This window comes from Halocynthiibacter sp. SDUM655004 (assembly GCF_026015885.1).
GTDB classification, from domain to species: Bacteria; Pseudomonadota; Alphaproteobacteria; order Rhodobacterales; family Rhodobacteraceae; genus Falsihalocynthiibacter; species Falsihalocynthiibacter halioticoli.
This window is the reverse complement of the sequence record NZ_JAPDUG010000003.1, coordinates 1-56131: the sequence shown is the minus strand read 5'-3', so window position 1 is coordinate 56131 and position 56131 is coordinate 1. Positions and strand designations below refer to the sequence as shown.

The 56131-nt window shown below is 52.9% G+C and carries 56 protein-coding genes (1 of these 56 cut by a window edge); 33 read left to right on the top strand and 23 right to left on the bottom strand.

The genetic code is table 11. The features are described 5' to 3' along the window. From N9C89_RS13620 to N9C89_RS13610, 3 genes are all read right to left on the bottom strand, one after another. Positions 1-632, bottom strand: partial view of an argininosuccinate synthase gene (locus tag N9C89_RS13620; RefSeq protein ID WP_263954523.1) — the 5' portion only. The gene continues 607 nt to the left of window position 1, outside the view; the window shows 632 of its 1239 coding nt (coding positions 1-632); it begins with the start codon at positions 630-632; the stop codon falls past the left edge of the window. 93 nt (positions 633-725) lie between these two features. Next, entirely contained in the window at positions 726-1427 is a 702-nt protein-coding gene (locus tag N9C89_RS13615; protein ID WP_263954522.1) for an endonuclease/exonuclease/phosphatase family protein, read from the bottom strand. Between the two features lie 57 nt (positions 1428-1484). Then, the gene (locus N9C89_RS13610) at positions 1485-2588 is read right to left on the bottom strand and encodes a hypothetical protein (RefSeq protein WP_263954521.1); all 1104 of its coding nucleotides are present in this window, start codon (positions 2586-2588) and stop codon (positions 1485-1487) included. A gap of 184 nt (positions 2589-2772) precedes the next feature. On the opposite strand from N9C89_RS13610, the gene N9C89_RS13605 reads away from it, so the two are divergent. Both N9C89_RS13605 and ilvA read left to right on the top strand, forming a co-directional pair. Continuing rightward, complete coding sequence (locus N9C89_RS13605) at positions 2773-3552, top strand: DUF2189 domain-containing protein (RefSeq protein WP_263954520.1); 780 nt, start codon at positions 2773-2775, stop codon at positions 3550-3552. Between the two features lie 49 nt (positions 3553-3601). Then, entirely contained in the window at positions 3602-4849 is a 1248-nt protein-coding gene (ilvA, locus tag N9C89_RS13600; RefSeq protein WP_263954519.1) for a threonine ammonia-lyase IlvA, read from the top strand. Here ilvA and N9C89_RS13595 read toward each other — a convergent pair. Continuing rightward, on the bottom strand, positions 4846-5175 hold the full coding sequence (locus N9C89_RS13595; protein ID WP_263954518.1) for an Hpt domain-containing protein: 330 nt from the start codon (positions 5173-5175) through the stop codon (positions 4846-4848). The genes ilvA and N9C89_RS13595 overlap by 4 nt on opposite strands. Before the next feature lie 195 nt (positions 5176-5370). Between N9C89_RS13595 and N9C89_RS13590 the strand changes: the two genes are divergently transcribed. Beyond that, positions 5371-6612 carry a PP2C family protein-serine/threonine phosphatase gene (locus tag N9C89_RS13590; protein WP_263954517.1) on the top strand — a complete coding sequence of 414 codons (1242 nt, stop codon included), beginning with the start codon at positions 5371-5373 and terminating at the stop codon, positions 6610-6612. On the opposite strand, the gene N9C89_RS13585 is transcribed toward N9C89_RS13590, so the two are convergent. Continuing rightward, positions 6609-7046: an NUDIX hydrolase gene (locus N9C89_RS13585; RefSeq protein ID WP_263954516.1), complete on the bottom strand. Its 438-nt coding sequence runs from the start codon at positions 7044-7046 to the stop codon at positions 6609-6611. The genes N9C89_RS13590 and N9C89_RS13585 overlap by 4 nt on opposite strands. A gap of 77 nt (positions 7047-7123) precedes the next feature. Between N9C89_RS13585 and N9C89_RS13580 the strand changes: the two genes are divergently transcribed. From N9C89_RS13580 to N9C89_RS13555, 6 genes are all read left to right on the top strand, one after another. After that, a complete protein-coding gene (locus tag N9C89_RS13580) occupies positions 7124-8125 on the top strand; it encodes an Hsp33 family molecular chaperone HslO (protein WP_263954514.1) in 1002 nt (333 codons plus the stop codon). After that, complete coding sequence (locus tag N9C89_RS13575) at positions 8115-8711, top strand: CoA pyrophosphatase (protein WP_263954513.1); 597 nt, start codon at positions 8115-8117, stop codon at positions 8709-8711. Before N9C89_RS13580 ends, N9C89_RS13575 begins: the two co-directional genes overlap by 11 nt. After that, positions 8708-9865, top strand: a complete 1158-nt coding sequence (locus N9C89_RS13570) for a CCA tRNA nucleotidyltransferase (RefSeq protein ID WP_263954512.1) — start codon at positions 8708-8710, stop codon at positions 9863-9865. Before N9C89_RS13575 ends, N9C89_RS13570 begins: the two co-directional genes overlap by 4 nt. 143 nt (positions 9866-10008) lie before the next feature. Further along, a complete protein-coding gene (locus tag N9C89_RS13565; protein ID WP_263954711.1) occupies positions 10009-11841 on the top strand; it encodes an ABC transporter ATP-binding protein in 1833 nt (610 codons plus the stop codon). Further along, a complete protein-coding gene (locus N9C89_RS13560; RefSeq protein ID WP_263954511.1) occupies positions 11838-13052 on the top strand; it encodes a class I SAM-dependent RNA methyltransferase in 1215 nt (404 codons plus the stop codon). The genes N9C89_RS13565 and N9C89_RS13560 overlap by 4 nt, the downstream gene beginning before the upstream one ends. 84 nt (positions 13053-13136) lie before the next feature. Continuing rightward, positions 13137-13631 carry a L,D-transpeptidase family protein gene (locus N9C89_RS13555; RefSeq protein WP_394358517.1) on the top strand — a complete coding sequence of 165 codons (495 nt, stop codon included), beginning with the start codon at positions 13137-13139 and terminating at the stop codon, positions 13629-13631. 21 nt (positions 13632-13652) lie between these two features. Here the strand turns inward: N9C89_RS13555 and N9C89_RS13550 are convergent, their stop codons facing one another. Then, positions 13653-14192 carry a CAP domain-containing protein gene (locus N9C89_RS13550; protein WP_263954508.1) on the bottom strand — a complete coding sequence of 180 codons (540 nt, stop codon included), beginning with the start codon at positions 14190-14192 and terminating at the stop codon, positions 13653-13655. Between the two features lie 168 nt (positions 14193-14360). Between N9C89_RS13550 and N9C89_RS13545 the strand changes: the two genes are divergently transcribed. Beyond that, entirely contained in the window at positions 14361-14969 is a 609-nt protein-coding gene (locus N9C89_RS13545; RefSeq protein WP_263954507.1) for a L,D-transpeptidase, read from the top strand. A gap of 54 nt (positions 14970-15023) precedes the next feature. Here the strand turns inward: N9C89_RS13545 and hemH are convergent, their stop codons facing one another. Continuing rightward, the gene (hemH, locus tag N9C89_RS13540; protein ID WP_263954506.1) at positions 15024-16046 is read right to left on the bottom strand and encodes a ferrochelatase; all 1023 of its coding nucleotides are present in this window, start codon (positions 16044-16046) and stop codon (positions 15024-15026) included. A gap of 25 nt (positions 16047-16071) precedes the next feature. Then, the gene (locus tag N9C89_RS13535; RefSeq protein WP_263954505.1) at positions 16072-16914 is read right to left on the bottom strand and encodes a methyltransferase domain-containing protein; all 843 of its coding nucleotides are present in this window, start codon (positions 16912-16914) and stop codon (positions 16072-16074) included. A 43-nt stretch (positions 16915-16957) separates the two neighbouring features. Here N9C89_RS13535 and N9C89_RS13530 point away from each other — a divergent pair, with 43 nt between their 5' ends. From N9C89_RS13530 to N9C89_RS13515, 4 genes are read left to right on the top strand one after another with little or no spacing between them, the layout of a single operon-like run. Continuing rightward, entirely contained in the window at positions 16958-17677 is a 720-nt protein-coding gene (locus N9C89_RS13530) for a ComF family protein (RefSeq protein WP_263954504.1), read from the top strand. Between the two features lie 38 nt (positions 17678-17715). Then, positions 17716-17973, top strand: a complete 258-nt coding sequence (grxC, locus tag N9C89_RS13525) for a glutaredoxin 3 (RefSeq protein ID WP_263954503.1) — start codon at positions 17716-17718, stop codon at positions 17971-17973. A 2-nt stretch (positions 17974-17975) separates the two neighbouring features. Next, entirely contained in the window at positions 17976-18806 is an 831-nt protein-coding gene (locus N9C89_RS13520; protein ID WP_263954502.1) for a carbon-nitrogen hydrolase family protein, read from the top strand. Then, positions 18803-19243, top strand: coding sequence for a MarR family winged helix-turn-helix transcriptional regulator (locus tag N9C89_RS13515; RefSeq protein ID WP_263954501.1), 441 nt, complete (start codon positions 18803-18805; stop codon positions 19241-19243). The genes N9C89_RS13520 and N9C89_RS13515 overlap by 4 nt, the downstream gene beginning before the upstream one ends. Here N9C89_RS13515 and ubiG read toward each other — a convergent pair. Beyond that, complete coding sequence (ubiG, locus tag N9C89_RS13510; RefSeq protein ID WP_263954500.1) at positions 19240-19986, bottom strand: bifunctional 2-polyprenyl-6-hydroxyphenol methylase/3-demethylubiquinol 3-O-methyltransferase UbiG; 747 nt, start codon at positions 19984-19986, stop codon at positions 19240-19242. The two genes, N9C89_RS13515 and ubiG, sit on opposite strands and share 4 nt — an antisense overlap. 67 nt (positions 19987-20053) lie before the next feature. Between ubiG and pip the strand changes: the two genes are divergently transcribed. The 7 genes from pip (at position 20054) to infB (ending at position 28000) form a co-directional block, all read left to right on the top strand. Then, positions 20054-21043, top strand: coding sequence for a prolyl aminopeptidase (gene pip / locus N9C89_RS13505; RefSeq protein WP_263954499.1), 990 nt, complete (start codon positions 20054-20056; stop codon positions 21041-21043). A 62-nt stretch (positions 21044-21105) separates the two neighbouring features. Beyond that, positions 21106-21744: a CDGSH iron-sulfur domain-containing protein gene (locus N9C89_RS13500; protein ID WP_263954498.1), complete on the top strand. Its 639-nt coding sequence runs from the start codon at positions 21106-21108 to the stop codon at positions 21742-21744. A 96-nt stretch (positions 21745-21840) separates the two neighbouring features. After that, a complete protein-coding gene (locus N9C89_RS13495; protein ID WP_263954497.1) occupies positions 21841-22479 on the top strand; it encodes a class I SAM-dependent methyltransferase in 639 nt (212 codons plus the stop codon). A 139-nt stretch (positions 22480-22618) separates the two neighbouring features. After that, positions 22619-23194, top strand: a complete 576-nt coding sequence (gene rimP, locus N9C89_RS13490; RefSeq protein ID WP_263954496.1) for a ribosome maturation factor RimP — start codon at positions 22619-22621, stop codon at positions 23192-23194. Positions 23195-23196: 2 nt separating this feature from the next. Then, positions 23197-24828 (top strand): transcription termination factor NusA, encoded by a 1632-nt coding sequence (gene nusA / locus N9C89_RS13485; RefSeq protein ID WP_263954495.1) that lies wholly within the window; start codon positions 23197-23199, stop codon positions 24826-24828. 17 nt (positions 24829-24845) lie between these two features. Next, on the top strand, positions 24846-25478 hold the full coding sequence (locus N9C89_RS13480; RefSeq protein ID WP_263954494.1) for an RNA-binding protein: 633 nt from the start codon (positions 24846-24848) through the stop codon (positions 25476-25478). Continuing rightward, positions 25475-28000 (top strand): translation initiation factor IF-2, encoded by a 2526-nt coding sequence (gene infB / locus N9C89_RS13475; RefSeq protein ID WP_263954493.1) that lies wholly within the window; start codon positions 25475-25477, stop codon positions 27998-28000. Before N9C89_RS13480 ends, infB begins: the two co-directional genes overlap by 4 nt. 85 nt (positions 28001-28085) lie before the next feature. Here infB and N9C89_RS13470 read toward each other — a convergent pair whose 3' ends face one another. Next, positions 28086-28652: a carboxymuconolactone decarboxylase family protein gene (locus tag N9C89_RS13470; protein ID WP_263954492.1), complete on the bottom strand. Its 567-nt coding sequence runs from the start codon at positions 28650-28652 to the stop codon at positions 28086-28088. Positions 28653-28750: 98 nt separating this feature from the next. Between N9C89_RS13470 and N9C89_RS13465 the strand changes: the two genes are divergently transcribed. Then, the gene (locus N9C89_RS13465; RefSeq protein WP_263954491.1) at positions 28751-29323 is read left to right on the top strand and encodes a TetR/AcrR family transcriptional regulator; all 573 of its coding nucleotides are present in this window, start codon (positions 28751-28753) and stop codon (positions 29321-29323) included. A gap of 22 nt (positions 29324-29345) precedes the next feature. On the opposite strand, the gene mutT is transcribed toward N9C89_RS13465, so the two are convergent. From mutT to N9C89_RS13450, 3 genes are read right to left on the bottom strand one after another with little or no spacing between them, the layout of a single operon-like run. Continuing rightward, a complete protein-coding gene (gene mutT / locus N9C89_RS13460; protein WP_263954490.1) occupies positions 29346-29744 on the bottom strand; it encodes an 8-oxo-dGTP diphosphatase MutT in 399 nt (132 codons plus the stop codon). Next, positions 29741-30943: a bifunctional glutamate N-acetyltransferase/amino-acid acetyltransferase ArgJ gene (gene argJ / locus N9C89_RS13455; protein WP_263954489.1), complete on the bottom strand. Its 1203-nt coding sequence runs from the start codon at positions 30941-30943 to the stop codon at positions 29741-29743. Before argJ ends, mutT begins: the two co-directional genes overlap by 4 nt. A gap of 3 nt (positions 30944-30946) precedes the next feature. Continuing rightward, entirely contained in the window at positions 30947-31789 is an 843-nt protein-coding gene (locus N9C89_RS13450; protein ID WP_263954488.1) for a peptidylprolyl isomerase, read from the bottom strand. Positions 31790-31977: 188 nt separating this feature from the next. Here N9C89_RS13450 and secA point away from each other — a divergent pair, with 188 nt between their 5' ends. From secA to N9C89_RS13435, 3 genes are all read left to right on the top strand, one after another. Continuing rightward, positions 31978-34680, top strand: coding sequence for a preprotein translocase subunit SecA (gene secA / locus N9C89_RS13445; RefSeq protein ID WP_263954487.1), 2703 nt, complete (start codon positions 31978-31980; stop codon positions 34678-34680). 290 nt (positions 34681-34970) lie between these two features. Then, on the top strand, positions 34971-35978 hold the full coding sequence (locus N9C89_RS13440) for a hypothetical protein (RefSeq protein WP_263954486.1): 1008 nt from the start codon (positions 34971-34973) through the stop codon (positions 35976-35978). A gap of 20 nt (positions 35979-35998) precedes the next feature. Beyond that, the gene (locus tag N9C89_RS13435) at positions 35999-37582 is read left to right on the top strand and encodes a phosphate ABC transporter substrate-binding/OmpA family protein (protein ID WP_263954484.1); all 1584 of its coding nucleotides are present in this window, start codon (positions 35999-36001) and stop codon (positions 37580-37582) included. Here N9C89_RS13435 and radC read toward each other — a convergent pair. From radC to N9C89_RS13415, 4 genes are all read right to left on the bottom strand, one after another. Continuing rightward, positions 37554-38306 carry a RadC family protein gene (radC, locus tag N9C89_RS13430; RefSeq protein WP_394358516.1) on the bottom strand — a complete coding sequence of 251 codons (753 nt, stop codon included), beginning with the start codon at positions 38304-38306 and terminating at the stop codon, positions 37554-37556. The genes N9C89_RS13435 and radC overlap by 29 nt on opposite strands. Before the next feature lie 92 nt (positions 38307-38398). Further along, complete coding sequence (dnaJ, locus tag N9C89_RS13425) at positions 38399-39550, bottom strand: molecular chaperone DnaJ (protein ID WP_263954482.1); 1152 nt, start codon at positions 39548-39550, stop codon at positions 38399-38401. 74 nt (positions 39551-39624) lie between these two features. Further along, positions 39625-41544 carry a molecular chaperone DnaK gene (gene dnaK / locus N9C89_RS13420; protein ID WP_263954481.1) on the bottom strand — a complete coding sequence of 640 codons (1920 nt, stop codon included), beginning with the start codon at positions 41542-41544 and terminating at the stop codon, positions 39625-39627. A gap of 290 nt (positions 41545-41834) precedes the next feature. Then, positions 41835-42659 carry an ABC transporter permease gene (locus N9C89_RS13415; RefSeq protein WP_263954480.1) on the bottom strand — a complete coding sequence of 275 codons (825 nt, stop codon included), beginning with the start codon at positions 42657-42659 and terminating at the stop codon, positions 41835-41837. A gap of 128 nt (positions 42660-42787) precedes the next feature. Between N9C89_RS13415 and cysQ the strand changes: the two genes are divergently transcribed. The 7 genes from cysQ to N9C89_RS13380 all read left to right on the top strand — a co-directional run bounded on the left by cysQ (position 42788) and on the right by N9C89_RS13380 (position 50939). Continuing rightward, on the top strand, positions 42788-43585 hold the full coding sequence (cysQ, locus tag N9C89_RS13410; RefSeq protein WP_263954479.1) for a 3'(2'),5'-bisphosphate nucleotidase CysQ: 798 nt from the start codon (positions 42788-42790) through the stop codon (positions 43583-43585). Between the two features lie 134 nt (positions 43586-43719). Next, positions 43720-44613, top strand: coding sequence for a UTP--glucose-1-phosphate uridylyltransferase (locus tag N9C89_RS13405; protein WP_263954478.1), 894 nt, complete (start codon positions 43720-43722; stop codon positions 44611-44613). Positions 44614-44624: 11 nt separating this feature from the next. Then, positions 44625-45608, top strand: a complete 984-nt coding sequence (gene galE / locus N9C89_RS13400; RefSeq protein ID WP_263954476.1) for a UDP-glucose 4-epimerase GalE — start codon at positions 44625-44627, stop codon at positions 45606-45608. Positions 45609-45618: 10 nt separating this feature from the next. After that, positions 45619-46647 (top strand): glycosyltransferase family 2 protein, encoded by a 1029-nt coding sequence (locus tag N9C89_RS13395; protein ID WP_263954475.1) that lies wholly within the window; start codon positions 45619-45621, stop codon positions 46645-46647. Between the two features lie 180 nt (positions 46648-46827). Next, positions 46828-47814, top strand: a complete 987-nt coding sequence (locus N9C89_RS13390; RefSeq protein WP_263954710.1) for a glycosyltransferase family 2 protein — start codon at positions 46828-46830, stop codon at positions 47812-47814. Further along, positions 47811-49511, top strand: a complete 1701-nt coding sequence (locus tag N9C89_RS13385; RefSeq protein WP_263954473.1) for a beta-1,6-N-acetylglucosaminyltransferase — start codon at positions 47811-47813, stop codon at positions 49509-49511. The genes N9C89_RS13390 and N9C89_RS13385 overlap by 4 nt, the downstream gene beginning before the upstream one ends. A 6-nt stretch (positions 49512-49517) precedes the next feature. After that, the gene (locus N9C89_RS13380) at positions 49518-50939 is read left to right on the top strand and encodes a sulfotransferase domain-containing protein (protein ID WP_263954471.1); all 1422 of its coding nucleotides are present in this window, start codon (positions 49518-49520) and stop codon (positions 50937-50939) included. Here the strand turns inward: N9C89_RS13380 and N9C89_RS13375 are convergent. The 6 genes from N9C89_RS13375 to N9C89_RS13350 form a co-directional block, all read right to left on the bottom strand. Beyond that, a complete protein-coding gene (locus tag N9C89_RS13375) occupies positions 50936-51400 on the bottom strand; it encodes a PTS sugar transporter subunit IIA (protein ID WP_263954470.1) in 465 nt (154 codons plus the stop codon). The two genes, N9C89_RS13380 and N9C89_RS13375, sit on opposite strands and share 4 nt — an antisense overlap. Positions 51401-51437: 37 nt before the next feature. Then, positions 51438-52013, bottom strand: a complete 576-nt coding sequence (hpf, locus tag N9C89_RS13370; RefSeq protein WP_263954469.1) for a ribosome hibernation-promoting factor, HPF/YfiA family — start codon at positions 52011-52013, stop codon at positions 51438-51440. A gap of 251 nt (positions 52014-52264) precedes the next feature. Next, on the bottom strand, positions 52265-53038 hold the full coding sequence (gene lptB / locus N9C89_RS13365) for an LPS export ABC transporter ATP-binding protein (protein WP_263954468.1): 774 nt from the start codon (positions 53036-53038) through the stop codon (positions 52265-52267). A gap of 3 nt (positions 53039-53041) precedes the next feature. Beyond that, positions 53042-53545: a lipopolysaccharide transport periplasmic protein LptA gene (lptA, locus tag N9C89_RS13360; RefSeq protein WP_263954466.1), complete on the bottom strand. Its 504-nt coding sequence runs from the start codon at positions 53543-53545 to the stop codon at positions 53042-53044. 16 nt (positions 53546-53561) lie between these two features. Beyond that, positions 53562-54164 carry an LPS export ABC transporter periplasmic protein LptC gene (gene lptC / locus N9C89_RS13355; RefSeq protein WP_263954465.1) on the bottom strand — a complete coding sequence of 201 codons (603 nt, stop codon included), beginning with the start codon at positions 54162-54164 and terminating at the stop codon, positions 53562-53564. Positions 54165-54241: 77 nt separating this feature from the next. Continuing rightward, positions 54242-54853 carry a ribonuclease D gene (locus N9C89_RS13350; RefSeq protein ID WP_263954464.1) on the bottom strand — a complete coding sequence of 204 codons (612 nt, stop codon included), beginning with the start codon at positions 54851-54853 and terminating at the stop codon, positions 54242-54244. Between the two features lie 227 nt (positions 54854-55080). Between N9C89_RS13350 and N9C89_RS13345 the strand changes: the two genes are divergently transcribed. Further along, positions 55081-55581 carry a flavin reductase family protein gene (locus tag N9C89_RS13345; protein WP_263954463.1) on the top strand — a complete coding sequence of 167 codons (501 nt, stop codon included), beginning with the start codon at positions 55081-55083 and terminating at the stop codon, positions 55579-55581. Positions 55582-56131 lie beyond the last annotated feature (550 nt).

The window sequence follows — 56131 nt, the reverse complement described above, 5'->3', positions numbered from 1 at the left end:
ACATAATCGGGCGCGTCAATTGCCGGATCTTCAAGAACCTTACCTTCGGAAGACGTGTGCAGCAGGTTCGCGTCAACAGAGAAGGGCGCTTCGCCGCGTTTGTCCTTGGCAATCGGGATCTGGTGTGCTTCAGCAAATTCGATCAGCTTTGTGCGGCTTTGCAGGTCCCACTCGCGCCAAGGCGCAATCACCACGATTTCTGGGTTCAGCGCATAAGCGGCAAGCTCGAACCGGACTTGGTCGTTGCCTTTGCCTGTTGCGCCATGGGAAACGGCATCCGCACCGGTTTGCTTGGCGATTTCAACAAGCCGCTTGGAGATGAGCGGGCGAGCGATGGAGGTTCCGAGGAGGTACAGACCTTCGTACTGCGCGTTGGCGCGGAACATCGGGAAAACAAAATCGCGGACGAATTCTTCGCGCAGGTCTTCGATAAAGATATTCTCTGGCTTTACACCAAGAAGCTCGGCTTTCTTACGTGCTGGCTCAAGCTCTTCGCCCTGACCAAGATCGGCAGTGAAGGTCACCACCTCGCAACCATATTCGATCTCAAGCCATTTCAGGATGATCGACGTATCAAGGCCACCGGAATAGGCCAGAACAACTTTCTTGGGTGCAGTCTTTGGTGCGGACATTGAACTCTCCAAAATATGTATCGCGCTGGCGTTATCGGGTTTTTGACCAAAGGGCAAGTTTAGTGGCCGAAACAGTGCAAAAAACTATGTGGTTTACTCTGCTTTCGGCAAATCAAAATCCATGAAGATCGGTAGGTGATCAGACGCGCGGTTGGAAAGCTCGCTTCGGTGAACGCCGGTATTGGTGACCTGAACATCGGAGGTCACGACAAAGCGATCAAGCGGTGCAGTTGGAAGCGACGTATGAAAGCTGGGCCCGGGTGTAATAACGTCGAGCGTTGGCGCAAAAATTCTACTCGCGGCACCGAGCTTGCGCCATTCGTTAAAGTCACCTGCGATGATTGTCGGAATGCGGGGGCAGCGTTTTAGATACTTCAGAATTGCCAAGGCTTGCTTCACGCGCATGATCCGATGCAGAGCAAGATGAACGCCGACAACATGGAATTTCTGCCCCGAGGCGGTTTCGAAAAAGACAGACACCGCGCCGCGCGGCTCAAGGGATGGAAGCTCGATACGCTCAACTTCTGTCACCACAACATCAGGGCGAAACAGAATAGCGTTGCCATGCCAGCCGTGGCTTTTTACGCGCGTCGCAACATCGGCAAACCTATATTTCAGGTCAGACGTAAGCATGCCCAGGGGCAATGTGCCTTGCCGTGAGCCAAGCCGTTTGTCGACTTCCTGTCCGACGACGATATCGGGCTGCATTTCTTCCAGAACCGCCAATATCCGCTCCGGCTTGCGCTTCCAGTCGAGGCCGACGGACTTGCGAATATTGTAACTAACGATGCGCATTTGGTTCCTTCAAATAAATAGCGCGCGACCAAGCAGAATGCGCCAGAGTGTCATGCGCTAAAATCGCTGCCCGACATAGATATAATAGTTCTGCTCGTTATCATCATTGATCGCGACATCCGCAGAGAAATCGAGCGGGAACTTCCGGCTTAGCCGAAAGCGCAGCCCGACACCGCCAGCATAACGCGCGCCGATATCTTCGCCATAGCTCGTTTCGCCGGTTCCCGCGCCTGCAAACGCGACAACGCCAAAGCGGTCGCCCAAGCGTTGGCGGATTTCAATTTGAGCGGAGGTCGCGCGTGGGCCAAGAAACTGCGTTGGTGAAAAGCCTCGGAACCCGTCTCCTGCGCCGATCGAGCACTGGTCAAAGAATGGCGTCCCTTGCTCAGCGAAACACTGATAGAGCTTACCCGCGATAACGGTTTCTGCTGCGAGCTGCTGATAGCCTGAAAAGTAGAGGTTCCCTTTAGAAAAGCTACCACGGTCACTGTCAGTAAGCTCATTGGCGATGCTTGCTGTTAACCCGATCTTGGTGCCCGCGCTCGGATAAATGTCGTCATTGGTCGTGTCTCGCTCAAGCTCTAGACCAAGATTTGCGTATTCCATCGCAGCGTCCAGCCGTATTCCGGGGAGAAAGCCTTGCTTGTTCGTTTCAAAGGAAACGGTTGTGTTTAAAATGCTTGCAAAGCCGGTGATCGAATAGTGCTCTGCGAACCCGTGTTTAAGTTCGAGCCGCGCAAAGTCTCCGGTTTGCGTGATCGGGATTGGTCCGAGAATGGTGTAAACATCATAATTAAGATCAGCGGTCGCTATCGTTGCTCCAATGGTCCAACGATTTGAATCCCATGCGTAGCTCGTGCTGGCGCCAAAGGCGGTACTTCCGTTCGTTGATTTAAAGCCACCAATGCCAACATGTGATGTGTCGGAGCTTGGATCATTCTGAAAGAGATAGGCGCCACCCAATGCCAAGCCTGCTTCGATCAACGGGTTCTTGAACGGAATTGGCGCAAGAACAAACGAACCATCGGAAATTCCATACTTATCGTTTTCTGGAATGATTTTGGGAGCTTCAGCCGCCGCAAGGCACATCGGAGTGGCCGCTAGGCCGGTGGCAAGCAGTAGTTTTCTAAGTTGGCGGATCGCTCGGGAATCTACTGTCATTAGCTGTCCTGAATGCTTTTTCTGAAGGCTTAATCAATTTGCGCGCTGTTTGCACTGTCTTTGATGCCTCGTTTTTTTGCAAGTCATGCGTAGATGGCTTTGAACTGTACTATCTCACGCGAGATTATTGATCTGAGCTTTTGTCGTGGCTACGGTTGGCCCACAGGGACGGAGAAATGCGAACATGACTGATGAAACGAGGGCGGTACAACCGCTTCCCGATATAGGAGAGGTCACACTTTCGGAGCTACTAACAGCTCTGAAAACGGGCTGGCAGGATTTTAGAAGAGCGCCGTTGTTCGGCTTGTTCTTCAGCAGCGTTTATGTGGTGTGCGGGCTTTTGCTGAGTCTAATGGGCGCGAGCACATTTTATTGGACGCTCGTTCTGTCGCTCGGGTTTCCGCTGGTTGCGCCCTTCGCTGCCGTGGGATTGTACGAAGTTAGCCGACGGATTGAAGAAGACGAGCCGCTCAAATGGTCCGAGGTTCTGGGTGTTGTGTGGCGAGAGCGTGGCCGCCAAGCGCCGTGGATCGGTGCAATTCTTGTCATTATCTTTCTGTTCTGGAGCTTCTTTGCGCATATGTCGCTGGCTCTGTTTTTGGGGAACATGACTCTCATCAACATCAGCAGCTCGTGGGAAGTATTTCAGAGCCCCATGGGAGCTATGCTTATTGTCTTTGAAATTGTGACGGGCGGGATTGTTGCATTTCTGGTTTATGCGCTTACGGTTGTGTCGCTTCCTTTGTTGCTCGACAAGGAGCTGGATTTCGTTTCGGCGATGATAATCTCGGCAAAGACTGTCGCACTCAATAAACGAACGCTGATAATCTGGGCGATGATTATTGCGGTCCTTCTGTTTGTCGCGATGATTCCGATGTTCTTGGGCTTGTTGGTTGTCCTTCCGGTCCTTGGTCATGCAACTTGGCATATCTATCGACGTGCCTTGTATTTTCCTTCGTCGTAGGTTGTCTTGGGGAGATACTGTGCCCCTTTTTGATCGGCGAGGATTCGCGATGTCGGAATTTTCAGAGAACGCGCGTAATGCAACGAAAGCAATGCGCTCCCTTTTCCCAGCGACGCCGCTTCAGCGGAATGATCATCTGTCCAAGAAGTTCGATGCAAACATTTGGCTTAAACGTGAGGATTTGAGCCCCGTTCGGAGTTACAAAATCCGCGGTGCGTTTAATGCGATGTCGAAAGTTTTAAAGGCTTCGCCAGATCAATCGTTGTTTGTCTGTGCAAGCGCTGGCAACCATGCCCAAGGCGTTGCGTATGTTTGCCGCCATTTTGGAGTGAAAGGCGTTATTTTCATGCCTGTCACCACACCACAGCAGAAAATTCAAAAGACCAAAGTCTTTGGCGGCGACGCTATCGAGATTAGGCTTGTCGGCGACTATTTTGATGAAACGCTCGCCGCATCACAGGAGTATTGCAAGCAAGCAGGGGGCCATTTCCTTGCTCCATTTGACGATGCCGATGTTATTGAAGGTCAGGCGAGCGTTGCGGTTGAAATGCTCGAAGAGCTTGGTGGCGCACCTGACGTATTGGTTGTGCCTGTGGGCGGTGGCGGATTGTCTGCTGGTTTGCTGTCTTATTTCCGAACCGAAGCGCCAGACGTATCGTTAACCTATGTGGAGCCTGAGGGTGGCCGAAGTTTGCGCGAAGCGCTTGAATTTAGCGAACCCACCACGCTCCCCGAAGTTGATAATTTTGTCGACGGCGCGGCCGTGGCTCGGATTGGCTCGCTGACATTTGAGGCGCTTAAGGGTATTTCGCCAGACGATGTTCTCGCTGCGCCTGAAGATAGGATCTGTACAACAATTCTCGAGATGCTGAATGTCGAGGGCGTTGTGCTCGAACCAGCGGGCGCACTTTCCATCGATATTCTGCCTGACATTGCGGAGCAAATCCGAGGTAAAACCGTGGTTTGTGTGACCTCAGGTGGAAACTTTGATTTTGAGCGACTGCCCGAAGTGAAAGAGCGCGCGCAGAGATACCTTGGCCTCAAGAAGTACTTCATTCTTCGGATGCCCCAACGCCCCGGAGCGTTGAAAGAGTTTTTGCATCTTCTCGGGCCGGATGACGACATTTCCAGATTTGAGTATCTCAAGAAATCGGCCCGCAACTTTGGTAGCGTGTTAATTGGGATTGAAACCAAAAATGCAGACGACTTCCCTGGTTTGTTTGCGCGGCTTGAGGAAGCAGGGTTTGCCTATCGCGATATCACCGCGGATCAGATTTTGGCGGAATTCTTGATCTAAGCTGCGAGTTCGGCCTGCTTCTTTTCAAACACCGAGCGAGATTGCTCGTATGTTTCGAAGAGGGCCGCGAGATTGAATGTTTGGCCATGCCCTTCAGAGGCGGCCTTTTCCCCGCTTTGACAAAGAATAGCCATCGCACGAAACCCAAGATTAAGCGCGCTACCCTTTAGGAAGTGCAGATCATCTTCGAGGTTTTCGCGCCCATCTTTGGATTTTAGCCGCGCGATTACTTCATCCGCCTCTTCCAAAAACAACTCGGCAACTTCATCAAAATCATCCGCGCCAACCTCTTCCCGGAGTTCCAGAACTCGGTCCCAATCGATCATCCAGCGCTTCCTTTTTGTTTCACTTACCCCGCTAAGGTAGCGGCGATAGCGTTAATGAAACGTTGATCGATTTAACCTGTTTCAGACAATTTTAGCTTTCATGGATTGTTAATGGCGCCGTGCCAGATTCGGCCTGAACAAAGCCGGAGCGCAATTAGCATGCTGCAAAATCCGAATAGTTTTCTCGGAGCGTCAATGGCGCCCGCTGACGGAGATCAAGTGATCCAACAGATCCTTGTTGTCGACGACAGTCGTGCGCAAAGGCGGGTACTGAGCAAGATTCTATCGCGCTGGGGCTTCTCCGTGTTGGAGGCGGTCTCAGGCGCACAAGCGCTCGAGATCATCAAGTACTACCGTGTTGATCTTGTATTGAGCGACTGGATGATGCCAGAGATGACGGGTGTTGAATTTTGCAAAAAATTTAGAGCGTTGGAGCGTGATCACTACGGATACTTCATCTTGCTGACCTCCAAGAGCGAGAAAGGCGAGGTTGCGCACGGGCTTGAAGTTGGGGCTGATGATTTTCTTACAAAACCCGTTGCATCGAATGAACTTAGGGCAAGAATTACGGCGGGCGCGCGCGTGTTGCGAATGGAGCGGGAGCTTACTGAAAAGAATGCGCTTGTAACCAACACGCTTTCCGAGATGTCGGAGCTGTATGAAACCCTCGACAGAGACCTAATTGAAGCGAAGAAACTACAGCATTCTTTGGTGCGCGAACGGTTCAAAGAAATGGGGAATGCTCAAGTTTCGTTGCTCCTGCGGCCGGCTGGCCATGTCGGTGGTGATCTCGTCGGGCAGTTTCCTATTGATGACGAAAACTTGGGTCTGTTTGCTGTTGATGTTTCCGGCCACGGAATAACGTCTGCACTCATTACCGCTCGGCTTGCGGGTTTTTTGTCTGGAGCGGCGCCGGAACAGAATGTAGCGCTGAAGAAGAAAGGCAAAAAATACGCAGCAGAGGCCTTGGAGAAAGTCGCCGAACAGCTAAACCGGCTTTGCATGCAGGAGTTTGAAACCGAACACTATTTCACCCTTCTGCTTGCCACTATCAACACCAAAACCGGAGAGGTTAGCTTCGTTCAAGCAGGGCACCCGCACCCGGTAATTCAGAGGGCGAATGGCAACATTGAATACCTCGGAAGTGGCGGTAATCCCGTTGGGCTGCTTGAGGATGTCAGCTACGAGCAGGTGACATTTTATCTGCAAGATGGGGATAGGCTGCTCATTCTTTCAGACGGGTTTACGGAGTGTCCAAACCCACATGGCGAGCTACTTGAAGAAGAGGGGCTCGAACATTTGTTGCATGACATTTCGGCCATCCGTGGGCCTGACGCTTTAGAAAGCCTTGTACTCGGACTTCAGAATTTTGCAGGTGATGTTGAATTTCCGGACGATGTCTCTGCGATCATGGTCGAATTCAACAAAACGGATTAACAAAACATTGAGTTGACGAAATAACGGTCACCGTCGTTTCCGAGGATAACTGCGGCCTCCTCTGGAGTGACCCATTGAACCGAATGAAATTCTTCTAGCGGGTCATGGAGCGCATAGACTGGGGTTGCCGAGAATATGTGGCAAAGCTTTTCCGCCCACATATCGTATTCCGGCATGAACACAAATCTGCGGAATGTCCCAAGGTGACGGGGATTTGATATCTTCCAGCCTGTCTCCTCCTTTACCTCGCGATGAAGTGCGGCAATTGCGTTCTCGCCGGGATCAATGCCGCCACCCGGCAATTGAAATTCGACGTAAGGTTTGGATTGTAACGTCACAAGAAGCCTGTTTTCACGGGCAAGTATGGCGTAAGCACCGGGGCGCAAGCGGTATGTTTGCCCCTTTAAGGGCGGCTCGCCAAATCGTCTAATCATCTTCGCACCCCTTGGACTGTGACTTGCTCCTCTTATATAGTCGCGGTAAGCCAACGCAACGCGCGTAAGGAATCTTCATGACACTTGCTAATAAACTCGCTTGGGACGACACGGTCCTGCCATTTCAACTAGATCGTGCTGACGTTCGTGGGCGCGTTGCCCGACTAGACGGCGTGTTGGACTCTGTACTTGAGCAACACGACTATCCGCCGGTCATTGAGGCGCTGATTGCAGAGATCACATTGCTCACGGCGCTCATCGGCCAAACGATCGATCTTCGCTGGAAACTCTCCCTGCAAGTTCGCGGTAATGGAGCGGCGCGCATTCTGGCGACCGATTATTATGGACCAACAAAAGAAGGCGAGCCCGCCCGCATTCGGGCATACGCAAGCTTTGACAAAGAGCGCCTCGACGAGAACGCACCTGGATTTGAGCAGATCGGCAAAGGCTACTTTGCAATTCTGATTGATCAAGGCGATGGGATGAAACCCTATCAAGGGATCACGCCAATTGCGGGCGGATCGCTTGCGGCTTGTGCGCAAACCTATTTCGCCCAGTCAGAACAGCTACCGACTCGGTTTGAGCTTACCTTTGGGCGTTCGACTGAAAAGGATGGCGATGAAAGCTGGCGTGCTGGCGGGATGATGCTACAGCACATGCCAAAAGCCTCGCCGTTTGCAAAATCCGAAGATGGTGGAGATGAGCAGGGTTTGCTGACCGCCTCGGACCTTCTATCGGACGACGAAGAAGACAATTGGAACCGCGCAAATATCCTGCTTGATACAGTTGAAGCGCTCGAAATGATCGGCCCTTCGGTCGCGCCAACGGAGTTGCTCGTTCGCTTGTTCCACGAGGAATCGCCGCGTGTATTTGATGCGCAGCCGGTTACATTCGGCTGCACGTGCTCGGAAGAGCGTGTTCGGAACAGTTTGTCGATCTACTCGGCGAAAGATTTGGAGCACATGACAACGGAGAAGGGTGAAATTACAGCCGACTGTCAATTCTGCGGCAAACATTATGTGCTCGACCCTGCGACCGTTGGAAAAGACGCGGTTGCTGGCGGCGGTGATGACAACTAAAGCGACGCTTCATAAGCTTTGTTCGGTGGCTTCCGATGCGGAGTCATCGGACTTTGATTTGCATCCGGAATTCAAACTTCCCGAAAACCGGAAACTGCGCGAAGCAGCAGTCCTTGTGCCGATTATCGACACTGAAAGCGGCCCATCGCTTATCCTGACCAAACGAGCGTCCCATCTTAAACACCACCCTGGACAGATCGCGTTTCCTGGCGGAAAGCGGGATCAGGGCGACAAAGACCTGACGGCGACAGCGCTCCGAGAGGCGCGCGAGGAAATCGGATTGGCACCGGAAAACGTTGATGTCGTCGGTGTGGTTTCTGCGCATGAGACGGTCACCGGCTTCACCGTTTCGCCGATTTTGGGCTATGTTAGAGACGAATTTGTTCCACAGGCCGAACAGGGAGAGGTGGCGGAAATATTTCGTGTTCCGCTTGCGCATGTCCTGAACCCAGATCGTTTCACAATTGAGTCGCGGTTCTGGCGTGGCGTTGAGCGGAAGTATTATGTCGTGCCATACGGGCCCTATTATATCTGGGGCGCAACCGCTCGTATCTTACGACGGCTTGCCGAGGCAGCGCAGTCATGAGACTTGAGGGAGACTGGATTGATGCGCCCGAAGTCCAGCGCTGCTGCACCGCGATAGAAGATGCAGGTTTTCGCGCGTTTCTGGTTGGGGGGTGCGTTCGCAATGCCATCCTAAACGCGCCGATTAACGATATCGACATCGCAACAGATGCAACTCCGGATCAGATCCTGAGTCTGGCCAAGCGCGCTAACATTCGCGCAGTGGCGACAGGATACGATCACGGGACAATCACGCTGGTTGTGGGCGGTGCGCCTGTCGAGGTAACGACGTTTCGGCGCGATGTTGAAACCGACGGACGGCGCGCAGTCGTCGCCTATTCCAAAGATATCCACGACGATGCCCGCCGCCGCGATTTTACGATGAATGCAATCTATGCAACCCGCAACGGCGAGGTTGTTGATCCATTGAACGGAATGCCAGACCTTCTTGCGCGGAGGGTTCGGTTCATCGAAGACCCAGACCAGCGCATTCAAGAGGACTATCTGCGGATACTTCGTTTTTTCCGGTTCTTCGCTTGGTATGGCGAACAATCGGAGGGATTGGATTCAGAGGGTTTGGCGGCCTGCTCAGCAAATTTAGCCGGAATAGAGACACTTGCAAAAGAACGGGTTGGCGCAGAGATGCTGAAGCTTCTTGGCGCGCCTAACCCATCTCAGGCCATTGCGAGCATGGAGCAAAGTGGCGTTCTTGCGCAGATACTTATCGGCGCCACGGGTCGTTTCTTGCCTTTGTTGATACACAATGAACAAAGCGTCGAAGTAGGTGCAGACCCAATAAGGCGGCTCGCAATTCTTGGTGGCGAGGACGTAAAGAATGCACTTCGGCTGAGTAATGCGCATTCAAAGACGTATGACATTCTTCGCTTTGAACTTGAGCACACGACAACCCCTATCGCGCTGGGCTATCGCTACGGGGCGGATGTCGGGAAAAGCGTTCTTTTGCTTCGTGCAGCACTGTTCGAAGCGCCGGTTTGCACCGCAGACATTCAAGACGTGGAGCGCGGGGCGCATGCGGAGTTTCCCGTGAAGGCTGCGGATTTAATGCCGGCGCTAAAGGGTGCTGAGCTTGGCAATGCACTAAAAAACCTCGAGCAAAAATGGCTTGAGTCAGGGCTCAAACTGACGCGCGATCAACTTTTAGACGGTCACGGCTAATAATCCACCAAGCTGGGTTTCGCTCCGCAATCGACTGCCCTATCGTGAGCGGGACTCATCGCCATATTTATTTCGCGCCGCTCGACCGCGTTATGCTTGCTGTCTGTACTGGCGCTCGCCGTGATTTCCAAGAAGGCCCTATTGTGTTGTTAAAGAATTTGATCGACCCCTTTGCGCCCGTATCCGTTGCGCCTCCGCAAACGCTTGCCCGATTCATGAGGTGGTGCCTTGCTGGAAGTCAGAAAGTTTTGCTTTCGGCAGGTCTTGTTTCTGCGCTTTCCGGAATAATCGAGGTCACAACGGCGGTTTTCCTCGGTATGGTGATCGACGCCGCTCTTGCCAGTTCGCCAGAGACCTTTTTCTCCGGAAATATGGTGTTGTTGCTTGCAGGGCTGGTGTTTCTCATTGTTTTGCGGCCAATGTTCTTTGGCATTTCGGCCTATTTGCAATCTGTGATTATGGCGCCTGATATCTTCACTCAGACCCTATCCCGCCTTAATCGCTGGACTTTGGGGCAAACGGTCTCGTTTTTTGACAACGACTATGCAGGGCGTATCTCACAAAAACAGATGCAGGCCGCCGGATCTTTGACCGAGATTGTCGTCGAGACTCTCAACACTTTGGTGTTCGCGCTCGCGTCGATAATTGGCGCGCTTTACGTTATGTCGACCGTGGATTTCCGCGTCTCGCTGATTTTCTGTGTGTGGCTCGCCGCGTATTTTCTTTTCTTGCGATATTTTCTGCCGCGCATTCGCGTTAAGGCGCGTTCAAGAGCAGGGGCACGGACCGGCGTTACTGGCCAGATAGTCGATACGATCACCAACATTAAAACGGTAAAGCTCTTTGCGCACGCTGATCACGAGGAGCGCGCGGCGACAGACGCCATGCAAGAGTTCCGCCAGCGGGCACGGCAGTTTGGCGTTCTTGCTTCGGCTTTTCGCTATGGCCTGATGGTTATTGCGGGTGTTTTGCCTGTCTTGATTGTTGGGGCTTCGCTCTATTTCTGGACAAAAGGCTCCGCTTCGGCAGGAGATATCGCCACAACCGGTTCGCTCGCAATCCGCTTTGCGCAGATGACAGGTTGGGTTTCGTTTACGCTGATGGGAATTTTCTCTCATATCGGCGAGGTCGAGGATGGAATGGGAACGCTTACAGTGCGTCCCGCTCTGGTGGACAGCTCTGATGCCGACACGCTTACCGTTAGCAAGGGCGAAATTCACTATGATCAAGTGAGTTTTGCCTATGGCGGCGAAACCGGCGGCATAACAGAGACAGATCTGCTCATTAACTCGGGAGAGAAGCTTGGCATTGTGGGCGCTTCTGGAGCAGGGAAATCTACGCTGGTTTCCCTATTGTTGCGGCTCTATGACCCCGAACGTGGCCGCGTTTTGATTGATGGCCAAGACGTTTCAAAAGTGACGCAAAAAAGCTTGCGGCGTCAGATCGGAATGGTCACGCAGGAAACTGCGATGTTCAACCGCTCTGCGCTCGATAACATTCTTTATGGTCGACCGGACGCCTCGCATGAGGAGGTAATAAGCGCCGCCAAACGCGCAGAGGCGCATGATTTCATCAAGGAGCTTGAAGATTTCAAAGGTCGCCGCGGGTATGAAGCATTTCTTGGGGAACGGGGCGTTAAGTTGTCCGGCGGGCAAAGGCAACGCATTGCTTTGGCTCGCGCGATTTTGAAAGATGCGCCGATACTCGTCCTTGATGAGGCGACATCCGCGCTTGATTCCGAGGTTGAGGCCGCAATCCAAACTGCGCTTGAAAATGTGATGGGTGGCAAAACCGTGCTGGCAATTGCGCACCGACTTTCAACGATTGCGCAGATGGATCGAATAATTGTGCTTGAAAACGGAAGGATCGTCGAGCAAGGAACCCATGCCGAACTTCTTGAACGCAATGGGCGCTATGCGACATTCTGGGAACGACAGTCCGGCGGGTTCATCGGCATCGAGGAGGCAGCAGAGTGAAGGTAACAATCGAGCGGCTTGGCCATCTTGGAGACGGCATTGCCGAGGGCCCTGTGTTCGTTCCGATGGCTTTGCCTGGCGAAGTTGTCGAGGGAGATGTCGAAGGCGGTAAAATGGCCGCGCCGCGTATTCTGGAGCCGTCGTCGGATCGGGTAAAACCGCCGTGCAGCCATTACAAGTCGTGCGGTGGGTGTAGCCTGATGCATGCCTCGGATGCATTTGTGGCGAATTGGAAGCAAGATGTGGTGCGTCGCGCCTTGGAAACTCATGGCCTAACGGCGGAGTTCCGGCCCATTCAAACATCCCCGCCGCAATCTCGCCGCCGCGCTGGCTTGGCCGGAAAGCGGACCAAGAATGGTGCGATGATTGGGTTCCACACACGGGCATCAGGAATAATCATTGAGATCCCAAACTGTAAGCTGCTCGAGCCGGCGGTGAAGGAAGCAATTCCCGCGCTTGAGGCGCTAACTATTGCCGGAACCTCCCGAAAGGCAGAGATCAGCTTTACCGTAACGCAAACGCTCGGCGGGGTTGATGTTTTGGCGCAAGGTGGCAAACCGCTGGATGGGCCGCTTCGGATTGAGCTTGCTGGTATCGCGAACCAATTCGGTTTGGCGCGTTTGACGTGGGAAGACGAGCTGGTTTGCGAAATACACGCTCCGGTCCAAGAGTTCGCGGGCCACAGGGTGACTCCCCCCGCAGGGACCTTTCTTCAGGCAACCAAAGATGGGGAAAACGCGCTGGTTTCAGCTGTGTTAGAGACTGTTTCTGGTGCAGAAAAGGTATTGGACTTGTTCTCTGGATGCGGCACGTTTTCATTGCCAATTGCGGAACAGGCGGAAGTCCATGCGGTTGAGGGCGAGGCCTCTATGCTAACCGCACTTGATCAAGCATGGCGATTTGGCAAAGGGTTGAAACACCTAACAACAGAGGCGCGCGATCTCTTTCGGAGACCGCTATTGCCCGATGAGATCAAAGGCTTTGACGCGATTGTCATCGACCCGCCGCGCGCGGGAGCAGAAGCTCAAATCGCAGAGATAGCGGCATCGAAGGCGGGGCTGGTGTCCATGGTGTCTTGCAATCCGGTCACCTTCGCACGAGACGCGCAAACATTGGTCGGCGCGGGGTTTGAGATTGGTTTTGTTCAGGTTGTCGATCAATTTCGCTGGTCGCCACATGTCGAGATCGCCGCGTCATTTTTGCGTAGGTAACGAATCCCTGATTTTCTAATGGCGCAATTTGCGCTATAGTCAGGCTAATAAAAATCAATGAGCAGTACAGTAACGGGCAGTAAAATGCGGGCAATCCTAATTGTCGCCATCACGGCGATTTCATTCGTTCTTTCCGGTTGTGGCGGAATGAAGCCTTATAACGGGCCAGAAGTCACACGGATTCTTGTCTATAAAGAAGATCGCAAGATGTTCTTGATGCACCATGACAAGGTGCTGAAGTCTTATGATATTCACCTTGGCTTTGAGCCAGTCGGACATAAGCAGTACGAAGGTGATGGGAAGACGCCAGAGGGCAGTTATCTTATCAACCGTCGAAATCCGAACAGTGATTTCTATCTTTCAATCGGAATGTCTTATCCGAACACCGATGATGTTCAGCGTGCGCGTGCCGTCGGCAAAAGCGCTGGTGGGGATATCTTTATTCACGGCGAAAGCCCTGACCCACGCTATAAAAACAAGAAAGACTGGACGTGGGGCTGTATCGCCGTCACCGATAAGGAGATGGAAGAGATTTACCCAATGGTGAATCTAGGCACCGTAATCTCGGTTTATCCTTAGATCAGGCGACTTAGAGATAATTCAGGAGTTACCGGCAATTCCACGCGGCTTGCCGGTGACCAGTGTCCACCAGATTTTGCCGTTGTCTTCCTGATACCAAGCAAAGCCCATTTCATTTGCAGCCGGATCCATAATCACGGCGCGCGTATCTGGCTGCTCCATCCAAGCGGCTAGAGTTTGAAGTTCGGTTTCATATGTTTCCGAAATCACTTCGCCAGCCAGCGTCCCGTTGTATCCGGTGCGTGCAACGCGATCGAGAGGGGAGGAACCATCAGAGCCAAAGTGCCATGGGCGGTTTTGTACAGACATATCGCGAGAATGGGTCGCTGCGGCGGCGGTGAGTTTGGAATCAAGCTCAAGCGGCTGCGCGCCTGCGGCCTCACGTAACACATTCACCGAATCCAGAACGGCGAACTGAACCTTGCCACTACTTGCGCTCGGGACTCGGTAAACTTTTGGGAGCGGCCGACCATAAGAATCGACGGTTGGCGCAGTGGATGTTGGCTCGCAAGCGGCCAATGCAATCATCGCGGAAACGGACAGAGCAATAAATTTGTTCATTTTAATATCCCAAAAGTGCTACATTATCCTCTTTAACGACAGAAACGTTGCGGTTCAAACCCACACAAGCGGGTTTCGGCCAAATGACGATTCTTTGAATTGCGACTGCGTCTTTCGCGCCATAATGTGCTGTCTGACTCGCTGTCGCGATAGATGAAGGAATTCCAGATGTCTGCATCAAAATCATTTAAATATAGCCGCCGCCGCTTTCTCGGAACTTCTGTTGCACTTGCAAGTGGGCTTGCAATGCCCGCAATCGCTCGTGATTCTTCCGGAGATATTGTTTTTGAACAAGCCCAGCCGCGCAATGACGTACGCCATAACATTTCGAGCTTCCGTTCGCTTGATTGGCGCCCTTATTTCAGCAACACCCGAAATGGTGCGATCCTTGTGGATGTGTCGTCCCGTGCGCTGCATTTCTGGTCTGACGATCAGTCGATCTACAAGCTGTATCCAACCTCTGTTCCGATCTCCGAAGATCTTACGCGCCGTGGGCGTACTAAGGTGATCCGTAAGGTTGAGGGTCCAAGCTGGGCTCCGACGCCGGCGATGAAGAAGCGTAATCCAGAGTGGCCGGACTTCATTCCGCCTGGTCCGACCAACCCTCTTGGAACACACGCGCTCTATTTGACTTGGACCTATTACCGTATCCACGGCACACAAGACACGCGTAAGATCGGCCGTAAGTCGTCAAACGGCTGTATTGGCCTGTACAACGAAAACATTGCAGAGCTCTATGCGCTGACCAAGAACGGCACGCAGGTTCTGATTATCTAATCGGAATGCTGTTTTATTAGGTTTTGAACGCGGGCAGGTCTTTCCTGCCCGTTTCTATGTCCAGCCTTGGAGGTTCTCTTTGATGATCGTGGTAAGAGCATTGATGTGCGCGGGCTGCTCATTCAGGCAAGGAATGTACGTAAAGCTTTCACCGCCGGCCTCTTCAAACGCTTCTTTGATCTCTTCGTTGATTTCCTCGAGTGTCTCGATGCAGTCGGCAGAGAAGGCAGGTGCAATCACCGCGATGTTCTTTTTGCCGGATTCAGCAAGGCGCGCGACCTCTTCAACGGTATAGGGCTTGAGCCATTCTTCAGGGCCAAACCGAGATTGAAAAGTGGTTACAATCTTGTCCTTGTCCCAGCCCAGCGCCTCGCGAACCAGTCGCGTAGTTTTCTGGCATTGGCAATGATAGGGATCGCCTTGTGTCAGGTAGCGCTCTGGCATGCCGTGATACGACGCAACGAGCAAATCAGGCTTTGTTTCGAGGTTTTCGTAAGCGTCGCGGATGGACCCAGCGAGGGCGTCGATATATTGCGGATGGTCAAAATAGGCGGGAACTGTTCGCACCGATGGTTGCCAAGGTTTATCGGCAAGCGCGGCGAAAAAAGCATCATTTGCTGTTGCGGTCGTTGCGCCCGCATATTGCGGATACAGCGGGAAGAAGAGGATTTTGTCACAGCCTTGTTCGATCAAAGCGGCGACCTTGGATTTTGTTGATGGGTTCCCGTACCGCATACAGAAATCAACAACTACGTCGTCACCAAACTCAGTCTCTAACGCAGCAGAAATAGCGTTTGTTTGGGCCTTTGTGATTGTCATCAACGGGCTTTCGCCGAGATCATGATTCCAGATGCTTTTGTAAGCCGCGCCGGATGAAAATGGGCGTTTGCTCAGAATGATGCCCTGTAGAATGGGCTGCCACTTCCATGCAGGGTAATCGATGACGCGCTGGTCTGAGAGAAACTCCGACAGGTATCGGCGCATCGACCAATAATCGTAATTGTCGGGCGTGCCGAGGTTTGCGATCAGAACACCGATTTTCGGCGTTGGAAGGCTTGGGTGGTTGGCTGGTTTCATACTGGCGATCCTGTTGCGCGCGGGCTTAGGGTTGTGTCTTGGCGGAGCTATTCGGAATGGTCAACTCAGACGTGCCAAGGGCATCTGCTAGTCTTGTGGTTGCTGAACCGGGGCGCAGCGGTTTCTGCTGGCTATCATCTGGTGCCCATCCGGTTAGATAGACAATTTCAAATGTGGCTCTAATGCGCCCTGATTCACTTGGAAAATGGGTCGCATAGGTTTCAACAATCTTCTCGATTTGCGAGCGGGTAAGTGGCTTCTTGTGGCGCTGGGCCAATGCGTTGCCTTCGCCCATATGTCGCAGATCATGCATAAGTCGCACCGCGTCGGAATAGGTCACAGTTTTGACGGCGGAGTCCGCGACAGGGAGTGCGAAGCCAGCGCGCTGGAGTAGGCCGCCGAGGTCACGAATTTCGGCCATCGGAGCAACACGAGGGGAGATGCCCCCAGTCGTTGCGCTTTCGACCTCTGCCAAAACGCTGCGGAGTTCTGCGAGGGTTTGCCCGCCGAACATCGCGCCGATGAACAATCCATCAGGCTTGAGAGCGCGGCGAGACTGAACAAGCTGGCCCACGGGATCATTCGCCCAATGAAGGCAAAGCGCGTGGATAACGAGGTCGTGGGCTTGTTGCTCAAGTGAAAGAACGTCTGTGTCGCTGATAATCTTGGCGTTCGGGAAACACTCGCGCCAAATTTCGGGGAAAGCGGTCACGATGGCCGGGTTTGTAAACCTTCTGTTAACCTCGGTGAGTCTTTCCTGAATTTCATCAGCCGTGTCGAGCTGAAGAAACAGCGCGTCGTGCTGCGCGCGGGCGCGGTGCAATTCGAGCGCTTTTCTTTCGGTAAGCTCTGGTGGCTGGTTATTCATTCTGTGTCCTTTGTTCGGCGCAATTTAGAAAGGTTTTAAAGGAATGCAAAGGCTTCTCCGAGCGGTCTTTCCGCCGCAGTGTATTGGCTGTGGTGACATGGTGGAGTCTGAGGGGGCCCTCTGTGGCCCCTGTTGGCGCGATACACGCTTTATTACTGGGGTCGTTTGCGATTGTTGCGGGTCTCCGTTGATGGGCGAGGTTGTTGAAGGAGAAACACTATATTGTGATGAGTGTCTGGAGGGCCGACGCGTCTGGGACAGAGGGCGCGCGGCGTTTCTCTATAAGGATACAGGTCGCAAGCTTGTTCTGGCACTGAAGCACGGGGATCGACTTGATGTGGTGAAGCCCGCTGCGGAATGGATGTCGCGCGCAGCAGAAGAGATCGTGGATGATGACACGATTGTTGCGCCCATTCCTTTGCATTGGACACGGTTTATGAAGCGCCGCTTTAACCAATCCGCGCTTCTTTCCAAAGAAATTGCAAACAACCTGCACCTTGAGCATGTGCCCGAGTTGCTCCGACGCGTGAAGCGCACCCAGAGCCTTGAAGGACAAACTGCGGGCAAACGGCGCAAGACATTGAGCAACGCGATCATGCCGCATCCCAAATATTGGCAGCGCATGGAGGGGCGGTCGGTGCTTCTGGTTGATGATGTTCTGACGACGGGAGCGACGATCAACGCCGCAGCACGCGCCTGCATTGCATCATTGGCGAGCGAAGTGAACGTTATCGCACTAGCGCGCGTTGAAAGAGACAGCTAAATCTCCATATATGCACCGACCAAGTAACAGGATTTGAGATGCAAACTGTAGAGATTTACACCACACAAACATGCGGCTTCTGCCACGCGGCAAAGCGGCTTCTGAACAGCAAGTCGGTAAGCTTTGTTGAATTTGACGTTTCCCGCGACCCTGCGTTGCGCCAAAAAATGACACAACGCGCCAACGGCGGGCGGACCGTTCCACAGATTTTTGTGGGCGATACGCATGTTGGCGGATGCGATGACCTTTATGCATTGGAGCAGCGCGGCAAGCTTGACGCATTGCTGGCTGGGTAATCATGCGGGTCGGGCTTTGCCAGCTGAACTCCTCGGATTCACCCAAAGAGAATCTGCCCGTTATTCTCGGCATGATCTGCGAGGCGGCCGAGAAGGGCGCGGAGTTCGTGCTGACGCCTGAAGTGTCCAACTGCGTTTCGAATTCGCGTAAACATCAGCAAGCGGTGCTAAGTTTTCAAAGCGAGGACGAAACGCTTGCGGCTATCCGGAACGAAGCAGCGACGCTCGGCATTTGGATACTGATCGGCTCGCTCGGGATTAAGCTGGAAAACGAGGACCGCTTCGCCAATCGGTCTTTCCTGATCTCTCCAACAGGCGAGATCACGGCGAGCTATGACAAAATCCACATGTTCGATGTCGAGCTTTCGGAAACGGAAACTTACAAAGAAAGCGCGGGATACCGTCCCGGCGAAGATGCGGTCGTTGCAGAAACACCTTTGGGCAACGTCGGAATGACGGTGTGTTATGACGTGCGCTTTCCACAGCTTCACAGAGCCTTGGCCGAAGCCGGCGCGCAGATCATCACGCAGCCGGCGGCCTTTACAGCTGTTTCGGGTGAGGCGCATTGGCATGTTTTGCTTCGCGCTCGGGCGATTGAAACGGGTTGTTTCGTTTTGGCGCCAGCGCAATGTGGCAGCCATCGCCAACAAGACGGGTCAGAGCGCAGAACTTACGGGCATTCGCTCGTGGTATCGCCATGGGGCGAGGTGCTAGCAGATGCAGGCGAAGACCCTGGCGTGATGATTGTTGACATCGACGTTGATGAGGTTGAAACAGCGCGGCAAAAAATTCCCTCGCTAAAAAATGCTCGGGCGTTTAAAAAACCGTCATGACCGATCAACACAATTCCCTTGCGATTTCGCTGTTTAGCGAGATTTTCATGGCTGATCAGCTTGCGCGCAACAGGCTGGGAAAAGCTTTGCCTAAGGGAATGGAGCTATCGCATTTTTCGGTTTTGAACCACCTGATGCACGTAAGTAGCGAACGCTCGCCCGCGCAGTTGGCAAAAGCCTTTTCGGTAACACGCGGGGCGATGACCAACACGCTCTCAAAACTAGAGGCGGCAGGGCATGTTCATATCCGCCCCGATTGGGATGATGCGCGGCGTAAGTTCGTAGCGATTAGCCCGTCTGGTCGGCGCGCCTGTGAGGCGGCATTGACTGCTATTGCACCGGCGGTTGCCAGTGTGGTCGGCGATATCGGGTCGGATAAGGTGCGTTCGATATTACCTGTGCTGCGCGAACTGCGCGTTCGCTTGGCCGAAAATTAGGCTGGTTTGACGCTTGCGGTGACGTAATTCACCGAGAGATCACGATCAGAAATCGACCAACTCCATGTAATCGGATTAAACACAAACCCCTTGCGGTCTACGGGTCTTAGGCTCGCGCTTTCTATGAGTTGGTAGAGTTCGTCGGGCGTAATGAATTTATTCCATTCATGCGTGCCCTTTGGCAGCCAGCGCATGATGTGTTCTGCTCCGATGATCGCCATCGCGAAGCTTTTCGGGTTGCGGTTAATTGTGCTGCACAACATCAAGCCACCTGGATTGAGAAGCGTTTGGCAGGCGGTCAAAAAACCCTGTGGATCAGCCACATGCTCCACAACTTCCATATTGAGCACGACATCAAACCGTTCGCCCTCATCTGCGATCGCTTCTGCTGTTGTGTTGCGATAGTCGATCTCAAGCCCTTGCGATTGTGCATGAACCTGCGCCACGGGAATATTGCCCGCCGCCGCATCCGCGCCCACAACTGTTGCCCCAAGCCGCGCCATAGGTTCAGACAAAAGCCCGCCCCCGCAACCAATATCGATGATCCGCAGCCCTTCAAACGGTTTGTTGGCCGTCAGGTCACGGTCAAACTCTGCTGCGATTTGCTGTGTGATGTAATCAAGCCGACAGGGATTGAGCATATGAAGCGGCTTGAACTTCCCGTTCGGATCCCACCACTCTGCCGCCATGGCTTCGAACTTCGCGACTTCTTGCGGGTCGATTGTGTTGGTTTCTGTTGTCATCTGATCCTCACAGGTTGGTGGCGATTTGTCATGGGCAAGCCAGCTACTCCCCCTATATAGTAATTGCATGGACAGAATCTCACGCCAAAACAGCGCATCCGACTATCTTTTTTCGGCAATTGAACCGTTTCATCGGCAAATGCTTGATGTTGGTGACGGTCACGAAATCTATGTTGAGCAATGCGGCAACCCGTTGGGGCTGCCTGTTGTGGTGTTGCACGGCGGTCCTGGCGGCGGCTGTTCGCCCATGATGCGCCGGTTTTTCGATCCGGCAATCTATCGAGTGATCCTGTTTGATCAACGGGGGTGCGGGCGGTCACGCCCCAATGCTTCGGTCGAGGCCAACACGACATGGCATCTTGTTGAAGATATTGAGAAAATTAGAGAGCACCTTGGCATAAGCCGCTGGATTGTTTTTGGCGGAAGCTGGGGCGCAACGCTTGCGCTTGTTTATGCCGAAACTCATCCTGCCGCGGTGGCGCATTTGGTACTGCGCGGAGTTTTCCTTGCTACGCAGCGGGAGCTTGATTGGTTCTATGGTGGCGGTGCTGCACGGTTTTATCCCGAGGTTTGGCATTCGTTCGAAGAGCTGATTCCCGAAGATGAGCGCGGTGATATGATCGCGGCATATAACAAACGTTTGTTCTCAGGTGATCGCGCGGTAGAGACGCGATACGCGCAATCATGGGCTGCGTGGGAAAATGCGCTTGCCTCGGTTACGTCGAATGGCCGCTCCATGACACCGCCAGCGGACTACGCAAGAGCGTTTTCGCGGCTTGAGAACCATTACTTCCTCAATAAAGTGTTTCTATCTGAGGATGGGTATATTCTTCAAAATATTGAAAAGATTAAGCATATTGGTGTTTCAATTGTGCAAGGCCGTCAGGATATGGTTTGCCCTCCCGAGGCAGCACAGGCGCTTGCCGCGCGTCATCCAAAGTGTGATCTGACGATGGTTCCGGTTGCGGGGCATGCAATGTCAGAGCCGGAAATTACCCGCGCGTTGATCCAAATTACAGACCGCCTCACCTTTCAGAAAGCTGAACTCCATCTCTAGCACGGCTTGATTTGCCGCGCTGTGTCTCGCAAGCTTCCAAAAGCCAACATCGGGAGGAAGCTATGAGTGACTCAAACGACGATGCCGCCAAAACTCCAGAGATCGAACCAGTAGAGAACGGCCCGCTTCGCGTGAAGGGGGAATTGAACCTCGTTGGAGCGGACGCCGAGGGAAAGAACGTGATGTTTCTTTGTCGGTGTGGGAACAGCAAGAATAAGCCGTTTTGCGACGGCAGCCATAAGAAAACAGGGTTTTCGTCAGAGCGCGGTAAACCTGCGGGCCGAGATCGGTTGGTCCCGTTTGAGGGTGAAGAGATCGTCGTTTACTTTAACCCGATGCTTTGTGCCCATGCTGCGGAATGTAATCGTATCGCTGCCCATGTGTTTGACGCTAAGAAGCGGCCATGGATTGAGCCGGATAAAGGAACCCGTGAAGAGATCGAAGCGGTGATTGCCGGATGTCCGTCCGGCGCGCTGACTATGGCGGCGAAGGGCGAAGACCCAACGCACCTTGTGCCCGATGGGCCGCGTGTGACTGTTGAGAAAAATGGCCCGTATTGGGTTGCTGATGTGGAGCTGAAGTCTCCGAAACAGGGCGAAGGCATGTCAGAGCGAAAATATGTTCTTTGTCGATGTGGTCGGTCCGGAAACAAGCCGTTCTGTGACGGTACGCATCGTGATATCGGTTGGGTTGCTGAATAGAGACAGTCGCTGGCAATGTTTGCGCACCCATTGATTTGATCGGTGTTGAGGTCGATTCAGTTTCCATTGATTTAGAAATTTTTGGGAGTGGCCGTAATGGGGCAGTCGGTTTGGTTCTGGAATGCTATTGCGAAAAATTACGCAAAGTCGCCTATTACAAATGAGGCTGCGTACCAACATAAGCTCGAAACGACCCAAAGCTACCTCACACCAGATATGGATGTTTTGGAAATTGGCTGCGGTACTGGGTCAACGGCGATTGTTCATGCACCTTTAGTGCGCTCGTATCTCGCCACAGATTTTTCTGACAAGATGTTAGCGATTGCCAAGAAAAAGGTGCGTGCAGCAGGGCTGTCCAATCTTACGGTCGACAAGCTTGATATTGATGCAATGGGATATGAAGCCAACAGCTTTGATGCGGTTCTGGCGATGTCGATTCTTCATTTGCTGCCGGATTACAAACAGGTCGTGAAACAGCTGTATGATGTGGTGAAGCCAGGCGGCTTTCTTATCTCGAGCACTGTTTGTATGTCGGAGATCAATGGCTTGCCGGGTATCTTTGGCAACACGATTGTACCCGCATTGAGTAAAATCAATCTGATGCCTCCTGTTCAGCGGTTTGATAAATCCGAGTTGGAAGCGAGCATTACCGATGTTGGATTTGCGCTTGATCACGTCTGGCAGCCCAAGCGAGGCGAAGCAGTGTTTATCGTTGCGCAGAAGCCCGCAAAATAGCTGAGTCTATTTGGGCCTTGTAGACTCAGGCGTTTGCACGTATATCCCTTTTCAACAGCGGCGCGTTGGGGTCCACTCCCAATGCCCACCGAAATTCTCAACGGGCCGCGCAGCCCGTTTTTTTGTGCTTGGAGATACCTTGTCTGATCTTGTTGCTACAGCTGCTATTGATCGCCGTCTGGCCGGTATAGTTCAGCCCGTTATCGAGGATATGGGGTTTGAATTGGTCCGTGTGCGGCTCATGGGTGGCGAAGAGAAAACGCTGCAGTTGATGGTTCAGAAACCTGACGGCAGCATGGAAATTGAAGATTGCGCCAAGGTTTCGACCGAGGTTGGTGCAACGCTTGATGTCGAAGACCCGATTGACGGGCTCTATTCGCTTGAGGTCTCGAGCCCTGGTATCGACCGCCCGCTCACGCGGATGAAGGATTTTGAGCTTTGGCATGGTTATGAGGCTAAGCTTGAAACAGCTGAACTGATTGATGGCCGTCGCCGTTTCAAAGGCAAGCTCGCGGGAACCGAAGATGACGAGGTTCTGATCACGATTTCCGAAGGGACAATCGGCCTCAAGTTTGACTGGCTGGTAGATGCCAAGCTGGTCCTGACAGACGAATTAATCGCGGAAATGCTCAAGCAACGTAAAGCGGCGGGCATCGTGAACGAAGACGATTTCGACGAGATTAAAACAGAAACTGACGCTTCTAAGGAGCAGTGACAATGGCAATTACTTCAGCCAACCAGCTTGAGCTTTTGCAAACCGCCGAAGCGGTCGCACGTGAAAAGATGATCGATCCCGATCTGGTTGTTCAAGCGATGGAAGAATCCCTCGCACGGGCCGCCAAATCGCGTTACGGCGCCGAAATGGATATCCGCGTCAGCATTGACCGCAAAACCGGCCGCGCCACATTCACACGGGTTCGCACCGTGGTTGAAGACGATATGGTTGAGAACCACCTCGCCGAACTGACTGTTGCGCAAGCCCGCGATTATCTTGAAAACCCAGAAGTGGGCGCAGAGATCATTGACGAGGTTCCGCCAGTAGAGATGGGCCGTATCGCGGCGCAATCTGCCAAGCAGGTGATCCTTCAGAAGGTGCGCGAAGCCGAGCGTGATCGCCAGTACGAAGAGTTCAAAGACCGCGCAGGCACCATCATCAATGGTGTTGTTAAGCGCGAAGAGTACGGCAATGTCATCGTTGATGTGGGTCGTGGCGAAGGTATCCTGCGCCGCAACGAGAAGATCGGCCGCGAGAGCTATCGCCCGAATGATCGTATCCGCTGCTATATCAAAGATGTGCGTCGCGAAGTGCGTGGCCCTCAGATTTTCCTGAGCCGGACAGACCCGCAATTCATGGCTGAACTGTTCAAGATGGAAGTGCCGGAGATTTACGACGGTATCATCGACATCAAGGCTGTTGCCCGTGACCCAGGTTCGCGCGCCAAGATCGCAGTGATCTCTTACGATGGTTCGATTGACCCTGTAGGTGCCTGTGTTGGTATGCGCGGTAGCCGTGTTCAGGCCGTTGTGAACGAGCTTCAGGGCGAGAAAATCGACATCATTCCTTGGAATGACGATGCGCCAACCTTCCTTGTGAACGCGCTTCAGCCCGCTGAAGTGTCCAAGGTTGTGCTTGACGAAGAAGCCGAGCGTATTGAGGTTGTTGTGCCTGATGAGCAGCTTTCGCTTGCCATTGGTCGCCGTGGTCAGAACGTTCGCCTTGCGAGCCAGTTGACCGGTCTTGATATCGACATTTTGACAGAGGCCGAAGAATCCGAGCGTCGTCAGAAAGAGTTCGCTGCACGCACAAGCCTGTTCATGGAAGCGCTCGACCTCGACGAGTTCTTTGCGCAGCTTCTCGTGTCCGAAGGCTTCACCAACCTCGAAGAGGTGGCTTACGTTGAAGTAGACGAGCTATTGGTGATTGACGGTGTTGACGAAGATACAGCCGGAGAGCTTCAAGCTCGTGCGCGTGACTACCTCGAAGCCGCTAATAAAAAGGCGCTGGAAGAGGCACGTGAACTCGGCGTTGAAGACAGCCTGGTTGCATTTGATGGTCTGACACCCCAAATGGTACTTGCGCTTGCAAAAGATGGAGTGAAAACCCTCGAAGACTTCGCAACATGCGCGGATTGGGAGCTTGCCGGTGGTTGGACCACTGAAAACGGCGAGCGTAAAAAGGACGATGGCGTTCTTGAGCCCTTCGATGTTTCGCTCGAAGAAGCGCAGAATCTGGTTATGACCGCCCGCATTATGCTTGGGTGGGTCGATCCGACAGAACTGGAAGCCGAAGCAGAAGAAGAAGCTGCGGAAGAAAGTTCCGAAGACGCAACAGAGGAGACCGAAGCGTAAAGCTTCGGGTAACCTGAATGGCGCGCGGCGGTCGAAAAAACGAACGGGAAAACCCCGAACGACGGTGCATTGCCACCGGCGAGACACGGGATAAATCCGAGATGATCCGGTTTGTGATCGGACCGGAGAACACCGTTTTTGCGGATGTTGCCGGAAAGCTTCCGGGGCGCGGCATCTGGGTGACGGCTGATCGCGCGGCTTTAGAGAAGGCTGCCAATAAGGGGCTGTTCTCCAAGGCGGCCAAACAAGCGGTCAAGGTGCCGGAAACCTTGGTTGATGATACCGAAGCTGCGCTTGCGCGGCGGGTCGTAGACTATATCTCTTTGGCGCGGAAAGCGGGCCGGGCGATCACGGGCTACGAAAAAGTTAAGGGTTGGCTTGAGGCGGAGCAGGCGAAAGTCTTGTTTCAGGCCAGCGATGGGTCGGAGCGTGGAAAATCCAAGCTTCGCCCCCCTCGAGACAGAGACCTATATATCGATATGCTTACGGCATCGGAATTGGGTTTGGCTTTCGGGCGGGAAAATGTGATACATGGCGCGCTTGCATCTGGCGGACTCACCGATAGTGCGGTAGAGGATGCCAAACGTCTTAGAGGCGTGCGCGCAAATGGCGGTGGAACATCCACCGAGAAGGGTACGAAGACCACATGAGCGATAGTGACGGCAAAAAAACACTGGGAATTCGCGGCGGCGCAGGACGTCCGGGCAATGTAAAGCAGAGCTTTAGCCACGGACGGACAAAGAACGTTGTTGTTGAGACAAAACGCAAGCGCGTTGTTGTTCCCAAGCCTGGTGCGGCAAAAGCAAACGTGAGCTCGGCTTCGGTTGGTGATCCTTCGCGTCGTCCGGCAGGCATTTCGGATGCCGAGATGGAGCGCCGTTTGGCGGCTCTGAAGCTTGCAAAAGCGCGCGAGGCCGAAGAAGCAGCGAAGCGCGAAGCTGAAGAAAAGCAGCGCGCCGAAGATCGTGCCCGCCGCCGTGCGGAGATCGAGGCTAAAGAAGCCGAAGAAAAAGAACGTGCCGAGCGTGCGAAGGCCAAGGCTGAAGAAGAAGAGCGCGCCCGTAAAGAAGCAGAGATCGCCAAGGAGCGCGCAGAGGCCGAAAAAGCCGCTAAATCTGCAGCGCCCAAGAAAGCTGCACGCCCTGCCGATCCGGCAGAGGTTGAAGCAGCGGCGAGCCGTCCAGCAGGACGTCCGTCTTCTGCTCCACGCAAAAGCAACGACCGCAATGATCGCAATGATCGCCCATCCAAAAACGCTGGCGAAGATAAGCGTCGTTCCGGCAAGCTGACGCTGAACCAAGCGCTGCGCGGTGGTGACGGTGGCCGTCAGCGGTCCATGGCATCGATGAAGCGTAAGCAAGAGCGTGCGCGTCAAAAGGCTATGGGTGGTCAGGTCGAGCGCGAAAAGGTTGTTCGTGATGTTCAGGTGCCGGAAGCGATTGTTGTTTCCGAGCTTGCAAACCGTATGGCCGAACGTGTTGGTGACGTTGTTAAAGCGCTCATGAACATGGGCATGATGGTTACGCAGAACCAAACAATTGATGCTGATACAGCCGAGCTTATTGTCGAAGAATTCGGCCACAAGATTTCGCGCGTTTCTGCGTCTGACGTTGAGGACGTAATCGCTGACGTTCAAGATGATGAGGAAAAACTGGTTTCCCGTCCTCCTGTCATCACGGTTATGGGCCACGTTGACCACGGTAAAACTTCGCTTTTGGATGCGATCCGTAAGGCGAAAGTTGTTGCTGGCGAGGCTGGCGGTATTACCCAGCACATCGGCGCCTATCAGGTGAAAACTGATGAAGGTAAGCTTCTGACGTTCCTCGATACTCCGGGCCACGCGGCGTTTACGTCGATGCGGGCTCGTGGTGCTCAAGTAACGGATATTGTTGTGCTTGTGGTTGCCGCCGATGACGCGGTGATGCCACAGACAATCGAAGCGATCCACCACGCCAAAGCTGCTGGTGTGCCGATGATTGTAGCGATTAACAAAATTGATCGTCCGGAAGCCAACCCAGACAAAGTTCGCACCGATCTCCTTCAGCACGAAGTGATCGTTGAGAAAATGTCCGGTGAAGTTCAGGACGTTGAAGTTTCGGCTATCAACGGTACGGGTCTGGATGATCTGCTTGAGGCTATTTCGCTTCAGGCTGAACTGCTTGATCTCAAAGCTAACCCTGATCGCGCCGCAAACGGTGCTGTGATCGAGGCGCAGCTTGACGTTGGTCGTGGTCCTGTGGCGACGGTTCTTGTTCAAAACGGTACGCTGCACAAAGGCGATATCTTTGTTGTTGGTGAACAGTGGGGCCGCGTGCGTGCGCTCTTGAGCGACAAAGGCGACCGTATCAATGACGCTGGCCCTTCGGTTCCGGTAGAGGTTCTTGGCCTCAACGGTACACCTGAAGCGGGTGACGTTCTGAACGTTGTTGAGACAGAGGCACAGGCTCGCGAGATTGCGGATTACCGTGCTCATGCCGCCAAAGAAAAGCGCGCTGCGATTGGTGCTGCAACAACTCTCGAACAGCTTATGGCAAAAGCCAAAGACGACGAGAACGTTGCCGAGCTTCCGATCCTTGTGAAAGCAGACGTGCAGGGTTCTGCCGAAGCGATCGTTCAGGCGATGGAGAAAATCGGCAACGACGAAGTGCGCGTTCGCGTTCTTCACTCTGGCGTTGGTGCTATCACGGAATCGGATATCGGCCTTGCCGAAGCGTCCGAAGCGCCTGTGTTTGGCTTTAACGTGCGGGCTAATGCCTCTGCGCGGAACTCGGCCAACCAGAAGGGCGTTGAGATCCGCTATTACTCGGTGATCTATGACCTTGTGGATGATGTGAAAGCGGCGGCTTCCGGCCTTCTCTCCGCAGAAATCCGCGAAAACTTCATCGGTTACGCGTCGATCAAGGAAGTGTTCAAGGTTACCGGTGTTGGCCGCGTTGCTGGTTGTATCGTGACCGAAGGCGTTGCCCGCCGCAGCGCTGGTGTACGCCTGCTGCGCGACGATGTTGTGATCCACGAAGGCACGCTGAAAACGCTGAAACGCTTCAAAGACGAAGTGAAGGAAGTTCAGTCCGGTCAGGAATGCGGTATGGCTTTCGAGAACTACGACGACATCCGTCCTGGCGATGTGATCGAAATCTTCGAGCGCGAGTCAGTCGAGCGGACACTGAAGTAAGTTCGCAAAAAGACATAAGAAAAGGGGCCGTGTTCGCGGCCCCTTTTTTGTTGCGTGAGTGAAATTGCTAAAAGAGCAGAGGGTCTTATACCTCTAGCGGTTTGTCGCTGCGCTCCCACTTAAGCGGGTGGAACACTTCATCGACAGGAGTCACGGCGAGGTGGTTCACGTAGTTTGACATAGTCTTCTGAGCCAAGCCCAAAATCACGTCCAGTACCGCGCGGTGGCCATAACCGGCATCAAAGAATGCCTGCATTTGAGCTTCGCTTAGATTGCCGCGCTCACGCACCATTTGAACTGTAAATGTACGGAGAGCTTCGAGCTTCTCGGAGGGAAGCGGCGTCTCGTTGCGCAGCGCTTCTGTGATTTCGTCAGAAACCTTCATCATCTTTGCGATGCCTGTGTGGGCCGGAACGCAATAGTGGCACTCATGCTCAACGTTGATCGACTGCCAAACAACTGTCAGTTCGTCAGCGTCAAAGTCGGTTTCGGTAAAGAGCTTGTGGAGGAGTTGGTAAGCTTCATAGGCCTGTGGGCTTTCTGCCAGCACCTTGTGCAAGCCAGGAAGGCGGCCGAATGCCTTCTGGGAGTTCTCGAGCAGCGGTTTGGAAGCCTCTGGAGCGGAGTCCATATCGTGGGATGGGAAAGTCAATTTAACGTCCTTTCGAATTGGTGATGATTGTTATTTAGGCTTTCTTGAGTGATCACTCAAGTATATAATTGAGCAAACACTCAAATATTGGTGATGTCATGCCTCGGAAGCCAAATTATGATAGAAATGAACTGATCGGACGCGCCCGAGACTTGTTCTGGCGACAGGGCTGGGCGGGTACATCGCTCAAGGACCTTGAGGCGACGTTGCAGATGAAGCCGGGAAGCTTTTATGCGGCCTTCGGGTCAAAAGATGCCTTGTTCAAGCTCGCTCTGGAGCGATATGCCTCTGAGGGGCGGGCGCGTTTAAGGAAGCTTGCCGACGAAGAAGGGCCATTGAAGGCGCTTCAACGTTTTCCCGCGATGGTGGTTGAAAATAGCGACGCACCAGCCAAGGCCTGCATGCTCTCAAAAACACTGCTGGAACTGCAAGCGCACAACAGCCCGTTGTCCGAGGATGCAAACCAGCATTTGCTGAAGATGGAGAGCCAATTCGCCAATCTTTTTCAGGAAGCGCAAAGCGACGGATCGATTGCCGCTACCCATGATCCGAAGGTGCTCGCTCGCAGATATCAGTCCGACCTATTGGGCCTAAGAGTATCTGCGGAGCGCGACGGGATCGATGCCGAAGCAATTGCACAGGAAATCGCGGATGGTTTGGCGCAACTTTGATTTGGTTGTTAAAGCTTAACCTCTAGAGCCAGTCGCGCAGAACTGGAATTAGCGGGATATCCGCTGGTGGCATTGGGTAGTTTCTAAGCTCGTTCGGCCGCGCCCATTTCAGAGTCTGCCCTTCTTTGGGGTGGGGCGTTCCGTTCCATTTGCGACAGGCAAATAGTGGCATCAGTAGGTGAAAGTCATCATAGCTGTGGCTCGCAAATGTGAGCGGCGCAAGGCAACTTTGCCATGTATCAATACCAAGCTCTTCGTGAAGCTCGCGGATCAAGGCGATCTCTGGAGTTTCTCCTGCTTCAACCTTGCCGCCCGGAAACTCCCAGAGACCCGCCATCGACTTCCCCTCGGGACGCTGCGCAAGCAGAACGCGGCCATCACGGTCAATCAAGGCAACCGCCGAAACAAGCACAGTTTTCATGAACGGTAATCCGCGTTGATCTCGATGTATCCATGGGTGAGGTCGCAGGTCCAGACGGTTGCCGTACCTTTCCCGATGCCCAAATCAACACTCAAAACGAGGTCTTCCTGTTTCATATAGGAGGCGCCTGCTTCTTCGGTATAGCTCTCGGAAACCCAGCCTTTCTCCGCAACAAGGATGTCGCCAAAGGAGATAGAAAGGCGGTCGCGGTCTGCTTTAGCACCGGATTTGCCAACAGCCATGACCACGCGGCCCCAATTCGGGTCTTCGCCAGCGATCGCTGTTTTGACTAGCGGAGAATTCGCGATCGCCATGGCAACGCGGTGGGCGTCAGCGTCTGAATCCGCGCCTGTTACGTTCACTTCAACGAATTTGGTCGCGCCCTCTCCATCGCGGACAACTTGATGCGCGAGGTTCTGCATAACACCGTGCAACGCGTTCTCGAAAGCTGCCTCGTCCTTCACCTCGGGGCCCTTGCCCGTTGCTGCGAGAAGCAGGCTATCTGAAGTAGAGGTGTCGCTATCCACAGTTATGCAGTTGAAAGTTTTGTTGTTCAGCTTGGACAAGATGGCTTGTAGGCGGTCTTGTGCAATTTTCGCGTCGGTAAAGATATAGACAAGCATCGTCGCCATATCCGGCGCGATCATGCCAGAGCCTTTTGCGAATCCGGCGATTGTAATGCCGTCGACTTCGGCCTTCGCCCCTTTGGGGAAGGTATCCGTTGTCATGATTGCTTTGGCCGCACGTTCGAACGCGTTTGGCGCAAGGTTTTGGGAAAGTTCAGCCAACTTATCGGTGATGCGCTCTGCAGGGAGAGGCTCGCCAATCACGCCAGTTGAAGCTGTGAATACCCGCGAGACAGGAACATCAAGCGCCCCTGCCGCGGCTTGGGTAACGGCCTCAACAGCTTTAACGCCATGCCCTCCGGTAAAGGCGTTGGCATTACCGGAGTTCACCACAATCGCCGCTGGCCCGCTCGCATCACCGCCGATCTTGGCTTGGCAATCCAATACGGGAGCGGCGCGCGTTGCGGAACGTGTGAAAACGCCCGCAATCGCCGTGCCCTCACAAAGACGGGCGACCATAACGTCGTCCCGCCCTTTGTATCGAACACCAGCCGCAGTGGCCGCAAACTCAACCCCGTCAACAACAGGAAGCGACGGAAACCCCTCTTTCGGGGCCAGCGGTGATACTTTCATGGATTACTCCAAAAGTTCGGATTTCTTGATAAGCGCAGGATCGATAGTGCCTTCTTCTGCTTGCGAAATATCCGCCGCATTGGTCAGGTCTTCGATCAGCTTTGTCAGAACCTCGCGCTGTACCGGCTCAACCAGTTGATCGCGCACTTCGTCGATTGCTGGTGGTTGCACTTCGCGGGACTCTTTGCGCAGGATCACATGCCAGCCGAACTGCGTTTCGACGGGTGCGGAAACTGCGCCGTCCTCAAGCGCCATAACGGCCTCTTCAAACGGTGGAACCATCATTCCCTTTGAGAACCAGCCAAGATCGCCACCGTTCGGGCTGGAAGGACCGGTGGATTTTTCGCGGGCGAGTTCGGCGAAATCTGCGCCGCCTTCTAGCTCCTCAACAAGCGCTTTGGCTTCGTCTTCTGTCTCTACGAGAATGTGCGCCGCGGAGTACTCGGAGCCCAGCTCAGCGTCCTTATAGGCTTCGTCATAGAGCTCTTGAACGACGTCGTCTGTGATGGCGTCGCGAATAGCAGCAGTGATCGCTGCGCCAGCAAGAAACGCACGACGGTCATTTTCCATCGCCAGCTTGTCATGCTCGGAATACTCACCGTTCAGAGATTGATCGAGCAGGGTTTGCTGGATCAGGTTCTCGAGAATGCCGTCAAAGAGCTGTTTGTCATCAATATTCTGGTAGTTCTGGGGCAGAGTTTCGCGCGCGACGATCATATGCCCGAGGGTGATCTCTGTACCGTTCACAGTCGCTACGACAGTCGAGGGGCCTGCTTCTTCGGCAAAGACAGGTGCTGTTCCAGCGAGGAGCAGTGCGGTAATGCCGATTTTAGTGCGTTTTAACATCTATTTTCCCTTAGTAGTGCCCGTTCGGGCGCGTTCCATTGACAGTACTTGGTTGGCCCCTTACATCGCAAAAGGTCTTTATGTATGGGGCATCCGCTTAACAGCCTTGATAGGCTTACCAATAAGGGGGGGCAAGCCATGCTTTTCAAGATCACAAAAACATTAGCAGCAGTGCAAGCGGAGTGAATATGCTGGGTATCGGAACCATCGCCAAAAAAGTTTTTGGCACGCCGAATGATCGCAAGGTTAAGAAAACCCGTCCGCTTGTTGCGAAGATCAACGCGCTTGAGCCAGAGTTCGAAGCGCTTTCCGACGAAGGTATCATCGCGAAAACCAAAGAATTCCGCGAACGGGCTGTTGGTGGTGAATCTCTTGATAATCTCCTGCCCGAAGCCTTTGCCAACGTTCGAGAAGGGGCCCGCCGCGCGCTGGGCCTTCGTGCGTTTGATACTCAGTTGATGGGCGGTATTTTCCTTCACCAAGGCAACATCGCAGAGATGAAAACCGGTGAAGGCAAAACGCTGATGTCGACTTTTGCGGCCTACCTCAATGCGCTTCCAGGTGAAGGCGTGCACGTTGTGACCGTGAACGATTACCTTGCGCATCGTGATGCGGAATGGATGGGCAAAGTTTTTGCTGCGCTTGGGATGACAACTGGTGTGATCTATCCGCGTCAGGAAGAAGAAGAGAAAAAGGCCGCCTATCTTTGCGATATCACCTACGCAACCAATAACGAATTGGCCTTTGATTACCTTCGCGACAACATGCGCTCGAACCTGAGCCAGCTTGTTCAGCGCAAGCATAACTTTGCGATTGTTGACGAGGTGGACTCGATCTTGATCGACGAAGCGCGTACGCCGCTGATCATCTCTGGCCCGTCCGAGGACAAGAGCGATCTTTACGTTGCGATTGACAAGCTGATCCCGGAACTTAAGCCCGAGCATTACCTTAAGGACGAGAAGATCAAGAACGTCACGTTTACCGAAGAGGGTAACGAGTTTCTTGAGCAGCGTCTGCCGGAGCTTGGCATTCTGGAAGAGGGCCAATCGCTTTATGATCCAGAAAGCAGCACGGTCGTTCACCACGTCAACCAAGCGCTGAAAGCACACCAACTCTTTACGCGTGACACGGACTATATCGTGCGCGACGGCGAAGTGATGCTGATTGACGAGTTTACAGGCCGCATGATGCAGGGTCGCCGCCTCTCAGACGGGCTGCACCAGGCGATTGAGGCCAAGGAAGGGCTTGAGATCAAGCCAGAGAACGTGACCCACGCGTCGGTTACTTTCCAGAACTACTTCCGCCTTTACGATAAACTTGCCGGTATGACTGGTACTGCGCTGACAGAGGCCGAAGAATTCGCAGAGATTTACGGCCTTGGTGTCGTTGAAGTTCCAACAAACCGCCCGATTGCGCGTAAGGACGAGCACGATCAGATCTACCGTACAGCACGCGAGAAGTTTGCGGGCGTGGTTGAATCGATCAAAGAAGCACACGAGCGCGGACAGCCAATTCTTGTTGGTACGACGTCGATCGAGAAATCTGAGTTCCTCTCTAACCTGCTCAAGGCTGAGGGCATTGAACACAACGTTCTAAATGCACGCCTTCACGAGCAGGAAGCACAGATTATCGCGGATGCCGGTAAATTTGGCGCCGTTACGATTGCAACCAACATGGCCGGACGTGGCACCGACATTCAGCTTGGCGGCAACGTCGAGATGCATGTGCTGCAAGAGCTGGCCAAGAATCCGGATGCCGACCCAGACCAGCTTCGTGAGAAATTCACGTCGCAGGTTGCTGCGGAAAAAGAGAAAGTTATCGAGGCTGGTGGTCTTTATGTTCTGGCGACAGAGCGCCATGAAAGCCGCCGCATCGATAACCAGCTTCGTGGACGGGCTGGCCGTCAGGGCGACCCTGGACGTTCGGAGTTTTATCTTTCGCTCGAAGACGATCTCATGCGGATTTTCGGGTCCGACCGGTTGGATAAAGTTCTCGGCTCGCTCGGCATGAAAGAAGGCGAGGCGATTATCCATCCTTGGGTGAACAAATCGCTTGAAAAGGCACAGGCTAAGATCGAGGGCCGCAACTTCGACGCGCGGAAATCCTTGCTCAAGTTTGACGACGTGATGAACGATCAGCGTAAGGTGATCTTCAGTCAACGTCGTGAAATCATGGAAGCCGAAGACCTTTCAGAAATCGTTCAGGACATGCGCCATCAGGTGATCGACGATCTTGTCGATATTCACATGCCAGCCAAAACCTATGCTGAACAGTGGAGCACCGAGGAGCTTAAAGAGGAAGTTCAGAAAATCCTCAGCCTCGACGTGCCAGTTGTCGAATGGGCTGCTGAAGAAGGCGTTGATGATGCCGACATTCGCGAGCGCCTCTATGATGCGGCGGACAAGGCGATGGCGTCGAAGGCGGCTGAGTTTGGGCCGGAGACGCTTCGTGGCATCGAAAAGCAGGTCTTGTTGCAGACCATTGACGGTAAATGGCGCGAGCATCTTTTGACTTTGGAGCACCTTCGTTCTGTCATCGGCTTCCGCAGCCTCGCTCAGCGTGACCCGCTGAACGAATATAAAAACGAGAGCTTCCAGCTTTTCGAAGGTCTGCTTGAGTCGCTGCGTGTTGAAGTGACTGAAAAGCTCTCTAAAATCCGTCCGCTCTCGCAAGAAGAGCAAGAGAAGATGATGGCGCAGATGCTTGCTCAGCAGCGCATGCAGCAACAAGCCGCAGCAGCACAGGCGCAATCTGCTTTCACGCCAAAGGCAGGCGAAGCGCGTGAAGGATTTGACGAGAACGATCCTGAGACATGGGGAAATCCGGGCCGAAATGACCTGTGCCCCTGCGGTTCAGGAGAGAAGTTCAAGCATTGTCACGGTAAGATTTAAGGGCGGGCTCCCCACACCTTATTGGGGAAACGTCTTTGAAAGTTCGCGCAAAGGTATACAATTGCTCGCGTAGCGAGTGAGTCGATTTTGACGATTCGAAGAACACATTCATCGATTCGGATGTGTGTTTAGGGCAATACTGTAAGAAAATCCTCAAGGATTCACGCCACACAACGCTTCGAAATCCCTTGTTTTTAAGGCTGTTAACTAAAAACACCGGATTCAAGTCACATTTCGGCCCACTTTAGAAAGTCATCTTTCGGGTGATCTGACAGGTGGATGAGGGTGAAATGAAGAAATCGGGGAACTACATCTACGCAACCGCCAGCTTTGCTGTGGCGTTGACGATCGGATTTCTTGTGCAAAAGTCAGATGCAGAGAACCGACTCTTTGCAAAAGGCCTTTCGCATGGGAGCACGACAACTGTTGTTGATCCGGCGAGTGTTCAGCTTACTTCCGCGAAACCTACAGACAAGAATGCAACGCCCGTCGTTCCAGAGATCGGAGCCGACGAGATGCCGACGTTCGCTGCCCCTTGGGCTACGGATCAAATTGGCGGCGACGCGCTCGAGCCAACTCCGAAAACTGATGATACAACGTTCAATGCATATGGCGTTCCCTGCGAAACGAATGTGACGGCAATGCCAGGCCCCGCGGCAATGGTAACACTTGGGATCGATGCGAGTTGTTTGCCGAACGCATACTTCACAGTTCTTCATGAAGGGCTACGGGTTTCGGGTATGACTTCCCCGCTTGGAATTGCGGTGCTTACGTTGCCCGTGTTTTCCGAGGATGCGAAATTTGAAGTCCTGTTTGAAGGCGGCGAGCGTTTGACAACAGGAACCGAGATTCAGGATTTTGATGCATATGATCGTGTTGCGCTACAGTGGCAGGGCGCAGCGGAGTTGCAAATTCATGCGTTGGAATTTGGGGCCAGTTATGGCCAGAAGGGCCACGTTTGGCAGGCCGCGCCGCGAAATTCAGAATTCGCGCTGGGCGCGCAAGGCGGCTTTCTAACGACACTTGCGCTGCGCGATGACGAGCAGGCTTGGCAGGCTGAAGTTTACAGTTTTCCAAGTGGGTCGATCAACCAAGAGGGCACCGTCCGTCTCTCGATCGAAGCGGAGATAAAGCCATCTAATTGTGGGCGCGAAGTATTTGCGCAAACTCTCCAGTCGGATGCAGAAACAGGCGCGGAAGTGGTTGATTTAGCCGTCGCAATGCCGGATTGTGGCGCCATTGGCGAGGTTCTGGTGTTAAACAACCTGCTCCGGGATATTAGAATCGCCAGCAACTAGAGCGGCATTCGGACAGGCTTATGAGCATCCTTCGTGCGGCGGTTTTCGCCGCACTTTTCGTACTTACCCCGATCTGCGCCCGCGCGCAGGACATCACCCTGACATCGCAGGATGGTGCGATGTCTCTTTCGGGCGTTCTGGTTGGATATGACGGCGAGTTTTACCGCGTTGAAACGGAGTTTGGCGTTCTGACGTTGGACGGTTCCGGCGTTATTTGTTCTGGTCCTGCTTGTCCAAATCTAGACGGCTATGTTGCCGAGATATCTGTTTCCGGTGCACGCACGGTTGGTGATGTCTTGCTGCCATCGTTGTTCGAGCGATTTGCTGCACGACACGGATATACAGTGACGCGTGAAGTCGAGAGTAATCGGGATTTTACACTCGTACTGAAACAATCTGGCCAAGATACGGAAGTTGCTCGGATCGATTTCGCGCTTGGGAATTCGGATCAAGGCTTAGCCCGATTTGTGAGCGGTGAAACTGATTTCGCGCTCTCTCTTCGCGAGGCTAACGAGGACGAAATAACGATCGCGCGGGAGGCAGGTCTTGGCGATTTACGCTCCTCGCGCGTTGCACGGATTATCGGGCTTGATGGCGTTGTTCCCATTGTTTCAAAGCGCAACACGGTAACAAGCATCTCGTTAGAGCAGACTTCAAAAGTCTTCGCCGGCGAGATTAAGAATTGGCAAGAACTTGGTGGAATTGATGCTCCTATCGTCCTGCATCTGAGGGAAGATGGATCTGGTGTGTTGGAACGGGCCGTATCACAAATCCTGACGGACGAGGACTCTGAGCTTGCGCAGAGCCGTCGTCATACATCCAATGCGAGCCTTAGCGCGGCGGTCGCGCGCGATCCTTTTGCGATTGGAATCGTAAGCCATTCAGAGATTGGAAACAGCCGTCCCCTGGCGCTTCTCGGCGGGTGTGGATTTCCGTTTATGGCAAGTCATAGCACCATCAAATCAGAGGATTACCCCCTTACATCGCCGCTTTTCCTTTATACCCCTGCAAGGCGATTGCCCAAAATCATTCGCGAATTTATGGCCTTCATGAGCACGCCCTCGGCGGAACAAATTGTTGAGGCAAGCGGGTTTGTGAATCAGGCTTCGATTGAAATTCCGATGGCGGATCAGGGCGAGCGGCTTGCGAATGCTGTCCTTCAGGCGGGTGACGAGGTTTCTCTTTCGGATGTTCAGGAGATGGTTGGCGCGTTGCGGTCGGCACGGCGGCTTTCAACAACATTCCGTTTCGAAGCGGGTTCATCGCTTCTTGATGCGCAATCGCGGGCGAACGTTTCGAAACTCGCAGAGGAACTGGAAGCCGGTCTGTTTGAAGATCGCAAACTGCTGTTTGTCGGGTTTAGCGATGGTGATGGTGGTGCGGCAGCCAATCGCAGAATAGCAATGCGTCGCGCACAGGCGGTTCGTGCTGCGGTGTTAAAAGAAGCGAGCTTGTTTGATCCAGAGCGGATGGAAATCGGAGAACTGGCGTTTGGTGAGGCAATGCCCATGGCATGTGACGATACCGAGTGGGGTCGGCAGGTAAACCGTAGGGTTGAGGTTTGGCTCGCCCCAGTTACAGATACCCTTCCGCGCGAAAACTAAGTTCGCGGGATTTCCCGACAATCAGGTGGTCGTGGAGCGTTAGCCCGAGTGTATTCGCGGCTTCGTTGATCTGGGCAGTGACGGTGATATCGCTTTGTGAGGGCGAAGGGTCACCGGACGGATGATTATGCACAAGAATGAGGGCGGAGGCGTTGAGTTCAAGCGCCCGTTTCACGACCTCGCGTGGATAGACTGGTACATGGTCAACAGTCCCCCGTGCTTGTTCCTCATCGGCAATTAGGACGTTCTTGCGGTCGAGATACAAAACGCGAAACTGTTCGGTTTCGCGGTGAGCCATAGTTGTATGACAGTAATCAACAATCGCGTCCCATCCAGAGATCACATGTTTCTGCATTACTTTACTTCTGGCGAGGCGTTGGGCGGCGGCCTCGACAATCTTGAGTTCGCAAACAACAGCCTCTCCCACACCTCTGATTGGCAAAAGACGCTCGCGTGGTGCAGAAATCACCCGATTAAAATCGCCAAAGGTTTCGAGCAGTAACCTGGCAAGAGGTTTGACGTCTTTGCGGGGAATAGCCCTGAACAACACAAGCTCCAACATCTCATAATCGGGCAGGGCAGTTGCGCCACCATTCAAAAACCGTTCGCGCAGGCGCTTACGGTGATCTCGGATATAGCTCGGTTGTTTATGCGAGTCTTGGGGCTGGCGGCCGTATGAGTTTGTCCGCCGTTTTTTGGGAAGCTGCACTTCGTCAACATCCATGTCGAACATGGGGAGCGGCTTCTCGGAAAAAAATCGTTTCAGTTTCATAACTCGAAGCTGAAACGATTCTCTAAATTTTTAGTTAACTTGTGTTAACTTTTCATGCTGTCCCAGAAGGTTTTCACCTTATTAAAGAAGCTGTCGTTCTGTGGGTTGTTATCGACGGCAATGTCGTCGAATTCCCGCAGAAGCTCTTTCTGGCGGCTGGTGAGGTTTACCGGAGTCTCGACAGCGAGCTCGATGAACATATCACCCGATTGGTTTCCGCGAAGAGAAGGCATACCTTTACCACGCAAGCGCATCTGACGGCCGGATTGGCTGCCCGATGGTATCTTCACGCGGCTACGGCCACCGTCGATTGTTGGAACCTCGATATCACCACCGAGCGACGCGGAAACCATGCTGACCGGCACGCGGCAGTAAAGGTTGACGCCGTCACGTTCGAAGAGCGCGTGCTCCTGAACGTCGATGAAGATATAAAGATCGCCGGATGGTCCGCCGCGTAGGCCGGCTTCGCCTTCACCAGAGAGGCGGATGCGTGTACCGGTTTCAACACCCGCAGGGATGTTGACCGACAACGAACGTTCTTTCTCAAGACGTCCTGCACCGCCACAGTCTGCACACGGGTTCTTAACCATTTGGCCAACACCAGAACATGTTGGACAGGTACGTTCGACAGTGAAGAATCCTTGCTGTGCGCGCACTTTACCCATGCCCGAACATGTTGGACATGTGACAGGCTCCGCGCCGCCTTCTGCGCCTGTACCATTACAGGTGCCGCAACCAACGGATGTTGGGACGGTGATTGTCTTTTGGAGGCCAGAGAAGGCTTCTTCGAGGGAGACGCGAAGGTTGTAGCGAAGATCAGAGCCACGTTGTGCTCTGCTTCGTGCCTGACCGCCCGCACGGCCGCCCATGAAATCGCCGAAGAGATCATCGAACACATCCGAGAACGCGCTGGCGAAATCGCCATTGCCCTGACCAGGATGGTGTCCGCGCCCGGCGCCGCCCATACCGTTTTCGAAAGCGGCGTGACCATAGCGGTCGTAGGCGGCTTTCTTTTCCGGGTCTTTCAGAACGTCGTAGGCTTCATTTGCTTCTTTGAACTGCGCTTCTGCGTTGGGATTGTCGGAGTTGCGATCAGGGTGCAACTCTTTGGCTTTCTTGCGATAGCCTTTCTTGATCTCATCCGCGGACGCGCCCTTCGAGACACCGAGAGTTTCGTAATAATCACGCTTTGACATGTGTTACCCCTTAGGAACGCAAAGACCGGCCCGACAACTTGCGGGCCGGTCGCTGAAAGCTATGCAGCTTTCATTTAGTTGCGTTTGCTATCGTCCAGATCTTCGAAGTCTGCATCGACGATATCGTCATCAGCGGCGTTTGCAGTCGGTTCGTCAACTTCGGCGGGCTCTTCACCAGCTTCCTCTTGAGAGGCTTTGTAAATTGCTTCGCCAAGTTTCATCGACGCCTCTGTCACGTTCTGGATGCCAGCTTTGATTTTGCTTGCGTCCTCGGACTCGAGGTTTTCCTGAAGCGCGGAGATTGCGAGTTCGATGGCCTCAACAGTTGTTGGGTCAACTTTCTCTTTGTGCTCCTCAAGGGCTTTCTCGGTGCTGTGAATCAGGCTCTCGGCTTGGTTCTTGGCTTCGATAAGCTCTTTACGCTCTTTGTCTGCATCGGCGTTTTCTTCAGCGTCTTTCACCATTGCTTCGATGTCGTCATCCGACAGGCCACCGGAAGCTTGAATGGTGATTTTCTGCTCTTTGCCTGTGCCTTTGTCTTTGGCACCAACTTCAACGATACCGTTTGCGTCAATGTCGAAGGTCACTTCGATCTGAGGCATGCCGCGTGGTGCGGGCGGGATATCTTCGAGGTTGAACTGGCCGAGGATCTTGTTGTCGGCAGCCATCTCGCGCTCACCTTGGAAAACCCGCAGAGTCACAGCGTTCTGGTTGTCTTCGGCAGTCGAGAAGATCTGCGATTTCTTGGTTGGGATTGTTGTGTTGCGGTCGATAAGACGTGTGAACACACCACCAAGAGTTTCGATACCAAGAGACAGTGGCGTAACGTCGAGAAGAACAACGTCCTTCACGTCACCCTGAAGAACACCGGCCTGAATTGCAGCACCCATGGCCACAACTTCGTCTGGGTTCACGCCTTTGTTTGGCTCTTTACCAAAGAACTTGCTGACCTCTTCGATCACCTTCGGCATACGGGTCATACCACCAACAAGAACGATCTCGTCGATGTCACCTGTGGAAAGGCCGGCGTCTTTGAGAGCTTCCTTACAAGGCTTCAACGAAGACTTGATAAGATCGCCAACAAGGCTTTCGAGCTTCGCACGTGTCAGTTTGAGCACGAGGTGCAGCGGCTGGCCGCCTTTCGGGTCCATCGAGATGAACGGCTGGTTGATCTCAGTTTGTGTCGAAGACGACAGTTCGATCTTGGCTTTCTCGGCAGCTTCTTTCAGACGCTGGAGAGCCATTTTGTCTTTGGTCAGATCAACGCCGTTCTCTTTTTTGAATTCGCCAGCAAGATAGTCAACGATGCGCATGTCGAAGTCTTCACCACCGAGGAATGTGTCACCGTTGGTGGATTTAACTTCAAAGAGGCCGTCGTCGATTTCGAGGATGGTTACGTCGAATGTACCACCACCGAGGTCATAAACAGCGATTGTCTGTGTGTCTTTCTTGTCGAGACCATAGGCCAGCGCGGCGGCTGTCGGCTCGTTGATGATCCGCAGCACTTCGAGGCCAGCGATTTTACCGGCATCTTTAGTTGCCTGACGCTGAGCGTCGTTGAAGTATGCAGGTACCGTGATAACGGCCTGAGTTACGTCTTCACCAAGATAGGACTCGGCGGTCTCTTTCATCTTTTGCAGGATGAATGCGGAAATCTGGCTTGGCGAATATTTCTCGCCGTGGACTTTTACCCAAGCGTCGCCGTTGCCGCCATCGATCACGTCGAAGGGCAGGTTCGCTTTGTCTTTTGCCAGATGGGAGTCGTCTGCGCGACGACCGATAAGGCGCTTTACGCCAAAGATTGTGTTTTCCGGGTTGGTAACGGCCTGACGTTTAGCAGGCTGGCCAACGAGGCGTTCATCGTCTGCGAATGCGACGATCGAAGGCGTTGTGCGTGCGCCTTCAGCGTTTTCGATAACGCGTGGCTGCGACCCATCCATAATGGCGACGCAAGAGTTTGTAGTTCCAAGGTCAATGCCAATGACTTTTGCCATATTCAGTACCCCTTTATTAGGCGATGTTTAGGAGCGCGGACCCATGCAAGGCATCTCGGCTCCGGACTGTTAATGGATACGGGGAGATCCCGTTCCAGCTTCAAGCGGTATATAGGGGGCGCAATTCACACCTGCAAGCGGTTCGGGGGCGGGTTTTTGGCAATATGATGCAAAAAAACTGAGTCAAATCTTACGAATAGGCGACAATACCGGCTAACGGCGTGGAATCCTTTGTTTTTGAGTCATTTCGGGCGGGATAAGGCAATTGTCGCTTGCATTCGGAAACGCGTTTATCGGCCCGCACTCCAGCTAAGGGATGCATGTTTCCGTGTATAGAACTCGCCCATCAACCCAATCATCATCATTACGAGCGTGACCGTCACTGGATAGGAGATAGACGTGACCGTTGCGGTGTAATTGATAAAGGTGAACCCGCGGGATTGGTCGATACAATGAAAGAGCGGGTTCCAATCGAAAAACGGCAGCATCCAGCTTGGTAGCGTTTTCGCGACGAACATTTTGCCCGAGGCGATCATGTTTGCGCGCTGATAAACGGTTGTCGCGATTCCGACGAAATTCGGAAACCAAGGTTTGAGTGCCAGAAACACCATGCCGACGGCAATGCCATATGCCCAGGAGAGCAGAAGCATCGCGAAGGCGCCGGCGGGGTTGTAGATCGTGAAAGGTGTAAACGCGGCGTAGTAGACAAACAGAACAACCAGAACCGATAGCACCTGAATATAGAGCGCGGCGAGCGCAGAGGATGCAATCGCAATGATGGTGTTCATCGGTCCGTGTTTCATCATCGCAGAGGTCGGACCATCAGAGCCGACAACAGAGCCCACGGTTTTGACGTGCGTCATAAACAGGAAAATGCCGGACAGCAGATAGAGCAGGAAATCCCCGCGAATTGAGGAACCGCGCAACCCAAGCAACGAGAACATAACAAAGAAAACCCCGACCAGTACGAGGGTCTGGGCAAGGTTCAGCAGCAGCCCGATTATGGCGTTGCCGTGACTTTTGCGAACCTCTCTGACAGTCGCATGGTAGATCAGCTCCAGAATGCCGAAAGCGACCTGAAATCCGTTTTTCTTTTTTCTTGGTGCCTGAAACATTGTGACCTGAAACGTATAGTTCCTGAAGTTTTACAAGGAATTCTTGCTGTTTCCTTATCAAATGAGCATAAGGGGGCGACTTTTTATAAACAAGTGACCACTCGGTTTTCCTAATCAGGAGCATTGCTTTGAACTTTGACCAACTCACACATGTGTTTCGCCGCCTAGCGCTTGAGGCGGGTGACAAGATCATGGAAATCTACAATTCAGATGATTTCGACGTGAAAACCAAATCCGATGACAGCCCCGTAACCGCTGCTGACGAGGCCGCGGATGCGATCATTTCGGCTGGCATTCGGGAAGCTTTTCCGGATGTGACCCTCATCACAGAGGAGCAATCAGCCTCGCATAGCGAGAAGTCGGACACTTTCATTATTGTTGATCCGCTGGATGGCACTAAAGAGTTCATTCATCGTCGCGGTGATTTCACCGTGAACATTGCTTATGTTGTCGATGGGGTTCCTATTCGTGGTGTGGTCTATGCGCCCGCTAAAAACCGTTTGTTCTATACCCAAGCAGATGGACAAACCGTTGAGGAGACCGGTGCATTTGACAAGGAAGCAATCGGGCCAGTCTCTCCTATTTCGGTGTCCACACCGGATAACACTGCGCTGATGATCGTGGCCTCCAAATCGCATCGCGATCAAGCCACAGAAGATTACATCAACAAATACGCAATCAAAGATAGCCGGAGTGCGGGGTCCTCGCTCAAGTTCTGTCTTGTGGCGACCGGTGAGGCTGACATCTATCCACGTGTCGGGCGCACAATGGAGTGGGACACCGCTGCTGGTCATGCTGTTCTGAATGGTGCGGGCGGCCAGGTTGTGCGGTTCGATGACCATACGCCGTTGACTTACGGAAAGCCGGAGTATGCGAACCCTTTCTTTATTGCCTATGCACCGGGCGTTGAGCTGCAGAAAGCCTAAGTTCCAACTCTTTCTGGAGACAACCGCGCGCAGTCAGCCATTTTCTCTGTAAATCGTATCTTTTTTAAATCCCACATTGTAGTCTGGTCTGTGCAGTACGGCCCAAGACCTAAACTAATTTGGAAGTGTATATTATGAAGCGTAAAGTCACCAAAGCCGTGTTTCCAGTTGCTGGACTGGGAACGCGTTTTTTGCCTGCGACGAAATCTGTTCCCAAAGAGATTATGACCTTGGTTGACCGGCCTCTCATTCAATATGCCATTGATGAGGCGCGCGCTGCTGGGATCAAGGAATTCATTTTTGTCACGTCGCGCGGCAAAGGTGCGCTTGAGGACTATTTCGACCATGCGCCGCAGCTCGAAAATGAGCTACGGAAGAAAGACAAGAAGGCGCTCCTTGATGTTCTAAAGTCGACCAATATGGAATCCGGTGCGATTGCATATATTCGTCAACATAAGGCAATGGGGCTTGGTCATGCGGTTTGGTGCGCGCGTCGTTTGATCGCGAACGAACCCTTCGCGGTGATCTTGCCGGATGATGTGATTGCAGGTGAAAAACCTTGCCTTCAGCAGATGACCGAGGCCTATGAAGAAACAGGCGGCTGTATGGTTGCTGCAATGGATGTGCCCAAGGAGCGGGCCTCTTCCTATGGTATCCTTGATATCGAAAAGGATGGTGGCGATGTAGTTTCGGTCAAGGGTATGGTCGAGAAACCGCCGCTTGGCGAAGAACCCTCCACAACGGCTGTGATTGGCCGATATATCCTTACGCCTGATGTCCTTCGGACACTTAACAAGACCAAGCAAGGTGCAGGTGGCGAAGTGCAGCTAACCGATGCTATTGCCGAAGAGATCAAGCATGGCCGCCCTGTAAATGGACTTCGGTTCGAGGGCGAGCGGTATGATTGTGGCTCTAAGGCGGGCTTCCTTCAGGCAACAGTAGCTTTCGCGCTTGCGCGTGATGAGCTTCGCGGTGAGTTTGAAAGCTACCTGAATGATGTTGTCGCCCAGCGGAATGCGGCTGAATAAGGGTTAAGCACATGCAGAACGTGTTGGTAACCGGCGGTGCGGGCTATATCGGCTCCCATGCCTGTAAAGCGCTGCGGCAAGCCGGCTTTAATCCGGTAACATATGACAGCCTGATCACGGGCTGGGCTGATGCTGTGAAATTCGGTCCGCTGGTACAAGGCGACCTTACGGATCGTGAAAAGCTGGATGCCGTATTTGCGGAGTATAAGCCAGTTGCCGTAATGCATTTTGCGGCGCTTTCGCAGGTTGGCGAGAGCATGTCGGACCCCGGTAAATACTGGCACAACAACGTCACAGGCAGCTTGTCGTTGATCGAAGCCGCAGTTGCGGCGGGATGCATGAACTTCGTGTTTTCTTCGACCTGCGCGACCTATGGCGATCACGACAATGTCACGCTTGATGAGATGTGTCCACAAACGCCAATCAATGCCTATGGTGCAAGCAAACGCGCGATTGAGGATATTCTTGAGAACTTCCGCGAAAGCCACGGGCTGAACCACGTTATCTTTCGCTATTTCAATGTCGCGGGTGCGGACCCCGATGGTGAAGTTGGTGAGTTTCATCAGCCAGAGACCCATCTGATCCCGCTCATGCTTGATGCAATTGATGGTAAGCGCGCCGCCCTAACTGTATTCGGTACGGATTACGATACGCCGGACGGAACCTGCATCAGAGACTATGTGCATGTTTGCGATCTGGTTGATGCACATGTCTTGGGGTTGAAATGGCTTCAGGACGGCAAACCGAGCCGCGTGTTTAATCTTGGGACCGGGAAGGGGTTTTCCGTCCGCGAAGTGATTTCGCATTCTCGTTCTGTAACCAATCGCGAGGTTCCTTATAACGAAGGTCCGCGACGCGCTGGTGATTGTACAAAGCTCGTGTCTGGAAGTGTTCGCGCAGAAAAAGAACTGGGCTGGAAACCAACGCGTTCCACATTGGAAACCATGATCGCGGACGCGTGGCGCTGGCATCAGAACGGTTCCTACGAGAAATAGGTGGGGTGGGGTGTCTAAGGGCTTGATTAACACCCTACGCACCGCGCTTCGTCTGCGCCTCAAGCGCCAAAAATTTATTGTTCGCGCCCTATGGAAGCGACGCGAGCTTCAGGCCGTGGTCGATCGAACTGCCCAGATAAAGCGCGATGAAATCCTCGTCTTTGGTACGATCCGAAATGAGATAGGTCGATTGCCGCATTTCCTTTCGTATTATCGCGCGCTGGGCATACGGCATTTCCTGTTTGTTGATAATGGGAGTGACGACGGCAGCCGCGCGTTTCTCGCCGATCAGCCTGACGTTTCGCTGTGGACGACTAGTGCGAGCTACAAGAGATCGCGTTACGGCGTGGATTGGGTAATGTGGCTTTTGTGGAAATACGGTCATGGCCATTGGACCTTGACGCTTGATGCCGATGAACTTTTGGTGTTCCCGCATAACGAAAGCCGAAGTCTTAGAGACCTTACTAACCATTTGGAATCCACAGCTCGCCGGTCTTTTGGAGCGGTGATGATTGATCTTTACCCCAAAGGGCCGGTGAGCGATCAAACCTTTCAAAGCGGAGACGATCCGTTGAGTATTCTAAAGTGGTATGACGGAGACAACATCCGATACCAAAAACAAATGCCGATGGAGAATTATTGGATTCAGGGCGGCGTACGAGAGCGAGTGTTCTTTGCTGATGAGCTGCGCCGCTCGCCGACTTTGAACAAAATCCCGCTGGTCAAGTGGAGCCGGAGGTTTGCCTTTGTCAATTCAACCCATTCGATGTTGCCAAAACGTTTGAACCGGGTCTACGACCATAACGGAAATACGCCCCCAAGCGGCGCGCTGCTCCACACGAAATTTCTACCTGAAATTACCCGTAAATCGGTTGAGGAGAAGCATCGCAAAGAGCACTTTGCCAACAGCGTGCTCTACGAACGGTACTATGATGCCCTCGCCGAGAATCCAGATCTGTGGTGCGAGACCTCGGTTAAGTATGAGGGTTGGGAGCAACTAGAGAACCTCGGGCTTCTGTCACGCGGAGATTGGGACTAACGCACCGTAACTTCCTCTGTTTACCAATATCTTTGAGCGGACTACTGTAAGAAAAGCGGGCTATTCAATTGGCGCGCAGAATGATGGGTTGAGCCTAATTCCATGTTAAGACATGACGTTTAGGTGTCGAGGAAACCAAGACGCAAAGGGCATGAATTGGGGATTGCCGGATCATATGTGATGGGTGCCAAGCGCCGCCGCCTTAGGGCTCGGGCGCTTCGAAAAAGCTTTGAGTTAAAGCCTGTTGCTAATCGTACAGAGGCGCTGAAGGCGACTGACATTCTATGCTTTGCAACCTTGCGGAACGAGAAAGTCCGGCTTGAATATTTCCTCCAGTACTATCGGAAGCTGGGCGTAAATCATTTTCTGATTGTCGATAATGACAGCAATGATGGAAGCCGTGAGTACCTTGCCGAACAACCGGATGTATCGCTCTGGAGAACACCCAAAAGCTATAAGCGGGCGCAATATGGCGCGGATTGGCTAAATTATCTGCTGTTTCGATATGGGCGTAACCATTGGTGTGTGACTGTCGATGTTGACGAGTTTCTGGTTTATCCGTTCTGCGATACGCGCGGGCTTGGTGCGTTGACCGATTGGCTTGATACTTCGTCGATCAGGAGCTTCTCGGCGATGCAGCTTGATATGTATCCGAAAGGGCCTCTTGATGCTGTGCCGTATCGTTCGGGGCAAGATCCATTCGAAATCGCGAACTGGTTTGACAGTGGCAACTATACTTACAAGATGAACCAAAGGTTCGGAAATCTTTGGATTCAGGGCGGGCCGCGTGCACGCTACTTTTTCCCTGACGAGCCGGAGAATGCGCCCGCGCTGAACAAGATTCCTCTGGTGAAATGGAAGCGCGGTTACGTTTATTGCTCAAGCACACACATGCTTTTGCCGCGTGGTTTAAACCTAGTTTACGAAAGTTGGGGCGGAGAAAAGACAAGCGGATGCCTCATGCATGCGAAGTTCCTTGATAACTTTGAGCAGAAGGCCAAGGAGGAGCTGGTTCGCAAAGAACACTTTTCAAACAGTGTCGAATACCGGTCTTATGCAGAGGGCTCCATTCAAACGCCAAACCTTTGGACCGATTGGAGTGAGAAATACATAAACTGGCGACAGCTCGAAATTCTTGGCCTCATGTCGAAGGGAAACTGGGCATGAGCAGCCTTGGAGTCGTCATGATGGTCCACACCGATCTTCACCGCGCTGCACAGCTTGCGCGGCACTGGTCGGAAGGGGGGTGCCCCGTTGTATTGCATGTGGACCAGAAGGTTCCCAACAAGAGGTTTGACAAGTTCAAACGCGAGCTCGAGGACTTGCCAGATATCCGGTTCTGTAAGCGTCGGCACTGTGAGTGGGGAAAATGGTCGCTTGTGGCCGCATCTCAAGATGCTTCTGAGTTGATGCTTGAGACGTTTCCGAGTGTGCAGCATGTCTATCTCGCGTCAGGGGCTTGCCTTCCGCTTCGGCCGGTCCGTGAACTGGTTGAGTATCTCGAAAAGCGGCCAAAAACAGATTTCATCGAAAGCGCTACGATCCGCGATGTACCTTGGACTGTCGGCGGCCTCGACATGGAGCGGTTTACTCTGAGGTTCCCGTTCTCTTGGAAAACGCAGCGGCGCCTATTTGATAGATATGTTCGGCTGCAACGCAGACTGAAATTCAGACGCAAGATTCCAGATGGGATCACGCCGCACATGGGGTCTCAGTGGTGGTGTCTGACACGGCAAACTCTGTCTGCCATATTGGAGGGTCCCGAGCGCGAGAAATATGATGCGTATTTCAAGCGGGTCTGGATTCCGGATGAAAGCTATTATCAAACTCTCGCGCGTTGCTTTTCTGTGAATATCGAAAGCCGATCGCTGACGCTTTCAAAGTTCGATCTTATGGGCAAACCGCACATCTTCTATGATGATCACCTACCGTTGCTAAAACGTTCTGACTGTTTTGTTGCACGCAAAGTTTGGGTCAATGCGGACAAACTCTATGACAAGTTCCTTTCTAAAGAACGCATTGAAGAGTGCAGAAGCGAGCCAGACCCAGCCAAGATAGACAGGATATTCTCTCAGGCCGTTATGCGAAGAAAAGTCGGACGCCCGGGTCTGGTTAATCAATGCCGTTTCCCGCGCGAGGGGTCGGAGCATGGTCTCTCTGCAGCGCCATATACTGTACTTGAAGGCTTTTCCGATCTGTTTGTCGATTTTGAAGACTGGCTAGAGAAATCCACAACTGCGTGCATTCACGGACATATTTTTGATAAAGAGCGCGCGCAGTTCGCAGGTCGAGGAAAGGTATTCGCTGGCTGCTTGTCGGATGATCCTGTGCTGCGTGACTACGCGCCAACCGATTTTCTGCGAAACCTGATTTGGAACACGCGCGGCGAGAAACAGGTGTTTCAGTTCGGTCCGCGCGATACCCAAGACACAAGCTGGTTCATGGCCAAAGACGTAAATGCGAGCATCATCGTTGTTACCGGCGCATGGGCCGTTCCATTGTTTCATTCAAACCGCAGCTTTTCCGAAATCAGAGAGATTGCCGCCGAACAGCAGCGCATTGAGAGCGACCATGTTGATATCTTGCGCTCCTACTATGCAAAGGCTCGGGTTCAAATTTACACACTTGCGGAATTTGTACAGTCGCCGACAGAACCAATGCAGCGTGTCATTGACGAAATTGGCCCACGTACAATGCGCCGCATAACCGAAGCACCTCGTATGGTCGATCTTACGGGGTTTGGTAAATTTCTTCAGAATTTAAAAAACCAAGGTATGCACCCCTATTTGGTGGGTGACTTTCCGATCGAAGGCATTGAGCGGCCAGGGCCAAAACGGCCCCGCAAACCCTATTTGGTGAACTAGGTATTTATGAAACGAAAGTTCGATTATTTTGTTGTTCTCGCAGAGATGCGAACAGGCTCGAATTTTCTTGAGTCCAATATCAACTCCCTTCCGGATTTAGCCTGTATTGGCGAGGCGTTTAATCCCCACTTTATCGGCTATCCGAATAGGTCAGAGCTTTTGGGCGTTACGCTTCAGCAGCGAGAGCACGACCCAGAGCGTTTGTTGGAAGAGATAAAATCCCAAGAGAAGCTCACAGGATTCCGGTTTTTTCACGATCATGATCCGCGCATCGTTGAGGAGATTTTGCAGGATCAGCGCTGTGCCAAAATCATTCTGGCCCGCAACCCTATCGAAAGCTATGTGAGTTGGAAGATTGCCGTCGCTACAGGGCAGTGGAAACTAACGAATGTCACTCGGCGCAAAGCAGAGAAGATTACATTCGAGCCGGAGGACTTTGCGCGCTATCTGCAAAGTCGTGAGGATTTTCGGGCACGCGTTTCCAAAACACTCAAACGGACGGGTCAAACGCCGTTTTATCTGGATTATGAAGACCTTCACGATATTGATGTGCTGAATGGGCTGACTCTTTTCCTCGGCAGCACCCACAAACTTGAGTCTTTGAACAAGAACCTCAAGAAGCAAAACCCGAAGCAAATTTCAGAGAAGCTTACGAATCCAGAAGAGTTAAGCGCGACACTGGCCTCTCTTGATCGCTTTGGCCTTGAGCGGTTGCCTGACCTAGAGCCGGCACGACAAGCGCGGGTGAGTGGCTATGTGGCGTGTGAAAATGCTCCGCTTCTGTACCTCCCGATTCCAAGCGGGCCGAATGACCGCGTTAAGGCATGGCTTAAGGCTGTTTCGGGAGGCGAAGTTCAATCGGGGTTTAACCAAAAAGAACTTCGGCGCTGGAAGCGAAAGCACGACGGCCACCGGAGCTTTACAGTTGTTCGTCATCCGGCGGCGCGGGCGCATACCGCATTCTGCACCCATATCCTCAATTCAGGTCGGCGCTCCTACGGTCAAATTCGCAAAACTTTGCAGCGCGTTCACAAACTTGAATTGCCCGATGATCCACAAGACGCCGCTTATGATCGCGTTGCTCATCGCGCGGCGTTTGCGGTCTTCCTAGAGTTTTTGAAAGCTAATCTTTCGGGCCAAACCTCGATCCGAGTTGATGGCGCTTGGGCAAGCCAATCAGCGATCATTCAGGGCATGGCCAACTTTGCAATGCCTGATCTCGTGTTGCGTGAGGAAACGCTTGAAACTGATTTGGAGTACTTGGCGTTCCGCACGGGGGCAGAAAATGCCCCGCTTATGGAGCAACGTGAAGATTCGCCTTATTCGCTAAATGACATTTACGACGACGACATAGAACGCGCCGTACGCGCAGCATATCAGCGGGATTATATGGCGTTCGGATTTGGGCCTTGGAAAGCCGGCAACTAGGCTGCGCGGGCAGGAATCTGTTCGGTGAGAATCGCGTGAAGCGTCGCTGGGTCAGAGTTCGCGCGTAGTTTCTCGCAAACCTCTGCATTTCGCATCGTCCGTGAGACAAGCGCCAGCGCTTTCAAATGCTCCACACCCGAATCAACAGGCGCGAAGAGAGCAAAGACCAGATCGACTGGTTGGCGATCAACAGATTCAAAATCGAGCGGACGCTCAATCTTGAGGAACGCACCAACAACAGTGTCGATTCCATCAAGGCGTGCATGCGGAAGCGCAACCCCGTGCCCAACGCCAGTCGGGCCGAGGCTTTCGCGTTCTTGGAGCGCATCAACCGCGTCATTTGCAGATAGACCATAGCCAGCGCAGGCAACCTCTCCCAGATCCTGGAAGAGGCGTTTTTTGCTCGTCACATTGGCAATAACCTTTACGGCTTCGGGCTTTAGAATGCTCGACAGATCCATTTAGTGTCACTTCTGCTCGTTGTGCGCGGGGTGGTCCCTATGTTGTTGCGGCCGGATCGATCCAGCCAATATTTCCGTCTTCTCGACGGTATACCACGTTTACGCCACTGTTTCCTTCATTGCGAAAGACCAGTACAGGATTTCCCGAAAGTTCCATTTGCATTACGGCTTCACCAACTGACAGAGATGCGATTTTAGTTTCCATCTCTGCAATGATGATTGGCTGCAGGCTATCTGGTTCCGAATCCTCTGATCCTTCTGATCCGGCGAGGATATACGAGGAAGCACCCGAAAGTTCAACAGGCTGTGTTCTTTCGCGATGGTGATCCTTCAAACGGCGTTTATAACGGCGTAACTGTTTCTCCAATTTGTCGCCACAACCATCCAGAGCAGCATAAATTTCTGTTGCGTGGGCTTTGGCTGTAACTGTCAATCCTGTTGAAAGATGTACCGTTGCTTCGCACACATATTCATGTGCATTTCGTGAAAAAACGACTTGGGCATCTGTTGGCCGTTCGGCGTATTTATCGACAATTGAACCAAGCTCGGTTTTTACCTGCGACTGTAGTGCTTCGCCGATATCGATCTGTTTGCCGCTGATTTGGTACTGCATTCAACCTCCTAGGTTCGAAAATGATCGCGCACTAAAATATCTAGGTACTGCGCGTTCGGATTAAAGGTGGTGTTGTGATGCACGGCGCGCCTTTGTCATCGCTGGCGGCGCCTAAAGTTCGGCGATCAAAATGTGCCGACCCCAAGACGATATGGGAATCTTTGTGCATCCAGAGTATTGGGCGCTTTATTGAAGCAACTGTCAATAGGGCCCATGTGAAGAAGCTATGTTATGGCCGCTTGAACGAGGGTTTAGAAGACGCGGAAATCGTCTCCAAGATAAACGCGTCGTACATTTTCATCCTGTACCACTTCATCGGCTGTTCCGCTCATCAGCACTTTGCCATCGTGAAGGATATAGGCTCGATCCACGATCTCTAGAGTTTCACGAACGTTGTGGTCAGTAATAAGGACGCCGATATTTCGGGTCTTTAATTGAGCAACGAGTGAGCGGATATCGCCAACAGCGATTGGATCGACGCCAGCAAATGGTTCGTCCAACAGGAGAAACTCTGGAGAGGACGCGAGGCAACGTGCGATTTCGGCCCGCCGCCGCTCGCCACCGGAAAGAGACAAAGCTGATGCGCGGCGAAGGTGGCCAATCGAAAACTCGTTCAACAGCTCTTCAAGCCGCTCGCGCCGTTTGTGCGAGTTTCGCTCTGAAATCTCCAGAATCGACATGATGTTTTCTTCGACGGTTAGCCCGCGAAAGATCGAGTTTTCTTGAGGGAGATATCCGATACCAAGTTTGGCGCGCCGATACATAGGTAAGAGCGTGACGTCTCGCCCATCTACCAAAACTTCGCCACCTTCAGCAGCAACCAAGCCAGCGATGGAGTAGAAGCATGTCGTTTTTCCGGAGCCATTTGGCCCAAGCAGCGCAACAACTTCACCGCGATCGAGCTCCATCGAAACATCACGGATCACCGTCTTGCGCCGATAGCTCTTGCGCAAATTCCGCACGGATAGCCCAGTTGAACCTGCTGCGGATTTGGCCTTGAAGTCGAGGTTTAGTTCGCTGTTCATCAATCAGTTATCCGGCTGAAGGATCGTCTTCACACGCCCGGACATCTGTGCGCGACCAGTATTGAGGTCAACGACCATTCGGTTGCCAGAGGTCGCGTTCTCACCTTGAGTGACGATGACGTTTCCGATCATGATAACCTCGGCGCTATCGATGGTGTACTCTGCAAAATCGGCTTCTGCGGCTTCGGGTCCATTGACGAGAAGAACGTTCTCAGAAGCGATCAGCCGGTTGATTTTACCGCTGGAGTCACTTGCTTGCTGCTCTTCTTCGGTTTTGTACTCAACAATCACCTTTTCGGCGGAAAGCCGCATCTCGCCCTGACCAACGACAACATTTCCGGTGAACGTTGCATCGCCGGTTGTTTGATCGACCTCAAGCAGATCGGCAACGACTTCGACAGGGAGCGAGGCATCGTGTTCAGAGCTTCCGAAAAGAACAGATGTACCTTGGGCAAATGCTGGGCCAATACCCGAAAAGAAAAGCAAAATCGCGAAAATTGCGCGCATTCATGTCACCTAAGCATTAACCTTTAGGGTCGTATATCACCTTCACATCATTTTGGAAAACCAGAAGATACTTTTCCTTAACAAAAGAGAGCTTCATTTTCCCCGCACTCAGATTCCCAAGTGGCCCGTCGGCGGTTACTGGGGTTTGTGTTTCGACGGTGGCATCCGTTAGGGAGGCGTCCATCATCTGAGATCGAACGGTGTATCCCTGTGAGTTTCGCAGAATGACGCCGCCAGTTAGATTGGCTTTCTCTTTGACGCTGTTCAAAACGCCAATGGGGCTTTCAATGTTAACTTGATCGCCGTCTTTAAGGTCGATTGTGGCATAGAGCTGTTCTGTGTGAACAAGTTTGTTGCCTCTTGCTTGATCCGGCTTCGCGGTATCTGCGGTCACAATGATCGCCGCACCATCACGCGTGATGCCCGCGTATTCCGGCGATGTCATGCCTTTTTCGCGGGCGAGTTCTTCAACATCCACTTCGGCATAAGGAATGGCTTTGCTTGGGTCGATAGGTTTGGCAACGAGGAAGACAGTCGAAAGAACGCCAAGCGCAAACAATGGCAGGGCAACTTTCGCAACCGCAACGAAGCGGGAGTATGTGTTGTCGTTTAGAGCCATTGCTGTTTGTCCATACTACGCACGCGCCCAGACTGTCGTCCGCTTAACTCAATAGATAGCTACATCCCGCACTTATACTAGTGTGAAAAGATATCTACGTCTGGCCAACCCTCAAGATCGAGCAAAGCACGCTGAGGTAGGAAGTCAAAACAGGACTGAGCAAGCTCCATCCGACCTTCGCGCTCAAGATTTGCGTTTAGCTTCTCGCGCAGTTTGTGGAGATACAGCACGTCTGATGCCGCATATTCAACTTGAGCCTTGGTCAAATTCTCCGCGCCCCAGTCACTTGATTGCTGCTGCTTAGAGATATCAACCGACAGCATTTCTTGAAGCAGGTTCTTAAGGCCATGGCGGTCTGTATATGTGCGCACGAGTTTGCTTGCGATCTTGGTGCAATAGACTGGAGCCGTAAGCGCACCGAATGCATTGTACATCGCTGCGATATCGAAGCGGCCAAAGTGGAAAAGTTTTAGGACCTCTGGTTCCGTCAGGAGTTTGCAAAGGTTTGGTGCTTCGGTTTGTCCTTTTGCGATCTGAACCAAATGCGCGTTCCCGTCACCGGAAGACAATTGAACAACGCAAAGCCGATCCCGTTGCGGGAGGAGCCCCATTGTTTCACAGTCGATTGCGACAACTGGGCCAAGGTCGAGCCCATCGGGCAAGTCGTTCTGATATACGTTGTTCGGCATAATTCTCTTCCACTCGTTCGTTATCAGCCACATAGGCTTTATTGCCTGTAAACTCAACATAGCAGTTCGGCGCACTATGACTTGTATATGTCTTTCGCGTTCGCCTAATGTTTTGATTAAAGCATTTAGCCGAAACGGATCGACCCGTTGCCGTGCATCATTGAGGTGGAGCCAGTAAAGAACATGACCTGCTACGACGTCCCAAAACTTTCGACAGCTGGTTCTTGATGTCAGATAGCTTTGTTCCAGATGACGACTCCGATCTGAAGCTTCGCGCAGCCTTCGGGCAATTCGCAACAGGCATCACAGTCGTGACCGCGCGTTCCGAGACTGGACCAATAGGAATTACAGTTAATAGCTTCAGTTCTGTCTCGCTCGATCCACCTCTCGCTCTTTGGTCGCTTGCCAAGGATTCATTTCGGGCGAATTCCTTCCTCGCTGCAACATCGTTTGCGATTCATGTCTTGTCGTCAAACCAGGGGCATATCGCGAGACGGTTTGCGCAGTCTGCGGAATCGTTTGATGGTTTGGCCTTCGACACAAATGAAAATGGTGTCCCGCTCCTTCGTGACTGCCTTTCCAGGTTCGAATGCACTTTGCATGAGTCCTATGCGGGCGGAGACCATACGATAATCGTTGGACGTATAGAGAGAGTTTCGCGCGCAGCGGGAAAGCCGCTTTTGTTCTATGGCGGCGCCTATGGTGAATTCCGTCGCTTAGGCGAATGAAGAGTACTCTCTATATATAGCCCCCATACAGCGATCACATTCAGGGTACCGGATTCGAGGTGATTCACGCGCAGATTCTGAGTCTCGTGACGATTCACGGGGATGAATCGCACTGACACGCAGATTCCCGCAACTTTTGTAGGTTTGGGGATGGCTTTAAAGCCGGGATAGCAGAAAACAGAAAGAAAGTTGTTTGGGTAAGTCTTTGTTATCGCATAGTTTTCAATAAAAATGCAAAAAACTTCGCCGAATTTAGAAAAAGGGGTTGCGGCTCCCAGCCAGTAACCCTAAAACCCCCCTCACCGGCGGCGCTGAGGCGCTAACGGGACGCCAGACGAGACAGACTGACGCAGCAATGTTGAAGGACGGATCAGACGGTTTAAATACAAAGAGATGTTGACGAGGCTGGCGGTGCCTAGTAAGTAAGGCGCCCTGGTTGATGTTTTGTCTTCTTGTGGCTATTTGACATGATTAGTATCTGAAGAGATATGTGGGCGGTTTGGTTCATTCGATGGATCAACGTCTGTATATCAACGCTAGTAGGATTTCG

What these genes read in the sequence shown, in the direction of transcription:
- N9C89_RS13350 (WP_263954464.1), bottom strand. Translation starts at nt 54,853, where the DNA reads ATGCCGAACAACGTATATCAGAACGACTTGCCCGATGGGCTCGACCTT.
- radC (WP_394358516.1), bottom strand. Translation starts at nt 38,306, where the DNA reads ATGGATGTTGACGAAGTGCAGCTTCCCAAAAAACGGCGGACAAACTCA.
- N9C89_RS13535 (WP_263954505.1), bottom strand. Translation starts at nt 16,914, where the DNA reads ATGAATAACCAGCCACCAGAGCTTACCGAAAGAAAAGCGCTCGAATTG.
- galE (WP_263954476.1), top strand. Translation starts at nt 44,625, where the DNA reads ATGCAGAACGTGTTGGTAACCGGCGGTGCGGGCTATATCGGCTCCCAT.
- N9C89_RS13500 (WP_263954498.1), top strand. Translation starts at nt 21,106, where the DNA reads ATGAGTGACTCAAACGACGATGCCGCCAAAACTCCAGAGATCGAACCA.
- argJ (WP_263954489.1), bottom strand. Translation starts at nt 30,943, where the DNA reads ATGAAAGTATCACCGCTGGCCCCGAAAGAGGGGTTTCCGTCGCTTCCT.
- N9C89_RS13530 (WP_263954504.1), top strand. Translation starts at nt 16,958, where the DNA reads ATGCAAAGGCTTCTCCGAGCGGTCTTTCCGCCGCAGTGTATTGGCTGT.
- N9C89_RS13550 (WP_263954508.1), bottom strand. Translation starts at nt 14,192, where the DNA reads ATGAACAAATTTATTGCTCTGTCCGTTTCCGCGATGATTGCATTGGCC.
- N9C89_RS13405 (WP_263954478.1), top strand. Translation starts at nt 43,720, where the DNA reads ATGAAGCGTAAAGTCACCAAAGCCGTGTTTCCAGTTGCTGGACTGGGA.
- lptA (WP_263954466.1), bottom strand. Translation starts at nt 53,545, where the DNA reads ATGCGCGCAATTTTCGCGATTTTGCTTTTCTTTTCGGGTATTGGCCCA.
- N9C89_RS13545 (WP_263954507.1), top strand. Translation starts at nt 14,361, where the DNA reads ATGTCTGCATCAAAATCATTTAAATATAGCCGCCGCCGCTTTCTCGGA.
- N9C89_RS13435 (WP_263954484.1), top strand. Translation starts at nt 35,999, where the DNA reads ATGAGCATCCTTCGTGCGGCGGTTTTCGCCGCACTTTTCGTACTTACC.
- hpf (WP_263954469.1), bottom strand. Translation starts at nt 52,013, where the DNA reads ATGCAGTACCAAATCAGCGGCAAACAGATCGATATCGGCGAAGCACTA.
- nusA (WP_263954495.1), top strand. Translation starts at nt 23,197, where the DNA reads ATGGCAATTACTTCAGCCAACCAGCTTGAGCTTTTGCAAACCGCCGAA.
- N9C89_RS13605 (WP_263954520.1), top strand. Translation starts at nt 2,773, where the DNA reads ATGACTGATGAAACGAGGGCGGTACAACCGCTTCCCGATATAGGAGAG.
- N9C89_RS13515 (WP_263954501.1), top strand. Translation starts at nt 18,803, where the DNA reads ATGACCGATCAACACAATTCCCTTGCGATTTCGCTGTTTAGCGAGATT.
- N9C89_RS13385 (WP_263954473.1), top strand. Translation starts at nt 47,811, where the DNA reads ATGAGCAGCCTTGGAGTCGTCATGATGGTCCACACCGATCTTCACCGC.
- N9C89_RS13610 (WP_263954521.1), bottom strand. Translation starts at nt 2,588, where the DNA reads ATGACAGTAGATTCCCGAGCGATCCGCCAACTTAGAAAACTACTGCTT.
- N9C89_RS13480 (WP_263954494.1), top strand. Translation starts at nt 24,846, where the DNA reads ATGGCGCGCGGCGGTCGAAAAAACGAACGGGAAAACCCCGAACGACGG.
- N9C89_RS13615 (WP_263954522.1), bottom strand. Translation starts at nt 1,427, where the DNA reads ATGCGCATCGTTAGTTACAATATTCGCAAGTCCGTCGGCCTCGACTGG.
- N9C89_RS13415 (WP_263954480.1), bottom strand. Translation starts at nt 42,659, where the DNA reads ATGTTTCAGGCACCAAGAAAAAAGAAAAACGGATTTCAGGTCGCTTTC.
- N9C89_RS13595 (WP_263954518.1), bottom strand. Translation starts at nt 5,175, where the DNA reads ATGATCGATTGGGACCGAGTTCTGGAACTCCGGGAAGAGGTTGGCGCG.
- lptC (WP_263954465.1), bottom strand. Translation starts at nt 54,164, where the DNA reads ATGGCTCTAAACGACAACACATACTCCCGCTTCGTTGCGGTTGCGAAA.
- N9C89_RS13575 (WP_263954513.1), top strand. Translation starts at nt 8,115, where the DNA reads ATGACAACTAAAGCGACGCTTCATAAGCTTTGTTCGGTGGCTTCCGAT.
- N9C89_RS13585 (WP_263954516.1), bottom strand. Translation starts at nt 7,046, where the DNA reads ATGATTAGACGATTTGGCGAGCCGCCCTTAAAGGGGCAAACATACCGC.
- N9C89_RS13440 (WP_263954486.1), top strand. Translation starts at nt 34,971, where the DNA reads ATGAAGAAATCGGGGAACTACATCTACGCAACCGCCAGCTTTGCTGTG.
- ubiG (WP_263954500.1), bottom strand. Translation starts at nt 19,986, where the DNA reads ATGACAACAGAAACCAACACAATCGACCCGCAAGAAGTCGCGAAGTTC.
- N9C89_RS13520 (WP_263954502.1), top strand. Translation starts at nt 17,976, where the DNA reads ATGCGGGTCGGGCTTTGCCAGCTGAACTCCTCGGATTCACCCAAAGAG.
- grxC (WP_263954503.1), top strand. Translation starts at nt 17,716, where the DNA reads ATGCAAACTGTAGAGATTTACACCACACAAACATGCGGCTTCTGCCAC.
- dnaK (WP_263954481.1), bottom strand. Translation starts at nt 41,544, where the DNA reads ATGGCAAAAGTCATTGGCATTGACCTTGGAACTACAAACTCTTGCGTC.
- N9C89_RS13570 (WP_263954512.1), top strand. Translation starts at nt 8,708, where the DNA reads ATGAGACTTGAGGGAGACTGGATTGATGCGCCCGAAGTCCAGCGCTGC.
- dnaJ (WP_263954482.1), bottom strand. Translation starts at nt 39,550, where the DNA reads ATGTCAAAGCGTGATTATTACGAAACTCTCGGTGTCTCGAAGGGCGCG.
- N9C89_RS13580 (WP_263954514.1), top strand. Translation starts at nt 7,124, where the DNA reads ATGACACTTGCTAATAAACTCGCTTGGGACGACACGGTCCTGCCATTT.
- secA (WP_263954487.1), top strand. Translation starts at nt 31,978, where the DNA reads ATGCTGGGTATCGGAACCATCGCCAAAAAAGTTTTTGGCACGCCGAAT.
- mutT (WP_263954490.1), bottom strand. Translation starts at nt 29,744, where the DNA reads ATGAAAACTGTGCTTGTTTCGGCGGTTGCCTTGATTGACCGTGATGGC.
- N9C89_RS13390 (WP_263954710.1), top strand. Translation starts at nt 46,828, where the DNA reads ATGGGTGCCAAGCGCCGCCGCCTTAGGGCTCGGGCGCTTCGAAAAAGC.
- pip (WP_263954499.1), top strand. Translation starts at nt 20,054, where the DNA reads ATGGACAGAATCTCACGCCAAAACAGCGCATCCGACTATCTTTTTTCG.
- N9C89_RS13375 (WP_263954470.1), bottom strand. Translation starts at nt 51,400, where the DNA reads ATGGATCTGTCGAGCATTCTAAAGCCCGAAGCCGTAAAGGTTATTGCC.
- N9C89_RS13495 (WP_263954497.1), top strand. Translation starts at nt 21,841, where the DNA reads ATGGGGCAGTCGGTTTGGTTCTGGAATGCTATTGCGAAAAATTACGCA.
- N9C89_RS13345 (WP_263954463.1), top strand. Translation starts at nt 55,081, where the DNA reads ATGTCAGATAGCTTTGTTCCAGATGACGACTCCGATCTGAAGCTTCGC.
- infB (WP_263954493.1), top strand. Translation starts at nt 25,475, where the DNA reads ATGAGCGATAGTGACGGCAAAAAAACACTGGGAATTCGCGGCGGCGCA.
- hemH (WP_263954506.1), bottom strand. Translation starts at nt 16,046, where the DNA reads ATGAAACCAGCCAACCACCCAAGCCTTCCAACGCCGAAAATCGGTGTT.
- N9C89_RS13590 (WP_263954517.1), top strand. Translation starts at nt 5,371, where the DNA reads ATGGCGCCCGCTGACGGAGATCAAGTGATCCAACAGATCCTTGTTGTC.
- N9C89_RS13380 (WP_263954471.1), top strand. Translation starts at nt 49,518, where the DNA reads ATGAAACGAAAGTTCGATTATTTTGTTGTTCTCGCAGAGATGCGAACA.
- N9C89_RS13450 (WP_263954488.1), bottom strand. Translation starts at nt 31,789, where the DNA reads ATGTTAAAACGCACTAAAATCGGCATTACCGCACTGCTCCTCGCTGGA.
- lptB (WP_263954468.1), bottom strand. Translation starts at nt 53,038, where the DNA reads ATGAACAGCGAACTAAACCTCGACTTCAAGGCCAAATCCGCAGCAGGT.
- N9C89_RS13555 (WP_394358517.1), top strand. Translation starts at nt 13,137, where the DNA reads ATGCGGGCAATCCTAATTGTCGCCATCACGGCGATTTCATTCGTTCTT.
- ilvA (WP_263954519.1), top strand. Translation starts at nt 3,602, where the DNA reads ATGTCGGAATTTTCAGAGAACGCGCGTAATGCAACGAAAGCAATGCGC.
- N9C89_RS13465 (WP_263954491.1), top strand. Translation starts at nt 28,751, where the DNA reads ATGCCTCGGAAGCCAAATTATGATAGAAATGAACTGATCGGACGCGCC.